Consider the following 57671-nt stretch of genomic DNA (forward strand, 5'->3'; position numbering starts at 1 on the left):
GACCGCCCGAGTGACGTCAGCTGCCGACCGGGCCGCCGTCGAGCCGCCAGGTGACCACCACGCCCGGCTTGGCGAAGTCCCCGTCCGGCCAGGTCGAGGCCGGCTTCTCCAGGGACGCCCCGGTGATCTCGCCCGGGTGCTGTACGGCCACGAAGACCGACCGGTTGTCGCCGGTGATGAACGGGCCGCACGCCTCGGCGCCGAGCGGCACGGTCAGGAACTGCTTGAGGTGACCCCGTTCCGGGCCCTCGACGGCGGTGGCGAAGAGGCCGTCGTTGCTGCCCAGCGCGTTGCCGTCGGTGGAGATCCAGAGGTTGCCGGTGGCGTCGAAGGCGACGTTGTCCGGGCAGGAGATCGGCGAGACCCTGGTCTTGTCGTACCCGGCGAAGTAGGTCGACGGGTCGGTCGGGTCGCCGGCCACGATCGGCACCGACCAGACGAACGTCTCGGCCGAGTTGTCGCCCCGGTCCTCGACCAGCTCCAGCAGGTGGCCGTGCTTGTTGGCGGTACGCGGGTTCGCCTCGTCCGCCTTCGGGTTGCTGCCGACGCCCCGGTTGGTGTTGTTGGTCAGCGCCACGTACACCTTGCCGGTGAGCTGGCTCGGCTCGACGTCCTCCGGCCGGTCCATCTTGGTCGCGCCGACCTTGTCGCCGGCCAGCCGGGTGAAGGTGAGCACGTCCGCGGCGGTCATCCCGTCCACGTACGAGCGGTTGCCGCTGACCAGCTTGATCCACCGGCCCCGGCCGTTGAACGCCCCGTCCGAGGGGAGCTTGCCGGAGCCGTCGATCTCGCCGGCGCTGGTCTGGTAGAGCTCGGCGACGTAGAGGGTGCCGGACTCCAGCAGGGTCAGGTTGTGCTTGCGGGCGACCCAGGAGTTGCCCGGCATGAACTTCTTGTCGGAGACGAACTTGTACAGGTAGTCGAACCGCTCGTCGTCACCCATGTACGCGACCGCGTGCCCGCTCTTCGCGATGATCACGTTCGCGCCCTCGTGCTTGAACCGGCCCAGCGCGGTGTGCTTGCGCGGGCGGCTCTCCGGGTCGAACGGGTCGATCTCCACGATCCAGCCGAACCGGTGCGCCTCGTTCGGGTGCTTCGCCAGGTCGAACCGCTCGTCGGCCCGTTCCCACTTGCGGCTGCCGCTGGGGTAGCGGGCGTCGGTGGTGATGCCGTACCGCGCCAGCTTCGGCTTCAGCTCCGCGGGCGCGCCGTCGCCGCCGACGAAGTACTGGTTGAAGTTCTCCTCGCCGGAGAGCACCGTGCCCCACGGGGTGACCCCGCCGGCGCAGTTGTTCAGCGTGCCGATCACCGTCCGGCCCTTCGGGTCGGCGGCGGTACGCAGCCACGCGGAGCCGGCGGCCGGCCCGGTCAGCTCGAACTTGGTGCTGAGCGCGGTGACCCGCCGGTTGTACGGCAGGCGCCCCTTGCCGACCGGCCGCCACTGCCCGGTGCCACCCACCCGCTCCAGTTCCACCACGGACATGCCGTGCGCCGCCATCGCCACCCGCAGCTGCTCCACGGTCAGCGCGTCCTGGCTGGTGAAGCCGGGGAACATCAGGTCCTCGTTGGTGTACTCGTGGTTGACCACGAGCAGCGCGCGCCGGCCCTGCTTGTCCAGCGGCAGCACGCCGACGAAGTCGTTGTTGTAGCCGAACTGCCGGGCCTGCCTGGCCGCGGTCTGCTCGTGCGGGTCGAACTCGGGCGCGCCGGGCAGCACCGGGTCGCCCCAGCGGATCACCACCGAGTGGTCGTACCCGTTTGGCACCACCAGGGTGTCGAGCTTGTTCGGCGGGATCGGCGTGAAGGTCAGCGCGCCGCTGCCCACGCCCCGGCCGGGGCGGCCGAACCCGGCGGCCTCGGGCACCACCGGGGTGCCCGGGGCGGCCGCCGCGGGTGCGGCACCGGCCAGCGCGCCGGCCGCGGCGCCACCGAAGCCGAGGACCAGGGCGCCGACCGCGCCGGCCCGGACCACGCCACGGCGGGTCACCTCGGCGCTGACCACGTCGCCGAAGTACGTGTTGTCGGAGGTGTTCGGCACCGGGTGGTCGCAGGCGTTGCCGCACCGGTACAGACAGGTCATGGCGTCACGGCCGCCGTGGCGGGTGGCGCCGAGCAGCGGGAGCAGCCGGGGACGGTCGCTCATGGGGAGGAGCCTCCTGAAAGGGGTCGATGCACGCCGGAAGGTGCTGGTGCGTACCCGGCGGACGCTAGGAGGGCGCGGTGAGCGGTCGCCGGCCACGGTGTGAACCGGGCATGAACACCTCGCCGGGAAGCCCGCGATGACCTGCGGCTGAACCGATCGGCGTGACCGCACGTAATACCGAGCGAACGCACCGCCGGACGCGCGCCGGAAGCGAGGAGACAGCCATCAGCGACCACGACGCCCAACTGCTCCGCGCGCTGCACGACGAGCACGCGGAGGCGCTGTACGCGCACGCTCTGCGGCTGGTCAACGGCGACCGGCAGCGGGCTGAGGACCTGGTGCAGGAGACCCTGCTGCGGGCCTGGCGGCATCCGGAGTCCCTCGACCCCCGGCGCGGTTCGGTCCGCGCCTGGCTCTTCACCACCGCCCGCAACCTCGCCATCGACGCCTGGCGACGCCGGGCCACCCGGGTCGGCGAGGTCTACACCGACGAGCTGCCCGAGCCACCGGAGACCGTCGACGAAGCGGAGCGTGCGGTGGAGGCCTGGACCGTGGCCGAGGCGTTGAACCGGCTCAGCCCGACCCACCGCGAGGTGCTGGTCGAGTGCTTCTACCAGGGGCGCTCGGTGGCCGAGGCGGCCTCCCGGCTGGGCGTGCCGCCCGGCACGGTGAAGTCCCGGACGCACTACGCCCTGCGCTCACTACGGTTGGTCCTGGCCGAGATGGGGGTGACGGGATGACCCGGTGCGAGTTCGCGCACGACGACGGCGCGTACGTGCTGGGTGCGCTGGCTCCCGCCGAGCGGGCGGCCTACGAGCGGCACCTCGCCGGCTGCGCCGCCTGCCAGCAGGCGGTCGCCGAGATCGCCGTCCTGCCCGGCCTGCTGGGCCGGCTCGACCCAGCCGGCCTGGAGCAGTTCCTGCCGCCACCGGCGGAGAGCACCCGGATGCCCGAGCTGCTCGCGGCCGCCCGGGAGCGGCGGCGCCGCGAGCGGTGGGCCAGCCGCCGGCGGTACGCGCTGACCGCGCTCGCCGCGGCCGCGTTCGCCCTGGTGGTGGGCGTCGGTACGGCCACCCTGCTGCCCCGCACCGGGCCGGGGCCGGCGGGCGACCCGCAGATGGTCGCCATGCAGCCGGTGGCCGGCGCGGTGCCGGTGCACGCGGAGGTCGCGCTGACCGGCACCGAGTGGGGTACCGAGGTGACCATGCGCTGCGGGTACGAGGCGCGGCCCGGCTACGGCAAGGCGTACACCTTCCGGCTGGTGGCGCACGGTCCGGACGGCGCCACCGAGCAGATCGGCTCCTGGCTCGCCGCGCCCGGCGACGACCTGCGGATCAGCGGCGCGACCCGGTTCACCGACGCGGAGCTGGTGCGGCTGGAGCTGCTCCGCGCCGACGGCACCCCCGTGCTCGCCTACGACGTCCGCTGAGCTGGGCCGCCCACTACGCGGGGGCGGGCGCCGCGGCCATGGTCGCGGCCCGGGCGCGGCGGGACGCGCGCAGGGCATCGACGGTGAAGACGATCAGCGCGGCCCAGACCAGGGCGAAGCCGGCCAGCCGGGCGGGCGGCATCGGCTCGTGGAAGACCAGTACGCCGCAGCCGAGCTGGAGGATCGGCGCCAGGTACTGGATCATGCCCAGGCTGGTCAGCGGGAGCCGGTTGGCCGCCCCGGCGAAGAGCAGCAGCGGGATGGCGGTGGCCGCGCCGGCTAGCATCAGCAGCACGGTGTGCCCGGCGGAGACGTGCCCGAAGGCGGCGTCGCCGGCCGCGGTGAGCCACCCCAGGTAGGCCAGCGCGGGCAGCGCCAGCACCGCCGACTCGACGAAGAGCCCCTCGGCGGCGGGCAGCCCGAGCCGCTTCTTGACCAGGCCGTACCCGCCGAAGCTCAGGGCCAGGGTCAGCGCCAAATACGGCAGCCGGCCGTAGTCCACGGTCAGTACGACCACGGCCAGCCCGCCGACGCCCAGCGCCGCCCACTGCGCGGGGCGCAGCCGCTCCCGCAGCACGGTGACCCCGAGCAGCACCACGACCAGCGGGTTGATGAAGTAGCCGAGCGCGGTCTCCACCACCCGGTCGGAGTTCACCCCGTAGATGTAGGTGCCCCAGTTGACAGCGATCAGCGCGGCGGCGACGCCGATCCCCGCCAGTGCCCGGGGCCGGCGCAGCAGCGCCCGCAGGAACCCGATGTTGCGCAGCGCGGCCAGCAGCAGCGCGACGAAGACCACCGACCAGACGACCCGGTGCGCGAGGATCTCCGGCGGCCCGGCCGGGCGCAGCAGCTTGAAGCAGAGCGGGAAGAACCCCCACAGCAGGTACGCGCCGATGCCGTAGAGGTATCCGAGCCGGAGTGGCGTCACGCCTCCACCGTAAGGGGCGAACCGCCGCTTTGCTCCTTGCCAGTGAGCTGGCTCACCGGCTCGTCGCGCCGGTCGAGCTGCATCCACCGGCGCGGATCCGGCAGCGGGGTGAAGCCGACCTTCGCGTACACCCCGTGCGCGTCGTTGGTGGCCAGCAGGATCCGCCGAACGCCGAGGGTGTCCAGGTGGTCGCGGACCGCCTGGGCGAGCCAACTGCCCAGGCCCCGGCCGCGCTCGCCCGGGTCGACGTAGACGTCGCAGAGCCAGGCGAAGGTCGCCTGGTCGGTGACCGCCCGGGCCACCGCCACCTGCCGCCCGTCACCGGGACGGTAGACGCCGAACGGCAGCGAGCCGGCGAACGCCCGGGCCACCGTCTCCCGGCTCCGCCCGATCGCCCAGTACGCGTCGGTGGAGAGCCAGTGGTGCACCCGGTCCAGGTCGATCCGGTCCGGGTCGGTGCTGAGCAGGTAGCCGTCGTCACGGGTCAGGGTGAGCACCCTGCGAGGCTAGACCGCCGACCCGCCCGGCACGCGGGCCAATTCCCGCCCACTGGTCACCCTCGCCGTCGGGTGGGGTCGGCGGTCAGTCGCGGTCGAGCAGGGCGCCGAGGATCCAGGTGACGATGCCGACGAAGAGCGCGCCGAGCACCGCGGCCGGCCAGAAACCGTCCACGTGGAACGGCAGCCCGGCCTGGTCGGCGATCCAGCTGGTGAGCAGGAAGAGCAGCCCGTTCACCACCAGCGCGATCAGCCCGAGGGTCAGCAGGTAGAAGCCGCAACCAACGGTCTTGATGATCGGCTGGAGCACCGCGTTGACCACGCCGAAGATGATCGCCACCAGCACCAGCGTGGTGACCGTTTCGGTCGCCGAGTCGGAATCCAGCGTGATGCCCGGGATGACCAGGGTGGCCAGCCAGAAGGCCAGCGCCGTGACGGCCAGGCGGATCAGCAGACCCTTCAGAAAACCCATGGCGGGGATCGTGCCACGGACGGCGCACCGGCGGAACCCGGGAGATCGACGAATCGGGCCGCAACGGCCGGGTTGCCCGGTCGGGCCGCGAGCGGAAGGGGGCGGCCCGGCTCAGCGGCGGGACGGGCGGCCGATCAGTTGCGACTCGATCGGGGTGGGCGACAGCAGTGCCCACCGCAGCGCCCGCCGGTTCACCACCGCGACCATGTCGTCGCGGATCCGGGTCAGCCACTCGGCGGACGCGCCGAGGCCCAGCGCGCTCCCGGCCAGCGCTGCCTCCGGCAAGCTGAGCGGTTGCAGCACCGCCAGGTCGGCCCGGCCCAGCGCGTCGGCGTCCGCCGGGGTCAGCTCGTCCCGGACCAGCAGGGTGGCCCGCCAGGGCGGCCCGGGCTCGGACTCGACGGGCAGCGGCGCGTCGACCACCAGCAGCTGCGGACGCAACGGCGTCCCGGGTGCGCCGCCGACCGGCCGGCCCGGCGGGAGCAGGGGAATCGCGCCGCCCGGCGTGCCGGCGCCCCGGACGAACGGCTCCCAGCTGAGCGGCCGGGCGGTCTGCACCGCGACCCGGGCGCCGAGCGCCAGCGCGCGCAGCACCACGAGCTGGGCGGCGCGTACCCCGCCGACGAGCATCACCCGGGTGCTCTCCGGCCGGAACAGCCGGACGGTCACCGCACCGCCGTGCCGGTTGCTGCCGATCATCAACCCGGCCTCACCGAACGGCAGCTCCGGCGGCTCCCGGACCGGACCGCCGGGCAACCCGGTGCCGGCCGCGGCGAGCGGCAGGGTGGCGGCCAACCCGTCGAGCTGCGCGCCGTCGAGCCGCTGGAGTTCGCCGCCGGCGCCGGCCACCAGCCGGTCGAGCGCCTGGGCGGCCACCGCGAGCTCCGCCGGGGTCGCCGCGGCCAGGCGTACGGTCAGCTCGGTGGGCCCGCCGGCGGGATCGGCCGACGGCCCGGCACAGAGCGACACGGTGGTGGCGGTGGCCGGTAGCGCGAGCAGCCGGGGCACCAGCCGGCGGCCGGCCTCGACCCGCGGATCGGGCCAGCGGCGCAGCCGGAAGCTGGCCTGGAGCAGGCCGCCGGAGCGCAACACCTGCCAGGACTCCTGCGCCGGACGTCCGTCGTGGTGGGCCAGTTCGGCGAGGACGCGCAGCGCGGCGTGCTCACCCAGCGGACGCACGGCGACCGGGCCGAACCGGCGCACCAGGCGGCGCACGGTGCCGGCCAGGGCGCGCCGCAGTTCCTCGTCGGACCAGCCGTCGACCCGCAGCACCCGGACGGCGAGCACGGCGCGCTCCCGGGCGGCCAGCCGCCCGTCGGTGAGCTGTCGGTAGGAGGTCGCGATGGTGCCGCCACCCGCGTCGACGGTCGGTGCGGGTGCCCCGGTGAGCAGCAGTTGCACCCGCACCGGCGGCCCGTCCGGCGGAGCCGCGGTCAGCAGCGAGGCCGGCCCGGGCAGCTGCCGCGGGCCGTCGCCCAGCAGGTCGGCCGGATCGCCGAGTTCCAGTACGGCCACCAGGCCGGTCGCGTCGTCGACCAGCGCGCCCGGCCCACCGCCCGGTGCCGACGGGCGCAGCACGGCGGCCGGGTCGACCAGGTCGAGCAGCGCCGCCGGGTCGGCCGAGGCGGGCAGCCCGCGTCGCCGGGTCAGGTAGCCCAGCGCGGTGGCCAGCCACTCGAAGAGCCAGCGACCGCGGATCCGCAGCCAGGCGGCCGGCAGCAGCACCGCGGCCACCGCGATTGCGGCCAGGGCCGGGACGGGCCCCTGCCCGACGGCGGCGGCGAGCACCGCCACGGCGACCTGCGCGGCGACGACCTGGCCGGCGCGCACGCCGGTGGGTGGCCGGCGCCCGGCGGGGATCCACTGTGCCGGCAGAGCGGCCTGCCGGGTCGACCCGGTCGTGGTCGCCGGGTCGGCCGGCGGACCGGGGACCGACGCGGCCACGGTGGGGGCCGGCGACGAGCCGTGGATCGGAGTGACCCGGCTCGGGCTGGTGGTCGCCGGCACTCCGCCTCCTCGCCGATCACTCGCCGCGACGTTGCTGCCGCCCATCGTAACGGCGGGAGCTGACGGCGCGGGGGCCCCGGTTGTCCACAGGGGAGGCGGGCGGGGTAGCACAACAGCGATCGGGCCGCTACCGTCAGCGACGAGTTCCGCTGACCCGCGCCCGCCAAGCTCGTGTCCCGGGCGGCGCGAGCGGCGCGTCCTGAGGCGGGCGTGCCGACGGCCAGCCACGACCGATGAGACGAGGTGACGTCCGGGTGTCCCAGACCCAGGCAGAAGCGGCGGTGATGCAGCAGACCGCCGCGAAGTTCGAGCAGGTGGACCAGTCGTTGCAGACCATGCTGAGCAGCCTGATGGCCGAGCTGGAGGTGTTGCAGCAGGCCTGGCGGGGCGCCGGGGGGCGCTCCTTCGAGCAGGTCAAGCAGCAGTGGGCGCAGGACCAGGCCACCCTGCAGCGGGCGCTGCGGGAGACCGCCTCCGCGATCCGCACCGCCGGCCAGCAGTACGACGTCGCGGACACCGAGGCCGCCGGCCGGGTGTCCACCACCAACCGCGGCGGCATCCAGCTACCGCTGTAGACCTTGACCGGGAGAGGGAGCCATCCGATGGACCACGGTGTGCTGGTCGTCAACTTCGCCGCGCTGCAACAGGCCAGCGCGGACATCCAGAAGGCGCTGAACACGCTCGACTCGCAGCTCGGGCAGCTGGAACGGGACGCCGCCCCGCTGGTGGCCGGCTGGACCGGCGAGGCCCGGCAGGCGTACGAGCAGCGGCAGGCCCGGTGGCGTTCCGCCTCGCAGGACCTGCAGGCCATGCTGCGTGACATCAGGCTCGCGGTGGACGACTCCGCGGCGGACTACCTCGACACCGAGAAGAAGAACGTCGGCCTGTTCCAGTGATCCCGGCCCGTCGGGTGGCGACCAGCCCGGCCGGCGCCACCCGACACACGGCTGCCCCCCGGCCGACCTGCTCCTTCGGGTGTCCCCGGAGCACGGTGGTCACCACCCGGCCGAGGTCCTGGGTCGGCGCCCAGGCTGGCGCCGGGTGTCGGCTCAGGCCGGGTCGGCCGGGCGCCACCGGCGGCGGGTGCCCCGGGGCACCACCAGGGCGGCCAGCGCCGCCACGGCCACCACCGTCGCGGCGAGCGAGGCAACCAGCAGCGCCCGGTCCTGTGCCGTGGCCCGACGGGCCCGCGCGGCCAGCGCCGCCGGATCCGGCCGGTCGTCCGCGAGCGCGGTGGCCGGGCGCGGCCGCGTGGCGACCCCGCCGCCGGTCTCGGTGACCGCCCGGAACGGGTTGAGCACCCCCGCGCCGTACCCGCCGCCCCGGCCGTCACCGGGGGCCGGGTCGGTGGTGGCGAGGATCCGCTGCGCCACCTCGGCCGCGGTCAACCCGGGTCGGTACTGCCGCAGCAGCGCGGCGGTGGCCGCCACGAAGGGCGCGGCGTAGCTGGTCCCCTCGGCCCGGTGGTGGCCCCGGCCGGGTGCGGCCATCAGCACGTCGCTGCCGGGCGCGACCAGGTCGACGTACGGGCCGGTCTGGGAGAAGGCGGAACGCGACCCGTCCACCCCGATCGCGCCCACCCCGAGCACCCCCTCGTACGCCGCCGGGTACGGTCGCGGATCGCCGCTGTCGTGCAGGTTGCCGGCGGCGGCCACCACGACCACGTCCCGGTCGACCGCGTAACCGATCGCGGCGCGTACGGCGGGGTTGTCCGCGTACAGCACGACGGAGAGGTTGAGGACGTCGGCGTCGTGGTCGACGGCCCAGCGGATGGCCCGGGCGAACTCCTCGGCGCTGACCGTACGCCCGGACTCCCGCCCCGCGACGACCTGCTGCTCGCTCACCCGCACGGGCAGGATCCGGGCGCCCGGGGCCAGCCCCCGGAACGCGATCCCGGGCCGCGGCGCGGCGGCGATGATGCTGGCGACCCCGGTGCCGTGGCCGGCGCAGTCGCTGCTGCCGTCACCGCCCGGGTCGAGCAGGTCGGTGCCGTCGAGCACCCGACCGGCGAGTTGCGGATGCCGCCGGTCCACCCCGGAGTCCACCACCGCCACCGTCACCCCCGCCCCGGTGGCCAGCGGCGACAGCCGCTCAGGGGCGTACCGCTGCTGGGGCCAGGGTGGCGCGGACACCGGCCGGACCGGGGCCGGCGGCGTCGCGCAGTCCGGCGCGGCCGCCCGGGCGAGGTGGAGTCCGCCCGTGACCTGGGGGGCCGGCTCGGGAGCGCGCGCGAGCCCCGGCGTGGCACCGGCCGGGACGGCCGACTTCCGGTTTGGGGGATGCCGCAGCGGGACGGTGGCCGGGATGACCGACGCCGGATTGTGAGGGTGCCTTTGCGTGACGGCGGCTGGGATGGCCGACTCCGGGTTGTGGGGTTGCCGTGGCGCGGCTGCGGCGTGAGCGGCCGGCTGGGGGGTGTCGGGGAGTGCGGTGGCGGGGGTGGCCGGCGCGGTCGCCAGGACGGCCGCGAGGGTCGCCAGGAGCGGGCGCGCGGGGGACCGGGACATCGACCGCCTCCGTATCGTGTCGACTCCGGAACGGGATGTTAGCGCCTTCTTCCAGAACCGGCGCACCGCCGCCAGCCTGCCATTGTGATCTTGTTACTACCTTGTAGGTTGTACGCGATGCCTATGGCCTGTTCGCGGGAGGAGGGGTGGCCGTGACCGGATGGGAGCCGGCCACCGAGGCCGAGGCCGCGTTGCGGGACGCGTTACGCGCCAACGACCAGCAGCGATACTTCCGGATCCTGGCCCGTACCGACCTGCTGCTGCCGGTGCCCGAGCCGGCGTTGGGGCAGGCGTCGGGCTGGGGCACCTGGACCACCTCCGGCCGCACCCACGTGCTGGCCTTCACCTCGGCCGCCGCCATGCGCGCCTGCCTGGGCGAACACGCCGGCGCGAGCCGGCTGACCAGCTATCCCGACCTGGCCAGCGGCTGGCCCAACCACGAGTGGTGGCTGGCCGTCAATCCCGGCCTGCCGATCGAGGGTTACCTGCCGGCCTGGTACGTCGCGCAGCTCTCCCGGGGCGACGTCCGGCTGCCCGGCCGCACCATGGGGGCGCGGGCCCGGCTGGAGCGGGCGGAGACGGTCGCCCGGGCGCGGGCCGCCGGCGCGGGAAACCCGCCCAGCGGCCCCCCGACGCCAGCCGCCCGCCCACCGGCCGCCGAGCAGGTCGCCCCGTCCCGCCCCGAACCGCCCACCGTGCCGCTGCCACCTCGGGTCGCGACCCCCGCCGGCCCGGTCGGGCCGGCGCGGGACCGCCGCTCGGTCGAGGCGCTCCGCCCGTCCGTCCCGCCGCCCTACCCCGCGGACCCGGCCCGGTCGGAGCGTCCCGACCTCGGGTGGATCACCCGTCCCGTCCCGCCCGCGTTCCCGCACTCCGGCACCGGTGATCCGGCGGCTCCCGCCCGGCCCGGCGTCCCGCCAGCCGAACCGGTGGCCGAGCCCGGACGGCCACCGGCGAACGGTCGGTCCACCGGGGACGCCCCCGCCCGCACCGCGCCACGCTCCTTCTTCGAGCCGGCGTCCGGTCGCGGCTCGGCCTACCGCGATGACCCGGTCCGACCCGCTGACCGGGCGGTGCCACCGTCCCGCTTCGCGCGGGGCAGCCAGCCGTTCCCGCGCCGCCGCCCGGCCGGGGATCCGGTGCCGGACGGGCCGACCGAGGCGTTCCCGACCACCCAGCCGTACGCCCCGCCCAGCCGGCCCGATCCGGCCCGGGGCTCGGCGCAGTGGCCGCCACCGCCGGAGGAGGTGACCCGGGCCATCCCGGTCCCGACCGAGCGCGGGTACCCGGGTCCGCCGCCGGACGAGGAGACGACCCAGGCGCTGCCGCGTCGCCGACCCGCCCCGGCCCCCGCCGACCCGGCGGACGACCTGCCGCCGTCGGCCGCGGAGCCCGTTTCCGGGCCGCCCGCACCGCGACGTGGGTTCACCCCGATCGTCATCGAGGGGACCATCGTCGAGTCCCGCGACCTCACCGAGCCGCTCGACGCCGGGCCGCCGGTCTCCGCCGGTCCCGGTCCGTTCGGGCCCGACGACTCCGGTCCACCTGTCCCCAACTCGTCCAGCGCCGCGCCGGCGGGCGGACCGGCCAGCGCCGGTTTCGGGTCGGGCGGATCGGCCGGCGCCGGACCCGCGTCGTCGGGCGAATCGGCCGGCGCCGGTTTCGGGTCGCCCGCCGCCGGACCGGCGGCACCGCCGAGCGCCGGGGCGGCGGCTCCGCCGGTCTGGTCGGCGCGACCGGCGGGCACCGGCGTTCCGGGGCCGGAACGAGTGGCCGAGCGGCCCGGGTCGACCGGTGAGGCCGGGCTCGGACCGGCCGGCGCCGAGCCGCTGCCGGGCGTCCCGTCCGTGAGGTCGCCGGGCGGGCAGGCTGGCGGCGATGAGCCGGAAGCAGCGTCCCCGGCCCCCGCTGACCGCCGGAGCACCGGTTGGCTGCCGAGCCAGCCGGTGTCGGCCGATCCGCAGCCGGCCGGAAACATCCCGACCCGGTCGCCGTCGGACGCGGCGACGGCTGACCGGCGGACCGCCGGTTGGCTGCCGAATCAGGGTGACCCGCAGGCGGCGGGAACGATGCCAGCCGGGCCGGCTGCCGGGTCGGTGGCGACGGCGGGCCAGCAGAGCGCCGGTTGGGCCGCGAACGAGGCGTTCGATGCGGAGGCGGTAGGGACGCTTCCGGCGTCGGAACCACTGTCCGGTTCCGGGGTGAGCCCGGATCAGCCTGGCGCGTCCGATCGGCCTGGTGCCGGGTGGATTCCGGATCAGCCGGCTCCGGCCGAGCACTCCGCCTGGACCCCGGCCCGGACCGGGGACGGTACACCCCAGGCCGGTGCCGCGCCCGAGGTGGCGCCGGCAGCCGGGTCGGCGGCGGAGAACGCCTCCGACCTCGCGGACACCGGCCCGCTGTGGACGGTGCCCGACCCCGTCGTCACCCCGCCGGCCGCCGGGACGCCGGCCACCGAGCAGGGAAGCGATCCGGCCCGCGCCAACCACACCGGCGCCCCGACCGCTGGACCGACCACCGACGCCCCGACCGCTGGACCGGGCACTGACGCCTGGACCACTGGACCGGAAGCCGACGCCCCGACCGCAGGATCGGGCACCGATCCCCGGGACGCCGGCACCGGCGGGACCGGTCCAGCCGCCGAGCCGCCTCCCACGCGCGCCGCCGAGCCGCCTTCCGCGCCGGCCGCCGAGTTCCAGCCGGCGAACCCGGTCGAGGAGGATCTGCTCGACGCGGCCGGGGCCGGCAGCACCGACACCTTCCTCTCCACGTTGCTGCTGGCCCGGGTCCTGCTGCCGGTGTCGGCGGAGTCCGCGCCGGGCAGCCGGCCCGGCGAGCCCGGCTTCGTGTGGCGTACCGAGGAGCTGGACGGGGAGACCTTCGTCGTGGTCTACACCTCTCCGGAACGGCTCGCCGACCACACCGACGCACCGGTCGAGACGGTCCGGGTCCGGTTCGTCCAGCTGATCCGGCGCTGGCCGGACGAGGCGTGGTCGTTCGCGGTCAACCCGGGCACCCCGGTCGGCGCCAAGCTGCCCGGTGAGCAGATCGTCGGGCTGGCCAACTGGGCCGCCGAGGTGGGCCTCGGCGACGACGCCGACAACGAGCCCGAGGCGCCGACGGCGCCGGAGGTGGCCGAGCGCCCCCGGTACACCCCGCCGGCCGTCGACCCGGCCCGCCCGGTCGTCATGCAGAAGGCGGTCGCCCCCAGCCAGCTCGGCTACTACCTGGAGCGCGGCTACGACCGGGTCTCCGGGTTCGTGCACCGGGCCAGCGAGCTGGCCCACCTGACCACACCGGCCCAGCTGTACGAGGCCCTCGGCCTGGACTATCCCGACTCGCCGTTCGCCCGCAACGCCGAGGAGATCTACGTGCTGCGCTGGCCGGCGTATCGGCCCAGCCTCTACCGGATCCCCTACGGCGGGCAGAACGAGGCCGCCATGCGGGCCATGGAGGGCTGGGTCATCGAACGCGGGCCCTTCCGGGGCAACGGCTTCGCCCCGGGCGAGAGCAGCGACGTGGTGGCGGAGTTCAAGGTGGACAGCGCCCGGCTGCCGCACGGCGCACAGCTGTGGCGGATCGGCGCGGACGGCACCGAACGGATGGTCGCCGTGCTCGACACCGACGCGCTGCTCTGGCGCCAGGTGGACGCGCCGTGATCCGGGACGGCTACGTGGCCCGGTGGCGCGGGCGCGAGTACCAGGCCAGCCCGGACGGCGACGACATCCGGCTCTACCAGCCCGAACCGGGTGAGGGTTTCCAGGAGGTACGCCCCGGCCGGTACGTGCGGGTGCTGCCGGCCACCGAGGTGGAGGACCTGGCGTACGTGCGGACCACCTGCACCTGGCAGGGGCAGCCGTTCATCGTGCTCGGCGAGCACGACGGCTGGCTGCGGGTCGAGTACACCGGTGGGCGCTGGCCGGTCGCCCGGGCGATGGGGCTGGAGGTGTTCGACTTCGGCGTCTACCAGGGCTGGGCGCCCGCCGCCGAGGTCGCCGACCTGCGCGAACAGCGGGTCTGAGTCAGGACTTCGCCCAGCGCAGGATCTCGCCGAGCACCACCTCCGGCGCCTCCACGTGTGGGAAGTGGCCCACGTCGTCGAGCAGCCGCCACTCGTACGGCGCCACCACGTACCGGCCGGAGCCCTGGGCGGTACGCGGCAGCGAGGCCCGGTCGAGCGCGCCGTGCAGTTGCAGGGTCGGGGTGATCAGCGGCTTCTGCATCAGCCGGACGAACCGGTAGCCGTGCAGGCGCAGCACCGAGCGGAACGCCCAGCGGTAGCCCTCCAGCGCGCAGAACGCTGCCTGCGGGATCCGCATCGCCTCCCGGCAGCGCCGCGCGTACGCGCCGAAGTCCGGCCCGGACACCCAGCGCGGCCCGCCCCAGCGGCGCAGCATCTCCTCGACCGCCGTGGCACCGTCCCGGGTGAGCACGTGCTCGTAGCGGGGCAGCTGGAACTTCAGGGTCGGGGTGGACGCGGCGAACTGCCCGCGCGGGTCGGCGAAGATGGCGGCCCGCAGCCGCAGCGGGTGCGGCGCGCCGAGCACCACCAGCCGCCGGACCAGGGCGGGGTGGAAGGACGCCACGGTCCAGCCGATCAGGCCGCCGGCGCCGGTGCCGACCACGGTGGCGGAGCGTTCGCCGAGCGCACGGATCAGCCCGGCGACGTCGGCGGCCAGCGTGTAGCCGTCGTACCCCCGGGGTGGCTTGTCGCTGGCGCCGTAGCCGCGCAGGTCGACGGCGACGGCGCGGAAGCCGGCGTCGGCGACCGCCGGCAGCATCTCGTGCCAGGCCCACCAGTGCTCGGGGAAGCCGTGCAGGAAGAGCACCATCGGCCCGGCGCCGGCTTCGACCACGTGGAACCGGCTGCCGTTCGCCCCGACGAACCGGTGCGTCCACGGCCCTTCGGTGAGGACGCAGGACTCGTCGACGGGCCCGTCGTGCTGCTCGGTCATGGCAGACAGCCTAGGACCCCGGTGCCGGCTGGCTCGTCCGCCGGCCCGGCCGGTGGTCGGGATCGCCCGTTCCCGGTCAGCCGACCGGGCTGATCGTGACGATGCTGGCCGGGGTGCCCGGGCCGCAGTCGGCCGCCGGATCGGCGGGGCCGATGGTCACCCGGACCCAACTGCCGGTGGCGAAGTTGCCCTTGCCGACGCCGTGCAGCGCGTACTCGCGGCCGTCGTCGGTGACCAGGCCGTAGCAGGGCCCGGCACCGCCCCGGGTGATCCGGCCGGCGACGATGTTCGCCTTGCGCAGGTCGGTGGGCTGGCTCGGCGGCGCGGTCGGCGGACCCATGGTGGGCAGGTCCGTCGTGGCGCGGGAGGGTCGGCCCGAGGGTGCCGCCGGGGTGGGGCCGGTGGACGGGGTGTCGGCCGTGGAGGCCAGGCCAGGGTCTGCCGGGGAGGTCGGCGGCGTGGGTTGCGTGGGCACGGCACTCTCCTCCTGCGGGCCGGCGCAGCCGGCCAGGCCGAGGACGGCGGCCAGGCCGGCGACGGTGGTACGGGTTGCACGACGCACGCCGGTCGGACGTGCCGGCACGACGGGGGGTTCCCGCCAGGGCGCCCCCGGAAACCGCCGCCGACGTGCGCCCGCCGCCGCAGCGCTGCGGCTCCGGTGCGCCACCTGCGCCGGAGCGCTGACGGACCGCGGGCCGGCTGCGCGGATCCGTCCCGAGAAAAGGGCGATGCCCGGGCAGGTGGCCTGCCCGGGCATCGCGGGGTGGTGCCGATCAGCGGATCAGGAGAAGCGGACCTTCACCGAGGTGCCGTCCTGCTCCAGAACGCGGATCTTCGTGCCGGTGGCCGGGAGCTTGACGCCGTGGTTCGGCAGCTCCGCGTACCAGTACTTCTGGGTGTCGTCGAACAGCGGCTGCGCGGCCTGGCCACGGATGTACTGCGGCTGGCTGTTGAGGTGCAGCGTGAACGAGTCGGCCTTCTTCAGGCTGAACGGCGCGTCGTAGACCTGGACGCGGGCCCGCCAGGGCTGCCCGGTCAGGTTGTAGATCGGCCGCGGGTGCGCGTCAATGTAGAGGTTGCGACCCTCACCCGGGTGCGCGAACGTGTCGTTGTCGGCCCACCGGAGGTTCCAGTAGGAGATCAGCAGACCCTCCTGGTACGCGTAGTGGTCCACGTAGTCCGGGCGGGTGTTCGCGTAGCCGAAGAAGTACGGACCGGTCTTGAGGTACTTGTCGTACGAGACGTAGGTCCGGTTGCCGGCGATGTAGTAGTTGTCGAAGAGCCGGGTGTAGGTCTCCTCGACGATGCTCCAGCCGTTGAGGGCCCAGTCGCCCGCGCCGGCCTCGGCCCCGTCGGAGAGGACCGTCTGCCCGTCGGCGGTCACGGTGATGGCGTCACCGTAGAAGCCGCCCTCGGCGACACCACCGTCGGTCTGGTAGCGCAGCCGGAACTGCGCGACCTTGCCCGCCGCCAGGTCGAGCGGGATGTTGATGTCCACCCACTCGCCGTTGCTGCTGCCGTCCAGGGCCGGACGTCCGGGCGAGATCTCCGGAAGCGGCTGCCCGTTAACCGTGCCGTTCTGCGGGGTCCAGGTCTGACCGTTGTCGGTCGAGACCTCGAAGAACATGTAGTCGTACCCGGCCTCGATGTCGTAGCGGCCCTTCATCGACAGCGACGCCGACGACTTCCCGGTGAGGTCCACCGTGCGGGTCATCGTGTTGTTCAGGTCGTCGTCGTTGCCGGAGAAGAACTGCTTGGTGCCCTCGAACGGCGCGCCGTTGTTGAACGTGTACTCCCGCTGCGGGAGCACCACCACGGCGGCCTGCGGCTTGTCGGAGTTGTACTCCTGCGGGCCGAGGGTCATCGTGCGCTTCTGGCCCGCGACGATGACCTCGTAGTCGAGCCAGCCGAGCTGGAGCTTGTTCCAGGCGCCCAGGTCGCCACCGCGCTCACCGATGCCGCCGTCGTTCTTGGCACCGAGCCGGCTCTGGGCCATCAGGGTCCAGTGCTCGTTGTTGTTGTCCCCACCGCTGAGCACGTTGTAGTCGTCCGGCAGACCGAGGTCGTGCCCGTACTCGTGGTAGAAGACGCTCCGGCCGCCGTTCTCCGGCTGGATGGTGTAGTCACCGATCCAGATGCCCGTGTTGCCGATCTGGGTGCCGCCGGCCGGGAAGTTGACCGGACCGGTCGAGCCCTGGTCGGACGCGAAGGCGTACCAGCGGTGGCTCCAGATGGCGTCCTCACCCTGGTACGGGTCGCCGTCGGCCTCGTCGCCGCCGGAGTGGACGATCTGGAAGTGGTCGATGTAGCCGTCCGACTCGTTGAAGTTGCCGTCCGAGTCGTGGTCGTACCGGTCCCACTGGTCCATCGCCTTGACTTCTTCGGCGATCTCGGCGTCGCTGCGGCCGGCGGCCTTCTGGTCGGCGACCCACTGGTTGGCGGCGTCGCGGACCAGCGCCCAGGTGTTGGTGCAGACGTTGTCGGCGCACGGGTAGCCACCGGAGCGGCCGTACCGGGCCTCGTTGTAGCGGACCTTGACCCAGTCGGTGACCGTGCCCTCGACGCTGTAGCGGCCCGAGGACTGCGCCTCGTAGTACTGCTTCAGCGACTCGTCACCCGGCGCGGTGCCGAAGTAGAGCTTGCGGTAGTGGTCGGCGTTGTAGTCCGCCTGCCAGACGGTGGAGTTGTCCACCGCCCGGTTGGGGGCCGGGATCTCGTTGTGCAGCGGCCCGTCGAACCGGGTCGGACCCGGCGTGCCCGGGTCGGTGTCCTGGTCCGGGTAGTTCGGGTGCCGCTCGTTGCCGAACTCGGCCAGGATCACGAAGATCCGGTCGGTCTTCTCCCGGGAGAGCTCGACGTACTGGTCCTCGGTCTGGGCGGCGCCGGCCCGGGCGGAGCGGGCGGTGGCCCTCTCGGCCTGGGTCTTGCCGACCTTGACCACCGTGCTGCCGTTGATCCGCTCCGCCTTCGCCCTGCCGGAGAGGACCTCGCTGAGGCCCTCTTGGCGTAGCGCGCGGCGCTTGTCCTCGAGCGGGTTCGGCAGGTCGTGGTCGACATGGGCGGGCTCGGCAACCGACGGAGCGGCCGTCGGCAGCTTCGGCTGCGGCGCGGCGCTGGCCGACGTGGTGAACGCCAGCCCCGACGCTGTCAGCCCAAGCCCGAGCAGACCCACTGCGACTTTGCGCACGTGGTACCTCCGGTGTGAGGGAACCGGCCCTACGGGGGTACGGGCCGGTGGAAATCGATCCCACTAGTGGGACCAATGGTGAACATAGACACTGGTGGGACCGGTGGGAAGACGCGTGCGTCGATTTGTTGCAAGATTTTGTTGGGAACGCTTCCCACTGTCACATCCCGGACTTTCGCCACGGTCGTGACCGGGGTGGACGGACCCGCGCAGGGTGCCGAGCGACGCCTTTCGATCAATTTGTTGGCGTACGCAAAAAGTGGGGCCGGTGGCGTCGCCGCCACCGGCCCCACGGGTGTCGCTGTCGTCAGTTGCTGACCTTGACCACCATGTCGTCGGTCGGGTTGGTGCCCTGCTGGACGATCTCGATGCGGGTGCCACTGCCGGCCACCTTCACCGAGTTCCACGGGTTGCTGCCGCTCCAGTACTTGTTCGGCCCGTTGTCGCTGAACACCGGGTTCGGGTCCATCGCCGGAACGGTGACCGGCACGCCGTTGACGTGGAACGTCTGGGCCGGCTTGCCGAACTTGCTGAAGGTGGCGTCGTAACCGTTGCGCCTGTTGCTGATCGTGCCCTGGCCGACCTTGATCTGGCCCGGCCGCACGTCCACCGGGAGGTTCAGGCCGTAGCCCGGGTGCTCCGAGGTGTTGTTGTCGCCGTACGCGTAGTTGACGTACCAGACCAGCATGCCCGGGTGGTTGGCGAACCGCTCGACGAAGTTCGGCCGGGTGTTGCCGAAGCCGAAGTTGTAGCCGCCGGTGCGCAGGGTGTCGTCGTACCCGTAGTAGCTGCGGTTCTCCGCGATGTAGAACCGCGGGTACGAGTCGGTGACCGAGCCGGTCATCCGGGTGAAGCCCTTCGCGGTCCACTCCGCGGCCAGCGTCTCGGCGTCGTCGGTCCAGACGGTGGCGCCGTTGGCGACCAGCGAGACGTTGTCCAGGAACGCGCCGGCGAGGTGCACGCCGCCGTCGGTCTGGTAGCGGTAGCGGAACAGCACGCTCTGCCCGGCGTACGCGGACAGGTCGTAGCCGAGGTCCACCCAGGTGCCGCCGGTCGAGCCGTCGACCCCGGTCTCACCGGCGTCGATCGACGAGTTGCTCAGCGGGGTCCAGCTGGACCCGCCGTTGGTGGACACCTCGGCGTAGAGGTAGTCGTAGTCCTCTTCGATGTCGTACCAGGCCTTCGCGGTGATCGACGCGGAGGTCGCACCGGTCAGGTCCAGCTGACGGGTCAGCGTGGTGTTCAGGTCGTCGGCGCTGCCGCCCCACCACTCGTACGACCCGCCGAACGGCGTGTTGTAGCTCGTGGTCTGGGTCTGCGCGGGCAGGTTGACCACGACCGCCTGGGCCTTCGGCCCGTCGCTGTCACCGGCCGGCCCGAGCGTGACCTGGGTGGTGCCGCTGTTCTCCTCGACCACCGAGTAGTTCAGCCAGCCGAGGTAGAGCTTCGACCACGGGTCCATGTAGCCCGGGGTCGACCCGATGTCGTCGGTGCCGTGGCTCAGCCACGAACCCGAGGCCATCAGGCTCCAGAAGCCCACGCCGTTGTCGCCACCGGCGGTGTCGTAGAGGTCCGGCAGACCGAGGTCGTGGCCGTACTCGTGGGCGAAGACGCCCAGCCCGCCGTTCTCCGGCTCCGTGGTGTAGTCCCGGATCCAGATGCCGGTGTCGCCGATCTGCACGCCGCCGGCCTTGTTCTCGCCCGGACCGGCGCTGCCGGCGAGGTTCGGGAACGCGGCCCAGCGGTGCGACCAGATGGCGTCCTCGCCCTGGGCGCCGCCGCCGGCCTCCTCGCCCTCACCGGCGTGCACCGCCTGGAAGTGGTCGATGTAGCCGTCGGGCTCGTTGAAGTCGCCGTCGCCGTCGAAGTCGTACCGGTCCCAGATGTCGAACTGGGTCAGGTACTGCTTGATCTCCGCGCTGGTCTTGCCGGCGGCGACCTGGGACTCGTACCAGGCGGTGGCGCTGTCCTTGACGAAGTTCCAGTAGCCGTCCGCCTCGGAGATGGCGTTGCTGCCGTACCGGGCCTCGTTGTAGGGGACCTGCACCCAGTCGGTGACGTCACCGCTGACCGTGTAGCGGCCACCGGACTGCTTCAGGTAGAAGTCCCGCATCGACTCACCCGGACCGTAGAACATGTCCAGGTAGTGGGCCCGGTCGAAGTTCGGCCGCCACAGCGTGCTGTTGTCGTCCGTGGCATTGCCGTCCCAGTTCCGGTCCGGCTCGGCGATCTGGTTGGCCACCGGGCCGGCAGCTCCACCGGTCCGGGGGTCGATCTGGTCGCCGAAGTTGACCAGCATCGTGAAGATCGGGTCGGTCTTCGGCGCCTGCTGGTACTCGACGAACAGGTCGTCCTTGACCTGGATGACCTTGGAACCGTTGCGCGTCTGCAGCTTGGCCTTGCCGGAGAGCAGGTCGGCGATGGCCTGCTTCCGGACCTCCCGGTGCTGATCCGCCATCGGATCGGGGAGGTTGTCCTTGCCGTGCTTCGCCTTGTCGGAACCGGGGGTCGGGCCCGCGGCCGGAGCGCCGGAGGCCGGCGTCGACACGACTCCCGCCGCCAGCAGCGCGGCCGTGGCGGTGGCCAGGCCGGCTGTGACTCGTCTCCTCAAAGGTCCTCCTCCTTTGTGGATCTGTTACATGACGGACGCGGCCAAGGCCGTGACTGTCATGTGATGCGTCACTCACCCTTACAGAGGAGTAGCCCGTTGTCACGGGTCAATTGGCGCCTGAGGCGACGATCGCGGGGTGACATGTCAGGAAAAATACGGGCCAAAGCGCGCGCCACGACAACCGACGTTCACGTTACGGTTTGGCCACGATCACCCAGCGTGAAGGTGGTTATGAGGTCCCATGAGGAGAGCGCCGCCAACTGGGAAAGTGTCACAGCCGGCGGTGCCGGAACGGCCGGACCGGGGGAGAACGGCCAGGCCATCGGCCCGAACGAGCGGAGGCCCGCCCGGAGCATGCGCTCCGGACGGGCCTCCTGGTGCCCCGTCGGCCGGGACCGTTCGGGTCAGCTCCCCGCCGGCGTGACGTACACGATGGCGTACGAGTTGTCCTTCGCGGCCTTCTTGATGACGATCGAGACGCCGTAGTTCACGCCCAGGTCACCGGGGTTGCCGGTGCCCAGGACGATGGCACCGCCGCCCAGGGTCTGGCCGTAGTACTCCGGCGCCGGCGTGCCGTCCGGGTGGGTCACCCGGGTGGTGTACTGCGTGCTGTCCCGCGACGGCAGCACCACCGAGGCGTCGCTGTCCCGGGCGTACGCCGCACCGTCGCGGATCTCGATGCCCGGGTACCAGCCCTTGGCGTCGGTGAAGCCCTTCACCGGCGGCTGCGACCCGAACGTCGTGCAGTACTCGCTGTACGGCTCGTCCGCCGCCTCCAGGCACTCCTTGAAGGGGTACGTCGGCTTCAGCGAGAACGCCGCGTTCGCCGACTGCGGACGGCTGGGCAGGTTGTCCAGCACCGACGGGTCCTTGACCGCCGCCTCGCCCGTCCGCCGGAACGGGTCGAAGTGCGAGTCGACGATCAGCAGGCCGCCCTTGGCGCCGTAGCTGGGCAGCGCGGTCAACTGCGCGGTGACGTGGTTGACGTCGCCCAGCGCGGTGTCCCGGTACCAGACCAGCATGCCCGGCGCGTTGTACGAGACCCGGTCGACCTTCCACGCGTCGCGCGAGTAGACCGTGTCGTAGGTGTACTTCAGGCCCTTGTCGAAGCCGTCGAAGTTGCGCCACTCGGCCAGGTAGTAGTGCGCCTGCACCGAGGTGCCGCTGTCGATCCGCCAACCCGGGCCGCTGGTGTCCACGAAGGTGCCGCCGGTCGCGGTCCAGCCGTTGGTGCCGCTCTCGACGTCGTCGCTCCAGGTGGTGGCGCCACCGCCGGTGACCGAGAAGTCGTCGGCGAACCAGCCCCGCTCCACGAACGCCTCGTCGGTGGCGTAGCGCAGCCGCAGCTGGATGTTCTGCCCGGCGTACGCCGACAGGTCGACGTAGTCGTGCCGCCAGCCGTGGGTGTCACCGGTCAGGCCGTACTTCTTGTTGCCGAAGTCGACCATCCGGCCGTTCGGGTCGGCGTAGCCGTCGTCGGTGGTGACCAGCTTGCCGGTCGAGTCGTAGACCTTCTGCTCGGCCCAGGTGGTGCCGCCGTCGGTCGAGATCTCGACGAAGCCGTAGTCCCAGTCGGCCTCGATGACGAAGTTGTTCCACATCCAGAACTTCGCGTCGGCCGCCGCCGGCACCGCCACCTGACGGGCGATCTTGACGTCCGCCCAGTCCTGGTCAGCGCCGGTGTACCACATGTTCGCGCCGCTGTGCGGCGTGGCCAGGGTGATCACCTTGTCCGGCAGGTCGATCTTGATGCCGTCCTGGGTGCCGACCGGGGTGCGCGAGGTCTGCCCGAGCTTGACGGCGCGCGGGTCCGCCCCGGGGGCCAGGGTGAGCGGATCCGCCCAGCCGAGCACCCACTTGTCCCACAGACCCATGTGCGTCGGCAGCGCCTGGAAGACCTCGCCGGAGTGCGAACCCGAGGCCATCAGGTCCCAGAAGTCCACGTCCGAGTCGGCGTTGCCGGAGGTGTCGTAGAGGTCCGGCAGGCCCAGGTCGTGGCCGTACTCGTGGGCGAAGACGCCGACCCCGGCGTCCTCCGGCTGCACGATGTAGTTCGACACCTGCAGGCTGGTGCCGGGGATGGTGTAGCCGCCCGCGATCGAGGAGGAGTGCGCCCAGACCGCGTAGATGCCCTCGGCGCCGCCGCCGCGCGACTTGCCCTGGCCGGCGTGCACCAGCACCAGGTGGTCGATCACGCCGTCCGGCTCGAAGACGTTGCCGTCGCCGTCCCGGTCACCCTGGTCCTCGATGTCGTAGTCGGCCCACGGGAAGTCCGGGTCCATCGCGGCCAGCGCGTCGATCGCGTCGGTGGCCAGCCGGCCCGCGCCCTGCGGGTTGTCCGGGTGGCCGTTCATCGCCTGCTGGCGCCCGGCGACCCAGTTGCCGTTCTCGTCCTGGAAGCAGCGCGACGCCGCGTACCAGCCCTCCGAGTGCGGCACGGTGATCCACGGGCTGGCCTGCCCGTCCACCGTGTACGCACCCTTGGACATCTCCAGGTACATGTTGTGCATGGTGCGGCCACGCAGGTCGATGCCGGGCTTGCCGTCCGGACCCTTCAGGTCCTTGCGGACCCGCTCGGTGATGCCGGTCTTGGTGTAGAGCATCTTGTCGAAGTGCGCGGGCGAGAAGTCCGGCACCCAGAACGAGTTGTTGTCCTTGTGCGGCAGGGTCGCCGGGTTCGGGATGTTGTTGTGCTTCGGGCCGTTCTGCACGGTGCCCGGAACGCAGGTCCGGTCCTCGAACACGGTCCGCGGGACCATGACGTCGGTGAAGTCGTCGTTGGCCTGGTCGTTGAACTCCACCAGCAGGGTCAGCAGCTTCGCCGTCTGGGTGCTCGGCGCCTGCTTGATCTTGCGGGGGCTCTTCCCGGACTTGATCGACTTGGCCTCCAGCCGGGCCAGCTCTTTGGCCGCGACCGGGTTGCCCCGGGCGTACTTGCGGTCGAACGCCCGTGCCTCGTCGGCTGCCGAGGTGTAGATGCCTTCCTTGCCCTTGACCTCGCGGCCGGCGGTGTCCGGCTGCACCTCCGGCTCGGCATAGTTGATGTAGAACTCGTCGGCTCCGATCACCGCCTTCGGCGCGGTGGACGTCTCGGCTGCCGCGCTACCCGTCACGGTCAGTGACGTGGCCGCGAGGGCGATGGCGGGCAGCGCGACGAGTAGGCGCCGACGCGGCCCGGCTTGCGATCTTCTGTTCATGCCGCTCCATTTCTCGGGCATGGGAGGAGGAAGTCGGCCGGCCTCACTGACAGTGATGCCTATCGAAACCGTCCGACGTGCGTGAACCTAAATCAGAACGGTTCCGAACGACAGGGGGCGACCGTCGCCTGTGTCCGTTCAGCTTCTCCGCACTCCACCGACCGACCGATGTGACGCTGGTGGGACGGTCCGGTTCGTACCCGTAAGAAATGACCGAGGGTGGCGGTCCGTCCGGACCGCCACCCTCGATGGGCGTACGCCTGTCGTCAGTCCTCGTCGGACTTGCCGCCGCTCATGCCGGAGGCGATCAGCTCCATCACCGAGGAGTCCTGGAGCGTGGTGACGTCGCCCAGCGACCGGTGCTCGGCGACGTCCCGGAGCAGCCGCCGCATGATCTTGCCGGAGCGGGTCTTCGGCAGTTCGGGCACCAGCATGATCTGTCGCGGCTTGGCGATCGGGCCGAGCGTCTTCGCCACGTGGTTGCGCAGGTCGGCGATGAGCTGCTCGCCGGCGTCGCCGGCGGTGTCGGTGCTGCCGCGCGGGATGGCGAACGCGACGATCGCCTGCCCGGTGGTCGGGTCGGTCGCGCCGACCACCGCCGCCTCGGCCACCGACGGGTGCGAGACCAGCGCCGACTCCACCTCGGTGGTGGAGATGTTGTGGCCGGACACCAGCATCACGTCGTCGACCCGGCCGAGCAGCCAGATGTGCCCGTCGTCGTCCTTCTTCGCCCCGTCCCCGGCGAAGTACACCCACCCGCGGGAGCCTTCGGCCCCCGCCTCCCGCCCAGACTCGACGCCTCCGGCGCCTGCGCCGAAGCGCGACCAGTAGGTCTCGATGAACCGGTCGTCGTCGCCCCAGATGGTGCGCAGCATGGACGGCCACGGTTCGCGCAGCACCAGGTACCCGCCGCCACCGTTGGGCACCGACTGGCCCTGGTCGTCCACCACGTCGGCGACGATGCCCGGCAGCGGGGTCATCGCGCTGCCCGGCTTCGCGGCGGTCACCCCGGGCAGCGGGGAGATCATGATGGCGCCGGTCTCGGTCTGCCACCAGGTGTCCACGACGGGCAGCTCGCCCCGGCCGACGTGCTGCCGGTACCAGATCCACGCCTCCGGGTTGATCGGCTCGCCGACGCTGCCGAGCAGCCGCAGCGACGACAGGTCGTAGCCGGCGGGGATGTCCTCGCCCCACTTCATCATCGTGCGGATCAGCGTCGGCGCGGTGTAGAGGATGGTGACCTTGTACTTGTCGACGATCTCCCAGAACCGGCCCTTGTGCGGGGTGTCCGGGGTGCCCTCGTACATCACCTGGGTGGCGCCGTTGGAGAGCGGGCCGTAGACGATGTAGGAGTGGCCGGTCACCCAGCCGATGTCGGCGGTGCACCAGTAGACGTCGGTTTCCGGCTTCAGGTCGAACACCGCGTGCGTGGTGTACGACGTCTGGGTCAGGTAGCCACCGGTGGTGTGCAGGATGCCCTTCGGGCGGGCCGTGGTGCCGCTGGTGTAGAGGATGAACAGCGGGTGCTCGGCGTCGAACGGCTGGGCGGTGTGCTCCGGCGAGGCCGTCTCCACCGTCTCGTGCCACCAGTGGTCCTTCTCGGACCAGGCCACGTCCTCACCGGTGCGGCGGACCACCAGCACGTGCTCCACCGACGGGCACTTGGCCACCGCCTCGTCCACGGTGGGCTTCAGCGCCGACGGCTTGCCCCGCCGGAAGCCGCCGTCGGCGGTGATGACCACCTTGGCGGTGGCGTCCTGGATCCGGTTGGTCAGCGCGTCGGCCGAGAAGCCGCCGAAGACCACGCTGTGCGTGGCGCCGATCCGGGCGCAGGCCAGCATCGCGACCGCGGCCTCCGGGACCATCGGCAGGTAGATCGCCACCCGGTCGCCGGCCGTGACGCCGAGGTCGGTCAGCGCGTTCGCCGCCTGGCAGGTGAGCCGGTGCAGCTCGGCGTACGTGATGGTCCGGGTGTCGCCCGGCTCGCCCTCCCAGTGGATGGCGACCTTGTCGCCCAGGCCCGCCTCGACGTGCCGGTCCAGACAGTTGTACGCCACGTTGAGCTGGCCGCCGACGAACCACTTCGCGAACGGCGGGTTCGACCAGTCCAGCACCTGGTCCCACTGCTTCGCCCAGGTCAGCCGCCCGGCCTGGCGCTCCCAGAACGCCAGCCGGTCGGCCTCCGCCTCGGCGTACGCGTCCGCCTTGACGTTGGCGTCGGCGGCGAGTTCGGCCGGCGGCGGGAACTGGCGCGTCTCGTTCAACAGATTGGCCAATGCCTCGCTCATGCCGTGCTCCCTCGTCGCTCGGGTGACCTGCGTCTCGTTGGAGGAGAGGTTAGTCGGCGCCGTGGGGCGGCGGCGACCGGTCATCGGCCGGATCGCGCCGAGCGGCCCGCGACGCGCGCCGGACGGCGCGGTGCCGGCCCCGCCGCTGCGGGTGCCGGTTCGATCGAGGCCGGGTCGGCGGTGGCCGGGATCGCGTTCGGGTCGGGTGCGGCCCGCGACGCGCGGCCGGGTCGCTAGCGTGACGGGGTGACCACCGACCCGCTCGCCCCGCTGCTGGAGCTCGCCGACATCGCCCCCGCCGTCGAGCGGGCCCGCGAGCGCTTCGACCAGGCGCTGCGGCACCGCGCGCTGCGCCGGCACGGCGGCCAGGTCGCGGCCGAGGTCAGCCTCCGCTCCGCGGTGGCCAGCGCGGCCCTCGAGGGGTACGCCCACGACCGGGAGGCCGTCCGGGCCGGCACGGTCACCGAGCCGGTGCTGCAGGGGGCGCTGCGGGTGGCCGGGGCGCTGCCCGGGCTGAGCGAGCTGTGGCCGAAGGCGCCCCGACAGGCGCTGGCCAAGCTGCACGTCCTCGCCGCCCGGGACGTGGTCGCCGAGGCCGAGCTGGGCCGCCCGGTGGCCGACCCGGTGGTGGCCACCCGGCTGGACGGGCTGGCCGGGCTGGCCGCCGGTGGCACCAAGGTCTCCCCGCTGGTGCTGGCCGCCGTCGTACACGGTGAGCTGCTGAACCTGCGCCCGTTCGCCGGACCGTCCGGGCTGGTCGCCCGGGGAGCCGCCCGGCTGGTGCTGCTCTCCAGCGGCCTCGACCCGCGTGGCCTCCTCGCCGTCGACGTGGGCCACCACGAGCGGGAACCCGAGTACGTCGGCTCGGCCGGCGCCTTCGCCACCGGCACCCCGGACGGCCTGCGCTCCTGGCTGCGGCACTACATGACGGCGGTCGAGGTCGGCGCGGACCAGCTCACCGCCATCGGCGACGAGATCCTCGCCGCCGCCTGAGCGAGCTGTCGCCGCTGGCTGACGGGGCCTGTCGCCGCCTGGGCGGCCTCCGCCGCCCTGTGCCGCCGTGCCGCGGGCGCCTCGATCAGGCGGCCGGTGCGGCGCGGGTGCGGCGGTGGCGGCCGTACCAGGCGATGCCGATGGCCACCCCGACGCCGACGCCGAGGGCCGCCGCGGCGACCGGCACGGCGGGGCGCTCGCGCAGCCGCCGGCCCAGCGGGATCGGGTGCCGGAACTCCAGCACCGGCCAGGAGTTCTCCGTCGCCAGCTTGCGCAGCTGCCGGTCCGGGTTGACCGCCGTCGGGTGGCCCACGCACTCCAGCAGCGGACGGTCGCTGTACGAGTCGGAGTAGGCGTACGAGTCGGCGAGGTCGTAGCCGCGCGCGGTGGCCAGCTCGCTGACCGCGTCGACCTTGCTCGGCCCAGCGGCGTAGAACTCCACCTCGCCGCTGTAGCGGCCGTCCACCACGCCCATCCGGGTGGCGATCACGTCGGTGACCCCGAGCAGCGCCCCGATCGGGCGGACCATCTCCTCACCGGAGGCGGAGACCAGCACGACGTCCCGGCCGGCCGCCTGGTGCTCCTCGATGAGGGCGGCGGCCTCGGCGTACACGTACGGGTTGATCAGCTCGTGCAGTGTCTCCGCGACGATCTGGCGGACCTGCTCCACCGGCCAGCCCTTGCAGAGCGTGGCGAGGTAGTCCCTGGTCCGAGCCATGGTCTGCTCGTCGGTGCCGCCCAGCCGGAACATCAGCTGCGCGTACGCCGACTTGACCACGTCACGCCGGGTGATCAGGCCGTCCCGGTAGAACGGCCGTCCGAACGCCAGGGCGCTCGACTTGGCGATGACGGTCTTGTCCAGATCGAAAAAAGCGGCACTTCGGCCCACGGCGCGAAAGTCTAGCCCGATGGTCTATGGTCGGCGGGTGCCCGGGGTTCCGAAGCCCCCTCAGACCCACGGGCCGGCCCCACCACCTCCGCGCATCGTGACGGCGGTCACACTCTGCGAACAGGATTTCGCAGGGAGTGGAGGCGACACCACTCGACGTGAGCAGGTCCGCTCAGGCAGACTTGTCGGCACGACGAGAACTCATATCTCGGACAACACCCAGACCCTCGGCGGTTGCACCCCCCGTGACCGCTGAGTGGGTTCGGCTCGACCCCCCGGAGCCGAACCTCACGACGACCCCCGTCTCCCCCCGACGGGGGTCGTCCCTTTCCGGGTGTTGCTGCGCTGCAGGTCACAGGCCGTCTCCACCGCCGATCAGGGGTAACGTCCGAGGGTATTTCCGTCGTCAAAGGCAGCAGGGGGCGGCAGAGCTGTCGACGGCGGCCAGGATGCGGGCGGCGTAGTCGTCCGGGCTGATTGTGTAACGATTGAGCGTCGTTGACGCCTGCGCGTGCCCCATGACCCGCTGCGCCAGGTAGATCGGAACGCCGTCGGTGACCAGCCAGGTGGTGCAGGCGTGTCTCAGATCGTGGAACCGCATCCCGCCGACGGCCTTGGTCGCCACGTAGGCGATCGCCCTCCCGCTCGGTGGTGAATTCGGCCGACCACTCGACACCGTCCCGGTCGGGCCAGACGGCGCGCTACCGGTGCGGGCCGGTCGTTGCAGCCAGAGCGCCAGTACTACAGCGGGCAGGGCGAGGAACATACCGATTACCTGGGCCGCCCAACCCCAGGGAGCGAGGACGGCGCCGTCGACCATCCCCGCACGCTCGATGAGCAGCGCCCCGCCACACGGGACGACCAGCAACCCCATCGCAACGGCACCCACCCACAGCAGAGCCATCGAACGACGGACAGCGGCCTATGGATTGCGCCAAAAGGCCCGATTCCGCCTCCTTGACCTACAGCACACTGCGGCTGGGCACCCAGCGCGCCGCCGCGTCACGGTTCGAGATGCTGCCAGTTGGTGCGGCGTAGTTCCTCGGCCAGAGCGGGGACCGCGGACTCGGGAAAACGGCGCGCCCACAGGCCGAGCCAGTCTTCGTCGTTTAGGTAGAGCTTCCAGTCGGTGATGTCGGCGTGCCGCAGCAGCACGAACGGCACGGGCGACCTGAACGGTCGGAGTGCCGAGCTGTGAACCGACGTCAGCTCGTTTCGTTCGTGGAATTCCCCTATCACCACACCGTCTTTGGCGTAAGAGGGTTTCAGCAACTGTGCCATCTGAGCGTCGCTCAGAATGTCGTTGGCACGGTCCGCCGACACGTCCGTGAAAACGACGACGATCGCTTTGAAGGCTATGTCATCACCTTGCACGGGTTCAGCGCGCAGGAGCCTTCCGCTGTGGTCGTTCACGAGCTGGACGACCTCCGCCACGCCGCGGTCGGCGATCCGCTCTGGAGCCAGCCAAAGCGTGTTGCGCTCCATCGCCCTGCCCACGAAGGGGCATACCGGACCGGGACGGCCGAGATCATTGTTGGGCATGGCAACGAAGGTCTTGATCCAGTCTGCGACGGCGCGCAACGCATTGAGATCGCTGTCCGCGAGACCCCTCGTCTTGCTGGGGTCCTCGAGATCTTGGACGACGAAAAGGCTCTTGGTCGGCGCTGCCATGGGATCAAATTACCGGCCGGCCTGGCGGTTTGCGGCTGGATCCAGGAATCAACGATGACGGGGGCGGGGGCAGCCACCGCGCGGCGGAAACCGTCGAAATCGCCTGGTCATCAGGACAGCCGTCTGATGATCGGTGGATGTGGGAGAACGTCGACATGCCGTGCGTTGGAGGTCCGGTCGACGGCCGGTCCTTACTCGTGACTTGTGCCCGTCGACGGGGACGGCGTCCCGCCCAACGTGATCGACCATAGCTGGCTGTGGGGGGAGTTGGGTGGCGAGTTACTCGATGCCGACGTGGCCGGCGCCTACGAGCCAGAGGCCGACGTCGGCACGGCGCGGCCGAGGCAGCAAGGACGCAGCGCGAGCCTCGATGCGGGTCGGTCCGGAACGTCAACCGACGAGGCCTGGCACCTGCTCGTCGACGCGGGCTGCCACCAGCTGAGCGGCAGGGCCAGGCGGACTGTGCGTATAAACGATTCGACGACGCCTGCTCGTGCCCCAGCGCCCGCCGCACCAGGGTGATGGGGACGTTGTCGATGGCCAGCCAGGCGGCGTAGGCGTGTCTCAATCGTGGAAGCGCCTCCCGCCACGCGCGGGTTCGGTCACTCGCCCGTCCCCAGTCGCGTCGGGTGAGCGGCAGGCCCACCCAGAGCAGCAGGAAGACCAGCGTGGTGATGGCGGACAGGAGCAGCGCGACGCCCCGCGAGAGCACGTAGTCGGTGATCAGCAGAACTGCGCTGGCCATGGCGATCAGCATGAAGCCCAGCGCGCCGCTGGACACCCGGTGCGCGTACCGGACCAGCTCGGACTTGCGGCCCCGGCGGAACAGTGCCGAGTGCAACGCGACCGGCGCGATGATCGGTCGCGGTCGCGGCGGCGGCGGACAACAGCGCAACAAGGTACGCGTCGCGCTGGAACGGGGTCGCGCGCGGGAACCCGGCGGTGAACGGCAGAGCGAGCAGGAAGGCCGCTGATCCTGCGCTGGCCGGCCGCCGTGGCCGGCGGCCAGGTCACCGACGAGCCGGTCCACACCCTGGATCTGACCGCGACGCTCATCGACGCGGGCGGGACGGCCCCGGACCAGCGGTACCCGCTGGACGGGGTGAACCTGTTGCCGTGGCTTGTCGACGGTGCCGGCTTCCCCGAGCACGATCTGTTCTGGCGCACCTCCAACCAGGGGGCGTTGCCCTGCGGCCGGTACAAGTACCTGTTCGACCGCCGGGACCGGTCCGTGCTGCTGGGCAACCGGCCGCGCCGCCCCGGTCCCTTCCACCTGCTGTACGACGTGACGGTCGACGGCCGGGAGCAGGCGGACATCGCCGACCACCACCCGCAACTACTGGACGACCTGCGGGCGACCTGGACGCGAATCGACGCCGAGTTGCTTCCGTTCCCGCCGGAACAGCGGCACCGACGGCAGTGCCTAGTCGGCGACGTGGATGACGATCTTGCCGCGGCGTTTGGCCGTCTCGAGTGCCTCGTAACCGGAGCGCGTCTCAGTGAGGGGCAGCACGCGGTCCAACACCGGCCTCAACCGGCCGCTGTCGACGAACTCGGCGATGGAACGCAACGCATTCTGGTCGGGCTCGACGATGAAGTACACCCCACGAACGCCATGCCGGTCTGCTTCCTGCTGGTCGGGAGGCGTGGCGAGGGTGACCAGCACACCGCCCGGTTTCAGGACCGACCAGGACCGCGACTGCGTCGCTCCTCCGACAAGATCAACGACCACGTCCACGTCGCTGACGTGATCCTCGAAGCGTTCCTGCGCGTAGTCGATGACCTGCTCGGCACCCAGACCCTTGACGAACTCCAGGTCGGCCGCCGCCGCCGTTGCGCTCACGCGCGCACCGAGACCGGCCGCGAGCTGCACCACGTAGATCCCTACGCCGCCAGCGCCGCCCTGCACCAGCACGTGCTGGCCGGCCTGCAGATCGGCGTGGTCCACCAGTGCCTGCCAGGCACTCAAGGCCGCGAGTGGGAGCGCCGCGGCGTGGTCGTGGTCAACGGTGGCGGGTTTGGCCGCCAGGACGGCAGCGGGCAGGGCGACGTACTCGGCGGCCGCGCCATCGCGGGTGAACGGGATCAAGCCGTAGACGGCCTCCCCCTCGGCGGGGCTCTCCACCCCCGCGCCGGACGCCGCGACGACTCCGGAGAACTCGTGCGACGGGATGATCGGGGTGCGCTCGGGTCCGGTCCCGTCCGAGCTGTGCGTCCACGTTTCCGGCCAGGTGAGCTCATGGGGTGTCATGGAAGCGGCCTTCACGGCCACCAACACCTCACCCGGCCCCGGCTCGGGCAGCGGCGCCTCCTCGTACACGAGTTGCTCCGGCCCGCCCCTGGTGTGGGCTCTTACGGCGTGCATCGTGCTCATCCGAAGGCTTCTCCTTCCCGACCACGTGTCGATCAGCCCGCCCGCCGCCCCTGGGGAGAACCGCGGTCTGACTCCCGCATTGTCTGGCGGTTCGGCAGCCGCCTGCCGGACTTCCGCGATCCTTGCCCCTTCGGCGCAGAAGGCTGGATCAGGGTCGCTCCCAGGCAGTAGCACGCGGCGGTGATCTGGCGGCGACCGCCGAAGCCAGGCATGGGCGGGTTCCATCCCCGATCGGGCAGCCGTCCGAGACCGTTCCGGTCGACGGCAGCAGAGCGGCGGCCGGGTTCCCGTAGCCGGCCGGGTCGACGGCATCCGGGATGGCGAGGGCAGCGATTCAACGACCGGGCTGGTCGGCGTCTTCGCCCCAGCTTTCCTGGTCGGCGAGTCCCCACCGCCACAGTTCCAGCAGCACGGGCCGCAGGGACTGTCCGCGCCGCGTCAGCGCGTAGCTGACGTGTTCGCCGGCGGTGGTCCTGTCGAGGATGTCGTAGTCCCGCAGGGTTCGCAGCCGTTCGGTGAGCGTCTTCGCGCTGATCGGACCGACTCCCGCACGGATCTGCGAGAACCGCCGTGGCCCGCCGAGCAGCTCTCGAATGATCATGGCGTTCCACTTGCCGCCGATGATGTCGAGTGTCCTCGACAACGGACACGCACCGGCGACGAGGTCCGGCGACATCCAGTGCATCCCGGCTCCTCCGGTTACTTGAAAGAAACCAACACCGCTGCGCGAGTATGCCGCCGGCCGACAGCGACCAAGGAGACAGGAGCCGGTGACATGGACAGCAGGGTGGTGTTGATCGGGGGACCGACGGTGCTGATCGAGGTGGGCGGGGTACGCCTGCTCACCGATCCGACGTTCGACCCGGCCGGATCCAGCTACCCGTTGGGACCGGTGAGGTTGGAGAAGGTGGCGGGCCCGGCACTCGCCGCGGAGGCGTTGGGTCACGTCGACGCGGTGCTGCTCAGCCATGATCAGCATCCGGACAACCTGGACGGCGCCGGCCGCGAATTCCTGCGAACGGTACCGATGGTGCTCACCACGCCGGCGGCGGCCGCCCGGCTGGGTGGTACGGCGGTCGGGCTGTCGTCGGGCGATCGGTGTGTGGTGCGGGGAGCCGGGGGGAGCGTCACGGTGACCGGCGTCTCCGCCCAGCACGGGCCGCCCCGGCTGTCGTCCGTGCTGGGCCCGGTGACGGGCTTCCTGGTCCAGCCGGCCGGCGCCCGTGAGTCGATCTACGTCTCGGGCGACACCGTGGCGGTGGACGACGTTCCAGCGGTCCCGGTCGGCCTGGCCGTCCTGCACGGCGGCGCGGCCCGACTGCCGGCGTTCGGCGAGGCGGGGCTGTCGTTCACCGCGGCGGACCTGGTTGCGGTGGCGGGGCGGCTCGGTGACTGCCCGGTGATGGTGGTTCATCAGGAAGGGTGGGACCACTTCGGCGAGGAGCCGGCCGCTGTCGCGGCGGCGTTCACGCGGGCAGGCATCGCCGATCGCCTCGTGCCGCTCACGCCTGGGGGGACGGCCGCCGTCCGGCTGAGCTGAGCCGGAAAGCGTTGGTCGTCCGGGCCGGGCGTGACCCGGTGACGCCGGCGGCGTCCGCGTCCGGCAACGGCTTCATAGCAGATCGACTGGTGCGGTGGGCGTTGTCCACAGGGCGTCCCGTCGTCCACAGGCGGCGGTGCGGGGGCGGTGAGCGGGGGTGGAACGGGAGCAGGGTCTGCGGACAGCAACCCCGCCGACCGTTGGAGGCCGCGATGCCACCCCGTACCTCCGTCTCAACGCAGCGGCGCCTGCCGCTGGTCGTCACCTCGGACGGTGAACTCCTCGACGACCTGCTCCGGCTCGCCGCCGCGGGCGACGTCGAGGTGGAACTCGCCGCCGACCCGGTCGCCGCCCGGACCCGCTGGCTCCCCGCGCCGCTGGTGCTGGTCGGCTGCGACCAGGCACAACCCTGCCTGCGGGCGCGGCTGCCGCAGCGGCCCCGGCTGGTCCTGGTGGGCCGGTCCGGCGAGCTCGACCCTGGTTGGCAGGTCGCCGAACTGATCGGCGCCGAGCACGTCGCCACCCTGCCCGCCGCCGAGCCGTGGCTGGTCGACCGGTTCGCCGAGTGCGGTCCCGATCGGGCCGGCAACGGCGAGGCGCGGGTCATCGCGGTGCTGGGCGGGCGCGGCGGGGCCGGCGCGAGCATCCTCGCCGGCGGGCTGGCGATCACCGCCGCCCGGGCCCGGCTGCGCACCCTGCTGGTGGACGCCGACCCGCTCGGCGGCGGGCTCGACCTGGTCCTCGGTTGGGAGCAGCTGGAGGGACTGCGCTGGCCGGCGCTCACCGACGCGGACGGCCGGGTCGACGCTCCGGTGCTGGTGCGGTCGTTGCCCAGCCGGGGCGACCTGGTGGTGCTCTCCTGGGACCGGGGGGATCTGCTGACCATTCCCGTGCCGGCGATGGCGGCCACCGTGGACGCCGCCCGGCGTGGCCGCGACTTCGTGGTCGTCGACCTTCCCCGCCACCTGGACGACGCGGCGGTGACCGCGCTCCAGTCGGCCGACCAGGTGTTCGTCGTGGTGCCCGCCGAACTGCGGGCCACCGCGGCCGCGGCCCGCGTGGTGTCCGCCGCCGCCGCGCACTGCACCGACCTGTCGGTGATCGTCCGGGGGCCGGCGCCGGGTCGACTCCGGGCGGCCGAGGTGGCCCGGGCACTCGGTCTGCCGCTGGCCGGCACGCTGCGCCCGGAGCCGGGACTCTGCCGAGGGCTCGAACGGGGCGAGGCGCCGGCGGCCAGCGGCCGTGGCCCGCTGGCCGCGCTCTGCCAGCGGATCGTCGCCGACGTGACCGGCGTGCCCGTGCCGGGTGCGGCATGACCGGGCCGGCCGACGGCGACAGCCTCGCCACCCGGGTCCGGCAGCGGATCGCGGCCACGGCCGCCCCGGTCACCCCGGCGGCGATCGTCTCCGCGGTCCGGGCCGAGCCGGGCGCCGCCGTCCTCGGCGACAACGCGGTGCTGCGGATGGCCGACCGGGTGCGCGACGACCTGGTCGGCGCAGGTCCGCTCGCACCGCTGCTGGCCGACCCGGAGGTGACCGACGTGCTGGTCAACGGCACCCGGGTCTGGGTCGACCGGGGGCAGGGCCTGCACCAGGTAGCGGTGCCGGTGGGCTCGGTCGACGACGTACGCCGGCTCGCCCAGCGGCTCACCGCCGGTGCCAGCCGCCGGCTGGACGACGGTTCCCCGTACGCGGACGCCCGGCTCGCCGACGGCACCCGGCTGCACGCCGTGCTGCCACCGGTGGCGACCGACGGGCCGTACCTGTCGTTGCGGACCTTCCGGCAGCGGCCGTTCACCCTCGACGAACTGGTGCGCCAGGGCACCGTGCCGCGGCCGGTGGCGCCGGTGCTCGCCGCCGTCGTCGAGGCCCGGCTGGCCTACCTGGTCACCGGGGGCACCGGGTCGGGGAAGACCACCCTGTTGAACACGCTGCTCGGGCTGGTGCCCGCGACTGAACGGATCGTGCTGGTGGAGGACGCCGCCGAGCTGCACCCGGTGCACCCGCACGTGGTGGGGCTCCAGGCTCGGACGGCCAACGTGGAGGGCTCCGGAGCGGTGGGGCTGACCGACCTGGTCCGGCAGGCGCTGCGGATGCGACCGGACCGGCTGGTGGTCGGTGAGTGCCGGGGCGCGGAGGTGGTGGACCTCCTCGCCGCCCTGAACACCGGCCATGACGGCGGCGCCGGAACGCTGCACGCCAACGCGCCGTCGGACGTACCGGCCCGGCTGGAAGCGCTCGGCCTGCTCGGCGGTCTGCCCCGCGCCGCGCTGCACGCTCAGGTGGCCGCCGCGCTCCAGGTGGTGCTCCAGGTCCGGCGCAGGTCCGGTCAGCGGGTGCTGGAGTCGATCTGCCTGCTGCTCCCCGAGGGCCCGGAACGGCTGGTCACCGTCGTTCCCGCCTGGGTACGCGGACGCGGGCTCGGCCTGGCCGCCCGACCGCTCGGGGCGCTGCTGCGAGAGCGCGGCGTCGCGCTGCCGCCGATCCTCTGCGAGCCCTGGCCCGGATCGGCGGGACCGGCATGAGCGCCGGCTACTGGCCGCTGGTGGCGCTGCTGGCCACGGGCTCCGTGCTGCTGGCCGGGCTGCTCCGACGTTCCCGGCTCGGCCGCCGTGTTCCGATCAGCCCGGATCGCCCGACAACGGCGAGGCCGGACGATCCGTTGCTGGACTGGGTGGCGGAGCTGCGTGGCCCGGCCGGCGGGGTCGATGACGATACTCCGGTGCGCCGTCAGCTGCCGGCGTTGCCTGCCCGGCATGTGGCGCGGCGAACGGCGCTGGCCCGCCCGGCCGGCGCGCTCGCGGCGCAGTCCAGGCCGGCCGCCGGGCCTCCGCCGGCGGCCGCGCGTCCGATCGGCTCACCACGTCCGCCCGGTCGCCGGGATCCCCGCCGGCCGGCCGGACCGGTCGAACCGCCGACCGCCACAGCGGTGGAACGGCGGCCGGAGGCATCCACCAATCCGTCCCGGCACCTCGGTGCCGGATGGCATCGCGTCGAAGCGGTGGTCGTCGCCGCGCCGAGGCGCGCGCTGCTCCTGGCCGCGCTGATCGGTGCCGGGTTGGGCGTGCTGCTCGGCGGTCCGGTGGCCGGGGTGGCCCTCGCCGGGTACGGGTGGTTGGGCGCCCGCGCCCTGGTCCGGCGGCAGGCGGCGCGCCAGGCGGACCGGCTCCGCCGCAAGCGCCTGGACCAGCTCTGCGGCCTCGCCGCCGACCTGCGCGCGGGGCTGCCGGTCCTGGTGGCCGCCGAGCGCCTGGGGCTGACCGCCACCGGTCAGACCTCTGACGCTCCGGTCTGGGCGAGCGCCGGCCCGGACCAGACGGGGACCGGCGCGGCAAGCCACCCGAGGAGCACCCGCGTGGCGGGCCGAGCGGCCGTGCGCGTCGGGAGGGCGGCGGGACGAGACCGTGCGGCCCCGCCCGCACCATGTCAGCCGGTGACGAACACCGGCCCGGGACGGGCACCGTTGCGCACCGGCGCGGGTGGCAGCTCTGCCTCGGCACTGGCGGGGGAGGTACTGCCCGTCGCGGATGCCGGCCCGCCTGCCAACGGTCCGGCCGGTTGGCCGGTGATCGACGGCGCCGAGCGGGTTTCGTTCCCACCGGTCCCGCACGCACCGGGCTGGTCGGCCGTGGGCTCGGAGCCGACGTCGACCGTCGACGCGGCGAGCGGCCCGGGCTCCTGCGAGCCCGTGGTCGAGCCAGCAGGGGCCGAGTCGCGGCGTGACGGGCCGGGCCGGCGGCGTCCCCGCGCCGGCGAGGAGCCGAGCGAGCCGGACCGTCTCCTGCGGCTGGCGCTCGCCGCCGTACGCCTCGCGGACCGGACCGGCGCGCCGTTGGCCGAGCTGGTGGAGCGGATCGAGGCCGACGCCCGCTCGACCGACCGTGGCCTGGCCGCGGCGGCGGCGCAGGCAGCCGGGGCGCGGGCGACCGCGTGGCTGCTGGCCGCGCTGCCCCTCGGCGGCGTCGGCCTCGGCTACGGCATCGGCGTGGATCCGGTCGCCGTACTGCTGCACACCCCGATCGGCGGCACCTGTGCCGTTGCCGCGATCGTGCTCCAGGTCGCCGGGCTGCTCTGGACCGAGCGGCTCGGCGGGACGCCGGGGCGGGCCGGCTGATGTCCCGGACGGTCCTGGCGGCCGGCTGCCTGGTCGCGGCGGCCCTGCTCGCCGCGACGGCCGGGGTGGGGCGTCGCCCACGGCACCGGCTGCGCGAACTGAACTCCCCGCCGCCCGGTCCGCGGCAGCCGGCCGCCGGCCTGCCCGCCGACACAACCGACGGAGAAGGTCAGCGCCGGGCGGGCCGGCGGCCGGATGCGGTCCGGCTCGCGGCGGGACTGGGCGGCGTGGCGGTCGCCGTGGTCGTCGGCGGCTGGCCGGGGCTGCTCGCGGCAGCGCCCACGGCGATCCTGCTCGACCGGGCGTTGCGCCGGATCGAGCCGCCCGCCGTCCGGAAGCGCCGGCTGCGGGAGGCCGCCGACCTGCCCCTCGCCGCCGATCTGCTGGCCGCCGCGATGCGGGCGGGCGCGCCGGTCGACCGTTCGGTGCTGGCGGTTGCCGAGGCGCTCGACGGTCCCCTCGCGCAGCGGCTGGGGCGGGTTGGTCGCACGCTGCTGCTCGGTGGTGGTCCCGAGGAGGCATGGTCGCAACTCGGGCCGGTGTCGGGCGCGGAGCGGCTGACCGCGGCGGCGTTGCGCTCCTCGCACAGCGGAGCCGCGCTGGCCGGGGCGCTGACCCGGCTCGCCGACGACCTGCGGGCCGACCGGGCCACCGCGGCGGAGGCGTCCGCCCGCCGGGCCGGGGTGCTCGTCGTACTGCCCCTGGGGCTCTGCTTCCTGCCGGCCTTCATTCTCGCCGGCCTGGTGCCGGTGATCGTCGCCGTCCTCGGCGACGTGCTCTGAGATCCCTAGAGAAAGGACCAGCACGTGCGCAAACTCTTCGCCCGCCTGCGCGGGGACGCCGGAATGAACACCGCCGAGTACGCCGTCGGCACGCTCGCCGCGGTCGCCTTCGCCGGCATCCTGTTGAAGGTGCTGACCTCGGGCAACGTGCAGTCGGCGCTGACCGCCGTCATCGACCGGGCGCTGAAGTGACCCGGCGCCGGCCGGCCGGCCACGACCGGGGGTCCTTCACCGCCGAACTGGCGGCCGGCCTGCCGGCGCTGGTCCTGCTCCTGCTCGCCGGGCTGACCGCTGTCAACGCGGTCAGCACGAAGGCGAGTTGCCTGGACGCGGCCCGGGAGGCGGCGCTGGCCGCCTCCCGGGGCGAGGACGGAACGGCCGCCGGGCGCCACTCCGCTCCGCCGGGTGCCGAGGTGTCGGTGGCGATCGACGGCGATCGGGTCCGCGCCACGGTCCGGGCCCCTGTCCGGGCCCTCGGCGCCCGGCTGCCCAGGATCACCGTGGTCGGCACGGCGGTCGCCGCCGTCGAACCGGGCGCGCCGGGTCCGCAGCCGTGATCGCCGCCGACAACCCTCGCCCACCGGCAAGTTCCGGCGCTCTGGCTGGGCGGCCTGATCGTGCGGGCGACGCAGCTGGCACCCGCCAGCCGGGATCAGCTCTGCTGGCGACCGGCGGGTGTGCACCCGGCAGTCGCCGGGTTCGGCTCCGGCGTCGACCCGCCGAACGGGTTCGACTCCGGCGTCGGCCTGCCGAGTGGGTTCGGCTGCGACGTCGGCCTGCCGGTCGGCCCGCCGGTCGGGCCGGGGAGCGGGGCGGGGCAACGATCTGTCTGCTCGCCGTCGGGCTGGTGTTCATGATGGTCGGTCTGTTCGGCGCGGCGGTGGCCAGCGCCCGGGCGGCGCGGCAGCAGGCGCGGGTGGCGGCCGACTTCGCCGCGCTCGGCGGAGCCGGCCGGGCACTCGACGGTGCTGAGGTTGCCTGCGGACGGGCGGCCGAGATCGCCGCCGCCAACGGCGGACGGCTGGTCGGTTGCCGGCTCGACGGACTGGACGTCCTAGTGACAGCGCAGGTGACTGTCGCGCCGCTACCGGGCCTGACCCGCGTCGCCAGGGTCAGCGCACGAGCCGGCCCGGTACGGGGCTGACCTGCGGGTCGGACCGGTCGGGCGTGCCGGGTGGCTCGCCAGGGCCCGTGGGCAACCCACGCCAGGCGGAGCCCGGGGCGGGGCCAGCGGTTACCCGCGCCCCGCGTGTCGGGCGTCAGCGGCTATCTGCGGCCCGGGCGCCGGGCCGTCAGCGGTCACCCGCTCCCCGGGCGCCGGGCGTTGGCGGTTACCGGGCCCGGGGCGGGGCGCCGGCGGTTACCCGCGCCCTGGAGGCGCGTCGCCGGCGGCTCTCCGCGCCCCGGGCGCCGGGGCGTCAGCGGGCCTGGAGAGCGTCGAGCGCGACGGCCATCGCGATGACCAGCCGCCGGTCGATCTGCGGGTGCTGGATCTCGACCACGTACCGGTCGCGCAGGCCCCACTTCTTGACCACCGTGAAGACGGGCTGGCCGTTCGCGGTGAAGTCGAAGTGGTACGGCAGCCAGGACAGCGAGTCGACGAAGCGCCGCAGCAGCGCCACCGGCAGGCTGCGCTCCTGGCCGGTGACCTGCGGCAGTCCGTGCTGTTCCACGTGCCAGGTGGAGCGGAGCAGTGACTGGGCGAAGTCCTTGCGGAACGTGCCGATCGGGTTGCCGGCGGCGTCCGTCACGTCGTACGTGGCACCGAGGTCGAGGCGCTGGCGGGCCTTGAACCCGAGCAGCGGCTGCTGCTTCGAGTCGTCCGTGTAGATGGTCACCTGCTCCTTGAAGGCGAGCCGCTTCTGCTGGGCGAACGCCAGCAGCCCGCCCTCGGAGCCGTCCGGCGCGACGGCGTGCACCTCGTACTGGTTGACCATCATCCGCACCCGTTGGCGGATGTGGAACTGCTGCTGAGCCTGCAGGTTGTCGGGCTGCATCATGTCTCCTCACCGATAATCGGCCGGAGTCTCGCACAACCGCGTCGCCCCCGCCGCCCGGAACCGCCGCGACCGCCACGGGAGTCGGGGTCAGGTGTCAACGCCCGCCGTCCACCGTGGCGCGCAACGCCCAACCGTTGAGCACCTGGTGGATGCCGCGCAGCCGCTCGTTGATCTGCTCCAGCCGCTCCGCCTGGGCCAGCGCGGCGAGCGCGGCGCCGAGCGCTATCTGCTGGTCGGGGGTGAGGTTCTCCTGGTCGACGGTGTAGAGCAGGTCGACGGTCTCGGCGATGGTGTCGGCCACGACTCCTCCTCCAACGGACGGGCGACGGCGGGACGGCAAACGACGGAACGAGCAGAACCGTCAATGGAAGCGCTCCCACGTCATTGCCCCACAAGGGCCGGGTTCATGCACACGACTCAGGACGGCAGGTTGGCCAGCACCACGTCGAGCACCCGGATCGCGTCCGGCTTGGACAGCGGATTGTTGCCGTTGCCGCACTTCGGCGACTGCACGCAGGACGGGCAGCCCGCCTCGCAGCCGCACTCCGCGATCGCGTCCCGGGTGGCCCGCAGCCAGGCCGCCGCCGTGCCGTACGCGCGCTCGGCGAAACCCGCCCCGCCCGGGTGGCCGTCGTAGACGAAGACGGTCGGCGCCTCGGTGTCCGGGTGCACCGCCGTGGAGAGCCCGCCGATGTCCCACCGGTCGCAGGTCGCCATCAGCGGCAGCAGCCCGATCGCGGCGTGCTCGGCGGCGTGCAGCGCCCCCGGCACGTCGGCCGGCTCCACCCCCGCCCCGGCCAGCGACTCCGGCGACAGGGTGAACCAGACCGCCACGGTGCGCAGTTCCCGGGCCGGCAGGTCCAGCGGCCGGGTGTCGATCACCTCGCCGGTGGCGATCCGGCGCCGCTGGTAGGAGACCACCTGGCTGGTCACGTCCACCTCGCCGAGGAAGAGCCCCACCGGCCCGGCGTCGACATAGGAGCGGACGCCCACCACCGACAGCGAGGTGACGTCGCGGGCGTGGGTGGACCAGTCCGGCTCCTCCGGGTGCACCAGCGCGCACCCGTCGGCCAGGTCCAGCTCGTCCACCACGTACGAGACGCCCTGGTGCAGGTAGACCGCGCCGGGGTGAAGCAGGAAGTGCGATGAGCCGCCGTCGACGGTGCCGAGCAGCCGCCCGGTCGCCGACTCCACCACGCAGACCGGGGCGCCGCCCTCGCCGCGCAGGTCCACCTCGGGCCGCTCCCGGTGCCGCCAGTACCAGCCGGTCGGGCGCTGCCGCAGCGCGCCCGCCTCGACCAGCGCGTCCACCGCCTCCTTCGCCCCGTCGCCGAAGAGCGCCAGGTCGGCCGGGGTCAGCGGCGCCTCGACGGCCGCGCAGGCCAGTTGCGGCCCGAGCACGTACGGGTTGGCCGGGTCGAGCACGGTGGCCTCCACCGGCGCCCCGAACAGCGCCTCCGGATGGTGCACCAGGTAGGTGTCCAGCGGGTCGTCCCGGGCCACCAGCACGGCGAGCGCCTCCTGCCCGGAGCGCCCCGCCCGCCCGGCCTGCTGCCACAGCGAGGCCCGGGTGCCCGGGTAACCACAGATCAGCACCGCGTCCAGGCCGATCAGGTCGACGCCCAACTCCAGCGCGTTGGTCGAGGCCAACCCGAGCAGCTCGCCGTGCAGCAACGCCCGCTCCAGTTCCCGCCGCTCCTCGCGCAGGTAGCCGGCCCGGTAGGCGGCCACCCGGTCGCCGAGCCCCGGCACCGCCTCGTCCAGCGCGCGACGCGCGTTGGCCGCCACCACCTCGGCGCCCCGGCGGGACCGGACGAAGGCGAGCGTGCGTACCCCCTCGGCGACCGTGTCGGCGAGCAGGTCCGCGGTCTCCCGCAGCGCCGACCGGCGCACCGGCGCGAGGTCCACCGCATCGGACGAGGTGTCGGCCGAGGGCAGCAGCGGCGGCTCCCAGAGCGCGAAGGTCACCCCGCCGCGCGGCGAGGTGTCCTCGGTGACGGCGGCCACCGGCAGGCCGGTGAGCCGCCCGGCCGCCGTCGCCGGGTCGCCCGACGTCGCCGAGGCCAGCACGAAGACCGGCGTGTTGCGGGAGCCCGCGAGCGCAGGGGAGGAGGCGCGGCCCGTAGCTCCGCTCAATCTGCGCAGCCGACGCAGCACGTGCGCGACGTGCGAGCCGAACACGCCCCGGTAGGTGTGGCACTCGTCGACCACCACGTACGCCAGCCGGCGCAGGAACCCGGACCACTGGGCGTGCCCCGGCAGGATGCCGTGGTGCAGCATGTCCGGGTTGGTCAGCACGAACCGGGAGTGCCGCCTGATCCACTCCCGCTCGGCGCGCGGGGTGTCCCCGTCGTAGCAGGCCGGGCGTACCCCCTCCAGCTCCAACTCGGCGACGGCGCGCAGCTGGTCGGCGGCGAGCGCCTTGGTCGGCGCCAGGTAGAGCACGGTGGCCCGAGGGTCGGCGAGCAGCGCCGAGAGCGCGGGCAGCTGGTACGCCATCGACTTGCCGGACGCGGTGCCGGTGGCCACCACCACGTGCTGCCCGTCGTACGCCAGGGTGGCCGCCTCGGCCTGGTGCCGCCACGGCGCGACCACGCCGCGGCGGGCGAACGCCGCGCGCAGCTCCGCCGGGACCCACTCCGGCCAGGGCGCGGGCACGCCGGCCCGGGCCGGCACCCGCTCGACGTGGGTGACCGGGTCGGTTGGGTGCCGGCCGCGTAGCCGCCCCAGCAGCTCAACCGGCGCTCGCCCAACCCCAGCGGACACGGTGGCGGCAGACGACAGCCCCAGGCCACCACTCGACACCAGACCTGACGGCTTCAGGTCGTCGCGCGGCGTCAGCCGAGCCGAGCCGGAGCTGTCGGTCGACGGCTTCAGGTCGTCGCGCGGCGTCAGACGAGCCGAGCTGAAGCTGTCGGTGGTCACGACCTGCACTCTCGCACTGGTGTTCGGAAATGAAAAGCCGGCGGGCTGGGTATGGGGGAGGCTTCGCCGGTGAGCCGTCGGGCCGCACCGGCGGTAGTGGTTAGATGCCCAGGAGAGTTTACGGCTCTTGCGAGGAGGACCGATGGAGCTGTCGCTGGCGACCCGCACCGTGGGGGAGCACACGGTGCTCGAGGTCGGCGGTGAGGTGGACGTCTACACCGCCCCCCGGCTGCGCGAGCGGCTCCTCGAACTGATCGGCGGCGGGGCCCGCCACGTGGTGGTGGACCTCGGTCGGGTGGACTTCCTCGACTCCACCGGGCTGGGCGTGCTGGTCGGCGCGCTCAAGCGGCTGCGCTCGGCCGGCGGTTCGTTCGCGCTGGTCTGCGACAAGGAGCCGCTGCTCAAGATCTTCCGGATCACCGCGCTCGACCAGGTCTTTCCGCTGCACCCCACGGTCGACGCCGCGGTGGCCGCGGGACCGACCGGCGCCGGCGCGTGATGGCCACGGTCCGGCTCTCGTTCTCGCCGGCTCCGGTGCACGTCCGCACCGCCCGCCTGGTCGGCGTCGCGGTCGCCCGGCGGGCCGGGGTGCGCGAGGACCTGCTCGACGAGGTGCGCCTGGCGATCGGCGAGGCGTGCACCCGGGCGGTCGCCCTGCACCGCCAGTACGGGCTGGCCGACCCGGTGCTGGTGGAGATGTCCGACGCCGGGCAGTACGCCGTCCGGGTGATCGACCGCGCTCCGATCGAGGCCGGCATCGGGCTGGCCGCGCTGCCGCCGGACGAACTGGCCGACGAGTCGCTCACCGACGAGGCGCTCACCACCGGTGTCGGCTTCGCGCTGCTCGCCGGTTTCGTCGAGGATCTCCAGGTACGCCCGGTCGACGAGGGCATCGGCACCGAGGTCCGGATGGTCTGGCCCGTCGGCCGCTGACCTGCTCGTTCGCCACTTCAGGCCGCGTCCCCAGCTCGGGGCGCGGCCTGTCTGGCATGGATCCGCTCCTATATCAGATTTCGGTTCATAACACAGCGACGAAGATCATCGAGGGAGGGTGCCCCCTCGGTGTGACCTCCGACACGGCAGAGGGCTACAGTACGCGGGTTGTCAGCAAGTGATCCATCCCGCAGCCAGCGGGAACGGGTGTTCATCGCTGGTCCGCCGGGGTGGGTTGGCGCGCGCTTGCGAATCCGCATCCAGGCGCCGGTCGGTGCGTCTCCACCGGCCGGCGCGAGTGTCGGTACAGGAGGACACAGATGTCCGATACCTTGGCCGCCGCCGAAAGCGGCGGGATCTCCCTCACCGGAGCCAATGTCACATACGTCGTCATCGCCGCGGTGATCGCGCTGGTGGCGCTCGCCTTCGCCGCCGCGCTGACGAAGGCGGTGCTGGCGGCCGGTAAGGGCACCACCAACATGCAGGAGATCTCCGGGGCCGTCCAGGAGGGCGCCTCGGCCTACCTGCTCCGGCAGTTCCGCACCCTGGCCATCTTCGTGGTCATCGCCGTGGTGCTGCTCTTCCTGCTGCCGGTGCACGACACCGACGGCAGCGAGACCGCGGTGAAGATCGGCCGCTCGCTCTTCTTCGTGGTGGGCGCCCTGTTCAGCGCGTTCATCGGCGGCGCCGGCATGTGGCTGGCCACCCGGGCCAACCTGCGGGTGGCCGCCGCCGCGCGGGAGCGACAGGGCGGCCGGGAGGCGGCCATGAAGATCGCCTTCCGGACCGGTGGCGTGGTCGGCTTCCTCACCGTCGGCCTCGGCCTCTTCGGCGCCGCGCTGGTCGTGCTGATCTTCCGGGGCGACGCGCCGACCGTGCTGGAGGGCTTCGGCTTCGGCGCCGCGCTGCTGGCCATGTTCATGCGGGTCGGCGGCGGCATCTTCACCAAGGCCGCCGACGTCGGCGCCGACCTGGTCGGCAAGGTCGAGCAGGGCATCCCCGAGGACGACCCGCGCAACGCCGCCACCATCGCCGACAACGTCGGCGACAACGTCGGTGACTGCGCCGGCATGGCCGCCGACCTGTTCGAGTCGTACGCGGTCACGCTGGTCGCCGCGCTGATCCTCGGCCGGGCCGCGTTCGGGAACGAGGGCCTGGTCTTCCCGCTGATCATCTCCACCATCGGTGTGCTGGTGGCGATCATCGGGGTCTTCATCACCCGGCTGCGCACCTCCGACCGGAACGGCCTGACCGCGATCAACCGGGCGTTCTACCTCTCCGCGGTGATCTCGGCGGTGCTGGTGGCGATCGCCGCGTTCGCGTACCTGCCGGCGACCTTCGACGGTCTCGAGCGCGGCCTCACCAACTCCGACGGCAGCCCGATCGACGGCAACCCGCGGCTGGTGGCCATCGGCGCCGTGGTGATCGGCATCGTGCTCGCCGCCGCGATCCAGGCGCTGACCGGCTACTTCACCGAGACCAACCGGCGCCCGGTGCAGGACATCGGCAAGAGCTCGCAGACCGGCGCGGCCACCGTCATCCTGGCCGGCATCAGCGTCGGCCTGGAGTCGGCGGTCTACTCGGCGCTGCTGATCGGCGCCGGCGTCTTCGGGGCCTTCCTGCTCGGCGGCAGCTCGATCACGCTCTCGCTGTTCGCGGTGGCGCTGGCCGGCACCGGCCTGCTCACCACGGTCGGCGTGATCGTCGCGATGGACACCTTCGGGCCGATCTCCGACAACGCCCAGGGCGTGGCCGAGATGTCCGGCGACATCGACGAGCACGGCGCGCAAACCCTCACCGAGCTGGACGCCGTCGGCAACACCACCAAGGCGATCACCAAGGGCATCGCGATCGCCACCGCAGTGCTCGCCGCGACCGCGCTGTTCGGCTCGTACACCGACACCCTGCGCACCGCGTACGCGGACGCCGGGGTGGGCGACGTGGGCGGCGAGATCCTCAACTCGCTGAACGTGGCCAACCCGCGCAACCTGGTCGGCCTGATCATCGGTGCGGCCGTGGTCTTCCTCTTCTCCGGCCTGGCCATCAACGCGGTGTCCCGCTCGGCCGGCGCCGTGGTGATGGAGGTCCGCCGGCAGTTCCGTGAGCTGCCCGGCATCATGGACCGCACCCAGCGCCCGGAGTACGGCAAGGTCGTCGACATCTGCACCCGGGACGCGCAGCGCGAGCTGATGACCCCGGGCCTGCTCGCCATCCTGGCGCCGATCGCTGTCGGCTTCGGCCTCGGGCCGGGCGCCCTGGCGTCCTACCTGGCCGGCGCGATCGGGGCCGGCACGCTGATGGCGGTGTTCCTGGCCAACTCCGGTGGCGCCTGGGACAACGCCAAGAAGCTGGTCGAGGACGGCGCGTACGGGGGCAAGGGCTCCGAGTCGCACGCCGCGACCGTCATCGGCGACACCGTCGGTGACCCGTTCAAGGACACCGCCGGCCCGGCCATCAACCCGCTGATCAAGGTGATGAACCTGGTCTCGCTGCTGATCGCCCCGGCCGTGGTGGCCTGGAGCGTCGGCGACGACCGGAACACCGGCCTGCGGGTGGCCATCGCCGTGGTGGCCGCGCTGATCATCGTGGCGGCCGTGGTGTTCAGCAAGCGCAAGGGCGTGGCGATGTCCGACTCGGACACCGACGCCGGCGCGGGCAGCCCGGATCAGCGACCGGAGCCGGTCAACGCCTGATCCGTACCTCCCACCCGGTCCCCGGTCGGCAACCCGCCGGCCGGGGACCGGTCTGTCCGGGCCCGCCGGAGCAGCATCGGGGCGCCGCGCCTGACCGGTGCCACCACTCGACAGAGGTCGTACGCTGCAACGCATGCGTACGTGCCGGGCGACAGCCGCCGGAAAGCTCACGGTGGTCGTGGCCACGCTCGTACTCACCGTCGCCGGCTGCGGCGGCGGACCCAGCCCGCGGGCCTGGGCGGCGTCGGTCTGCTCGGCGCTGACCCCCTGGCGGGCCGAGATCAGCAAGCTGACCAGCAGCACCGACCAGCAGATGACCGCGCAGACCACGCCGGCGCAGGCCAAGGAGAACCTGGTGCGGCTCTTCGGCGGCGCCGAGCAGGCCAGCGAGACGGCCCGGCGCAAGGTCGAGCAGGCCGGCATCCCGGAGGCCGAGCACGGCGCCGAGGTGTCCGCGGGGTTCCGCACCTCGCTGGCGAAGATGCGCGACGCGTACGGCAAGGCCCGGGACACCATCGACGGGCTGAGCACCGGCCAGGCCGGCCCCTTCTACGACGGCGTCCGCGCCGCGGTGGACACCCTGAACAAGGAGTACGACGCGAGCGCGCTGGACACCAGCCGGCTCAACTCCGAGGAGTTGAAACGCGCCTTCGCCGAGGTGCCGGAGTGTCGCTGACCGGAACCGGTGAGCCGCCGGACGGGCAGCCGCCCCCGGCGCTGTTCCCGGTGCCCGAGCCGGCTCCGCCCGCGCAGGGTCGGCCCGGCCGGCCGGCTACCGGTGGTGGCCGGCGGCGGGGCGGCCGGTCCGGCAGCGCCGGGTCGACCGCGACGGCCGACCGGAGCGAGCCGACCGCCGAGGCCGGCCCGCTTGATCCGACCGACCTGTCCGATCCATCCGATCCGTCCGGTCCGGCCGCTGCTGAGGGTGGCCGGGACGAAGCCCGCCGGCAACTGGTCTTCTTCGGCGCGGAGGCGGCGGACCCGTCGGTCGCCGATCTCGCCGGTCTGCTCGCCGGGCCTGGGGAGGTGGCGGTGATGGGTGGCACCGCCCGGCTGTCGGTGGTGGTGGACGCCGCTTGGCGGGTGCACGTCCTGGTCGCCGAACTGGCGCTGCGCGGCCTCCCCGCCAGCTGGGAGGCGACCGAGGACGAGCGGCACGCGGTACGCACCTCGTACACCCGGACCTTGAAGCCGCTGGCGGCGGCGTGGCTGCGCGGGCCGGTGAAGCGGCCGCCCGCCGGTTTCCATCTCAACGGGCGGCGGCTGCGGCTCTGGCTGGCCGCGGCGGGGGTGGCCGAGCCGGCCGGGTTCCTGCTCCGGCTCGGCGCGGCCGACGCCGAGTGCCGGGCGGCGGTCGGCGCGGCGCTGGCCGCTGCCGGGCTGGCCGGGGAACCGCTGGAACCGGACGCGGACGGCCCGGCGTACCGGATCACCGGCCGTCGCCGGCTGGCCCGGTTGGCCGAACTGGTCGGCGACCGCCCGCCGGCCGCGCCGCCCACCGCCTGGCCCGCCCGGCCCTGACCCGCCGGACCCGCCCGGCCCGGCGCCGCCGGGCTCGCGCCGCCCGGCTGTCCGGCCGGTCAGCGCCGGGCCCGCCCGGCCCTGCGCTCCGCGCGGGTCGCCGCCGGGCCGGCACCCGGGCGGGACCGCCCCGGGTGGCGGTGGGCTGTCCGGTCGGCGACAGTGGGGGTGGGGCGGGGTGGTTTGGGCCGGAAAACGGCCGGGTGGCGCCTCGGCCGAGGGTCCGCCATCGTCACAGTGTCCCGCTCCCGGGCCTACCCACGGTGTACGGTGGCGCCGTCTGGCAACCCCGGCCGCGTCACGGCGGCGGCGACCGCCCCGCCGGGGTGGTTTGCCGCCCGCGAAACCCGAAACGCGGACGGCGCGTTACGTTGGACATCCGGACCGCCGGGCATCGGCGGGTCGAAGCCGGCCCGAACGGGACGCGGGCGGCAGTGAGCAGGAGTGAGGTCGGAGAGAAACGTGCCGAGCAACGCTGGAACCACCCGTCTGGTCATCGTCGAGTCACCGGCGAAGGCCAAGACGATCTCGGGCTACCTCGGCCCGGGGTACGTCGTGGAGGCCAGCTTCGGCCACGTCCGGGACCTCCCGCGCAACGCCGCCGACGTGCCGGCCAAGTACAAGGGCGAGCCGTGGGCCCGGCTCGGGGTGGACGTCGACAACGGCTTCCACGCCCTCTACGTGGTCTCCGCCGACCGCAAGCAGCAGATCAGCAAGCTGGTGAAGCTGGCCAAGGAGGTCGACGAGATCTTCCTGGCGACGGACGAGGACCGCGAGGGCGAGGCGATCGCCTGGCACCTGGTGGAGACGCTCAAACCCAAGGTGCCGGTCAAGCGGATGGTCTTCCACGAGATCACCAAGCCGGCCATCCAGGCCGCGGTGGCCAACCCCCGTGAGATCGACCGTGACCTGGTCGACGCCCAGGAGGCGCGGCGCATCCTCGACCGCCTCTACGGCTACGAGGTCTCCCCGGTGCTGTGGAAGAAGGTCATGCCGAAGCTCTCGGCGGGCCGGGTGCAGTCGGTGGCGACCCGGATCGTGGTCGAGCGGGAGCGGCAGCGGATGGCCTTCCGCACCGCCGAGTACTGGGACATCCTGGCCACGCTGGCGGTCGGCAACGCCGGCGAGGGCCCGCGCAGCTTCAACGCCACCCTGGTCGCGCTGAACGGCGACCGGATCGCCACCGGCAAGGACTTCGAGCCCACGACCGGCCGGGTGAAGCCCGGTGCCGGGGTGGTCCACCTCGACGAAGGAGGTGCCCGGGGTCTCGCGGCCCGGCTGGAAGGCCGGCCGTTCACCGTCACCCGGGTCGAGGAGAAGCCCTACCGCCGCCGCCCGTACGCGCCGTTCATCACCTCGACCCTCCAGCAGGAGGCGGCCCGCAAGCTGCGGTTCTCGTCCCAGCAGACGATGCGCACCGCGCAGCGGCTCTACGAGAACGGCTACATCACCTACATGCGTACCGACTCGGTGAACCTGTCGGAGACCGCCATCGCGGCGGCCCGCCGGCAGATCGTCGAGCTGTACGGCGAGCGGAGCGTGCCGCCGGAGCCGCGCCGCTACACCGGCAAGGTGAAGAACGCGCAGGAGGCGCACGAGGCGATCCGCCCGGCGGGGGACAACTTCCGCACCCCGGGCGAGGTGGCCAAGGAGCTGTCCGCCGAGGAGTTCAAGCTCTACGAGCTGATCTGGCGGCGCACCATCGCCTCGCAGATGACCGACGCGGTGGGTTCCAGCGTCTCGGTGCGGATCCGCGCCGTCTCCTCGGCCAGCGAGGAGGCCGACTTCGGCGCCACCGGCAAGACCATCACCGACCCCGGCTTCCTGCGGGCGTACGTCGAGTCCAGCGACGACGAGAACGCCGAGGCCGAGGATGCCGAGCGGCGGCTGCCCACCCTGGTCAAGGACCAGCCGCTGACCGCCGAGGAGCTGGCCGCGCAGGGTCACCACACCCAGCCGCCGTCGCGCTACACCGAGGCGTCGCTGGTCAAGGCCCTCGAAGAGCTGGGCATCGGCCGCCCCTCCACGTACGCGTCGATCATGCAGACCATCCAGGACCGCGGCTACGTCTTCAAGCGCGGCCAGGCGATGATCCCGTCCTTCCTGGCGTTCGCCGTGATCGGGCTGCTCGAGCGGCACTACCCGCGGCTGGTCGACTACGACTTCACCGCCAGCATGGAGAACGAGCTGGACGAGATCGCCGGCGGTGACCACGCGGCGGTCGACTTCCTCACCGCTTTCTACTTCGGCAGCGCCAACGGCGCCGGCGACCAGGACATCGCCCGCTCCGGTGGGCTGAAGAAGCTGGTCACCGAGAACCTCAGCGAGATCGACGCGCGCAGCGTCAACTCGATCCCGCTGTTCACCGACGACGAGGGTCGCGAGGTCGTGGTCCGGGTCGGGCGCTACGGGCCGTACCTGCAGCGGGCGGTGCCGGGCGAGGCGCCCGCGCCGGTCGCCGAGGGCGAAGAGGGCGGCACCCAGGGCGACCGGGCCCCGATCCCCGAGGGCCTGGCGCCGGACGAGCTGACCCCGGAGAAGGTGCACGAGCTGTTCCTCGGCGGCGGAGGTGAGCGCAAGCTCGGCGACGACCCGGCCACCGGGGAGCCGATCCTGCTCAAGTCCGGCCGGTTCGGCCCGTACGTGGCCAGCGGCGAGCGGAAGTCCTCCCTGCTGCGCTCGCAGTCGCCGGATTCGCTCACCTTCGACGAGGCGCTCAAGCTGCTCAGCCTGCCCCGGCTCGTCGGGGTGGACCCGGAGGGCAACGAGGTCTTCGCCAACAACGGCCGCTACGGCCCGTACGTCAAGCGCGGCGAGGAGTTCCGTTCGCTGGACTCCGAGGACAAGATGTTCACCGTCACGCTGGACGAGGCGCTGGCCCTGCTGGCCGCCCCGAAGACCCGCCAGCGCCGGGCCGCCGCGCCGCCGCTGCGGGAGATGGGCGCCGACCCGCTGACCGAGAAGCCGCTGGTGATCAAGGATGGCCGGTTCGGCCCGTACGTCACCGACGGCGAGACGAACGCGTCGCTGCGTCGCGGCCAGACTCCGGAGGCGCTGAGCCTGGAGGAGGCCTCCGAGATGCTCGCCGAGAAGCGCGCCAAGGGCCCCGCCCCGCGCAAGAAGGCGGCCGCGAAGAAGGCCCCCGCCAAGAAGGCCACGGCGACCAAGAAGACCGCCGCCGCCGCCAAGACCACGGCGAAGAAGACCACCACCGCCAAGACCACCACGGCGAAGAAGGCCGCCCCCAAGAAGGCCACCACCCCCACCGACTAGCCGACCGCCGGGATCTTGGTACGGGAACGCCCCTTCAGGACGCGTCCGTACCGAGATCGCGGCGGGCTGCTCAGCCGAGGATGTGGGTGAGGTGGGGGTTGGTGAAGAGGCGGTTCGGGTCCAGGCGGGCCCGGATGGCCTGGAAGTCGGCCCAGCGGGGGTAGGCGGGCGCCAGCGAGGCGGCGTCGCGGTAGTGCAGCTTGCCCCAGTGCGGGCGTCCGCCCAGGCCGGCGGCGACCTGCTCGAACGCCCGGAAGTACGGCTCGTAGGGCATGCCCACGTACTGGTGCACGGCCAGGTACGCCGAGTCGCGGCCGTAGCCGTGCGACAGCCAGATGTCGTCGGCGGCGGTGAACCGGATCTCGACCGGGAAGAGCACCTTGAAGGGCAGCCCGCCCACGATCCGGCGCAGCGCGTCCAGCGCCTCGGGCAGCGCGGCGCGCGGCACCGCGTACTCCATCTCGACGAAGCGGACCCGGCGCGGGGTGCAGAAGACCCGGTCGGAGCGGCCGGTGTAGCGGCGCTCGGTGAGCGCCCGGGCGGAGACCGCGCTGATCCTCGGGGCGAGCGCCGGCACGGCGCGGCCGAGCCGGCAGGCGCCGGCGAAGACGGTGTTGGACAGGAACTCGTCGTCCAGCCAGCCGCGCCAGCGGGGCAGCGGCCGGTCGTCGACGGGCACCCGGTCGTTGGTCTTGACCTGCACCCGGTCGGTGTACGGGAACCAGTAGAACTCCACGTGGTCGTGCGCCTCGATCAGCTCGGGCAGCTCGCCGAGGACCGCGGCCAGCGGGGCCGGCCGCTCGTGCGCGTGCAGCACGAAGGCGTCCACGCAGCGCAGGGTGACCTCGACCAGTACGCCGAGCGCGCCGAGCGAGACCCGGGCGGCGGCGAACACGTCCGGGTGCTCGTCGGCGGAGCAGCGCAGCACCTCGCCGGTGCCGGTGACCAGGGTGAGCGCCTCGACGAAGGTGGAGAGGCAGCCGTAGCCGGCCCCGGTGCCGTGGGTGCCGGTGGAGATCGCGCCGGCGACCGTCTGCGCGTCGATGTCGCCGAGGTTGGGCAGGGCCAGCCCGTGCGCGGCGAGCAGGCCGTTGAGGGTGCGCAGCGTCATCCCGGCCGGTACGGTGACCAGCCGGCGCTCGGCGTCCACCCGGACACCGGTGTCCAGCGCGTCCAACTCCATCCGGTGACCGTCGGTGACCGCGACGGCGGTGAACGAGTGCCCGCTGCCGACCGCTCGGATCCGCTGGCGGTTCGCCGCGGCGGTCCGGACGGCCTCGGCCACGTCGGTCACCGAGGTGGGGCGCAGGATGGTGGTGGCGGTGCTGCGCTGGTTGCCGGCCCAGTTGGTCCAGGCGGCGGCGAGCGGTGCGGTGGCGGCCATTCGCGCTCCTCGACATGAATATGAACTGACTTCATATCAGGAACGTTGTACCTGGTAAATACCGCAATCGAGGTCCGCTCGTTGTACCGGTAGTCACTGACATGTGACGTGCAGATATGTTCATCCGTCGAAGGGGGGTGGCGCCGAGTGTCCACACCAGCCGCCACGACCGGGCCGCTGCGCCGCGTACCGGTGCAGGGTCGAAGTGTCGCGCGGGTCCAGCGGATGCTGGACGCCTGCGCCGAGCTCGTCGACGAGGTGGGGTACGAGGGGCTGACCACGACTCTGCTCGCCGAGCGTGCCGAGGTGGCGATCGGGTCGGTCTACCAGTTCTTTCCGGACAAGCGGGCGATCGTGCAGGCGCTGACCCTGCGCACGATGGAGTCCTACCTCCAGCGGCTCGACGAGCGGTTCGCCTCCGACGACCTGACCCACTGGTGGGACGGCGTCGACGCGGGGATCGACGAGTACATCACGATGCACCGTACCGTTCCCGGTTTCCGTACCCTGCACTTCGGCGACGTGGTCGACCTGCACCTGCTCGATGAGCAGCGGGACAACAACGGGGTGATCGCGGACCAGCTGGCCCGCGTGCTCACCGAACGGTTCGGGCTCACCGACGTGCCCGAGCTGCGCTTCCATCTGGAGATCGCGGTGGAGGTGGCCGACGCGCTGATCAAGCTGGCGTTCCGTCGGCGGCCCGAGGGCGACGAGCGGGTGCTGGCCGAGGCGAAGGCGCTCATCCGGGAGTACCTGCACCAGCAGGTCGAGAGCCCGGTGGACGCCGCGCGGTCCAGCTGACCCGGCGCCGCCGGCCCGGGTGCGTGGGCGGCGGCGGACGGCCCGGGGTGCGACCGGGCGCGGTGCGACAGAACTGATCGGCCCGGGGTGCGACCGGGCGCGGTGCGACAGAACGATCGGCCCGGGGTGCGCCGGGCGAGGTGCGACAGGCGGAACGCCCGGGGTGCGACCGGGTGACGGTGCGGAACGACCCCGGATGCGGGGAGTGGGTGCGAACCGGCCCCGCGGTGTGCGGGGCCGGTGACTCAGAGGAACGCGTGGCCCTCGCCCCGGTAGGTGGGCACGGTCGCCACGACCTCGTCCCCCTCCACCAGGTGCAGCTCGTTGACGTGCTCGCAGAGCTCGCCCGCCTTGGCGTGCCGGAACCACACCCGGTCGCCCACCCGCAGGGTGGCGGCCGCGGTGCCGGCCAGCGGGGTCTGCACCTCGCCGGTGCCCTCGGTGCCGATCAGCTTCAGCCCGGCCGGCAGCCACGGCCGGGGAAGGCGGCTGGGCGCGGCCGGACCGGAGGCGATCCAACCGCCGCCGAGCACGGTGGCCAGCCCCGGCGCCGGCCGGCGGACCACCGCGCAGGCGAAGAACGCCGCCGGGGTGGGCCGCCACGCCCGGTAGGCGTCGAACAGCGTCGGCCCGTACAGGCCCGATCCCGCGGTGACCTCGGTGACCGCGGGATCGGCGCTGGTCGCCGCCACGCTGCCGGTGCCGCCGCCGTTGACGAACTCCAGCTCGGCGTGTTCGCGTACCGCGGCCACCGCCGCGCCCCGGCGGGCCAGCAACTCGCGGTACGAGCCGCGCTGGGCCAGCCGGATCGCGGCGCCGAGCACCGCCTGCCCGGGCGGCGCGTCGCCCAGGCCGGCGATCTGTGCCTCGTAGGCCATCAGCCCGACCAGCCGGAAGCCGGCGCGGCCGGCGACGGTGGCGGCGAGCGCGCCGGCGGCCCGGGCGCTGTGCACCGGCGACCGGCGCACCCCGACGTGCACCCCGCGCACCGGCCGCCACGAGGCGTCCAGGTCGAGGCAGAGCCGCAGCTCGGCTCGGCGGGCCGGAGCCCGCACGTCGTCGACCAGGTCGAGCTGTTCGGTGCCGTCCACCATCAGGGTGATCGCGGCGGCGAGCGCCGGGTCGCCGGCCAGCTCGGCGAGCGGGCCCCGGTCGGCGGTCGGGTAGGCGACCAGCACGTCGTCGCTCACCCCCTGGCGGACCAGCCAGATCGCCTCGGGCAGGGTGAACGCCATCACGCCGCGCCAGCCGGGCCGGGCGAGCGTCCGGCTGAGCAGGTCACGGCTGCGGACCGACTTGCTGGCGACCCGGAGCGGCTTGCCGGCCGCGCGGTCGACCAGGGCGGTCGCGTTCGCGTCGTACGCGGTCAGGTCGACCACGGCGTACGGGGGATCGAGGTGGGCGGTCGCCCGATCGAGGCGCTCGCGCAGTTTGTCGCTTTCGGTGGCCACGTGTGCACGCTAACTGTCCGACGGTCAATGCGAAACACCCTCGCGTACGCCCGGCTGTGCGCCGTGGTGCCAGCGGCCTAGGCTCGGCGAGCAGGAGAATGTCATCGGTGGGACGGTGTCCCACCGGGTCTAGAGTGTTCCACCGGGGATGCCCAGCGATGGGCCGGCACGTGGAGGTACGGCCATCGAAAGCGAGTTCAACGGCGAGTCGCCCGGCGTGTCGCCGTCCTCGAACAAGTCCGGCGGCGCCGCCGAGAAGCCCGGTGCCGACCTGTCCGGCTACGCGGGCATCCGCTCGGTGCTGCGGATCCGGCCGTTCCGCCGGCTCTGGATCGTGCTCGGCGCGGCGTCCTTCGGTGACTGGTTCGGCCTGCTCGCCACGTCGGTCTTCGCCGCCGCCCAGGTCCAGGGAAGCACCGCCAAGGGTGCCGCCTTCGGTGGCGTCATCGCCATCCGGCTGCTGCCGGCGCTGGTGCTCGGCCCGATCGCCGGCGTGCTCGCCGACCGCTTCGACCGGCGCTGGACGATGGTCATCTGCGACGTGCTGCGCTTCCTGCTCTTCGCCTCGATCCCGTTGGTCGCGCTGCTCGGCGCCCCCGGCGGGGTGGTGGTCGGCTGGGCGGCGATCGCCACCTTCCTGATCGAGTCGCTCACCCTGCTGTGGATCCCGGCCAAGGAGGCCGCGGTCCCCAACCTGATCCCGCGCGCCCGGCTGGAGGCCGCCAACCAGCTCACGCTGATCACCACGTACGGCCTGACGCCGGTCCTCGCCGCGCTGATCCTCGCCGCGCTCGACGGTGCCGTGCGGGCGGCCACCGGGGGTGCGACGCCGGACTGGGCCGAGCCGGCCCAACTGGCGCTCTGGTTCAACGCGCTCTCCCGGCTGGCCACCGCACTGGTGGTCGCGTACGGCATCAGGGAGATCAGCCACGGGCAGGCCGACGAGCAGGGCCGCACCGAGCAGAGCATGCTGCGCCAGTTCAAGGAGGGCTGGCGCTACATCGGGCAGACCCCGCTCGTGCGCGGCCTGGTGCTCGGCATCTTCGGCGCCTTCGCCGGCGGCGGCATCGTGATCGGCACCGCCAAGTTCTTCGCCACCTCGCTGGGCGCCGGCGACGCCGCCTTCTACCTGCTCTTCGGCGCCATCTTCATCGGCCTGGCGCTCGGCATCGGCCTGGGCCCGATGATCGTCAAGGAGATGTCCCGCCGCCGCTGGTTCGGCATGAGCATCGTGCTGGCCAGCGCGGCGGTGATGACGCTGGCCTTCGCCATCCACCTGTCGATGGCGATGGTCGGCGCGGTCCTGGTCGGCGCGGGCGCCGGGATGGCCTTCCTCTCCGGCACCACCCTGCTCGGCGGCGAGATCGCCGACGAGGTGCGCGGCCGAGTCTTCGCCGTGGTGCAGATCGGCACCCGGCTGGTGCTGATCCTGGCCATCGGCCTGAGCAGCCTGCTCGCCGGTGTCGGCGGCTCCCGCAAGCTGGAGATCGCCGACCTGGGCGTCTCCATCTCGTCCACCCGGTTGCTGCTGCTCGCCGCGGGTGCGGCCGGCATCTTCGCCGGGATCAGCGCGTTCGGTCAGATGGACGACAAGAAGGGCGTACCGGTCCTGGCCGACCTGTGGGGCTCGATCCGGGGCCGCCCGCTGATGCCGGCCGAGCCGTTCGTCTCCGCCGGGCTCTTCGTGGTCTTCGAGGGCGGCGAGGGCGCCGGCAAGTCCACCCAGCTCGGCACGCTCGCCGAGCGGCTGCGCGGGCAGGGGCGTGACGTGATTGTCACCCGGGAGCCCGGGGCCACCGCGGTCGGCGAGCGGATCCGTTCGCTGCTACTCGGCGCGCCCGGCTCGGACGTGCCGTCGCCGCGCGCCGAGGCGCTGCTCTACGCCGCCGACCGGGCGCACCACGTCGCCACCGTGGTCCGGCCGGCGCTGACCCGGGGCGCGGTGGTGATCAGCGACCGGTACGTCGACTCGTCCCTGGCGTACCAGGGGGCGGGGCGGACGCTGCCGGTCGACGAGGTCTCCTGGCTCTCCTCCTGGGCCACCGGCGGGCTCAAGCCCGACCTGGTGGTGCTGCTCGACGTCGACCCGCGTACCGGCCTGTCCCGG

General features: G+C 73.2%; 46 protein-coding genes and 1 pseudogene (1 of these 47 running past the window's edge). 23 read left to right on the forward strand and 24 right to left on the reverse strand.

Annotated features, from left to right (window positions below):
* Positions 1-16: 16 nt before the first annotated feature.
* On the reverse strand, positions 17-2143 hold the full coding sequence (locus GA0070609_RS30800; RefSeq protein WP_088997037.1) for a PhoX family protein: 2127 nt from the start codon (positions 2141-2143) through the stop codon (positions 17-19).
* A 224-nt stretch (positions 2144-2367) separates the two neighbouring features.
* Between GA0070609_RS30800 and GA0070609_RS30805 the strand changes: the two genes are divergently transcribed.
* Positions 2368-2883 carry a sigma-70 family RNA polymerase sigma factor gene (locus tag GA0070609_RS30805; protein ID WP_088998064.1) on the forward strand — a complete coding sequence of 172 codons (516 nt, stop codon included), beginning with the start codon at positions 2368-2370 and terminating at the stop codon, positions 2881-2883.
* Positions 2880-3572, forward strand: a complete 693-nt coding sequence (locus tag GA0070609_RS30810) for an anti-sigma factor family protein (protein ID WP_088997038.1) — start codon at positions 2880-2882, stop codon at positions 3570-3572. Before GA0070609_RS30805 ends, GA0070609_RS30810 begins: the two co-directional genes overlap by 4 nt.
* A 13-nt stretch (positions 3573-3585) precedes the next feature.
* Here the strand turns inward: GA0070609_RS30810 and rarD are convergent, their stop codons facing one another.
* From rarD to eccE, 4 genes are all read right to left on the reverse strand, one after another.
* Positions 3586-4500, reverse strand: a complete 915-nt coding sequence (gene rarD / locus GA0070609_RS30815; protein WP_088997039.1) for an EamA family transporter RarD — start codon at positions 4498-4500, stop codon at positions 3586-3588.
* On the reverse strand, positions 4497-4997 hold the full coding sequence (locus GA0070609_RS30820; RefSeq protein WP_088997040.1) for a GNAT family N-acetyltransferase: 501 nt from the start codon (positions 4995-4997) through the stop codon (positions 4497-4499). Before GA0070609_RS30820 ends, rarD begins: the two co-directional genes overlap by 4 nt.
* An 85-nt stretch (positions 4998-5082) precedes the next feature.
* Positions 5083-5469: a phage holin family protein gene (locus GA0070609_RS30825; protein WP_088997041.1), complete on the reverse strand. Its 387-nt coding sequence runs from the start codon at positions 5467-5469 to the stop codon at positions 5083-5085.
* Positions 5470-5580: 111 nt separating this feature from the next.
* The gene (eccE, locus tag GA0070609_RS30830) at positions 5581-7476 is read right to left on the reverse strand and encodes a type VII secretion protein EccE (protein WP_408630616.1); all 1896 of its coding nucleotides are present in this window, start codon (positions 7474-7476) and stop codon (positions 5581-5583) included.
* Between the two features lie 254 nt (positions 7477-7730).
* On the opposite strand from eccE, the gene GA0070609_RS30835 reads away from it, so the two are divergent.
* On the forward strand, positions 7731-8051 hold the full coding sequence (locus tag GA0070609_RS30835) for a WXG100 family type VII secretion target (protein WP_088997043.1): 321 nt from the start codon (positions 7731-7733) through the stop codon (positions 8049-8051).
* 27 nt (positions 8052-8078) lie between these two features.
* Positions 8079-8372, forward strand: coding sequence for a WXG100 family type VII secretion target (locus tag GA0070609_RS30840; protein WP_088997044.1), 294 nt, complete (start codon positions 8079-8081; stop codon positions 8370-8372).
* Positions 8373-8525: 153 nt separating this feature from the next.
* Here GA0070609_RS30840 and mycP read toward each other — a convergent pair whose 3' ends face one another.
* Positions 8526-9764, reverse strand: coding sequence for a type VII secretion-associated serine protease mycosin (mycP, locus tag GA0070609_RS30845; protein ID WP_157748377.1), 1239 nt, complete (start codon positions 9762-9764; stop codon positions 8526-8528).
* A 371-nt stretch (positions 9765-10135) separates the two neighbouring features.
* Here mycP and GA0070609_RS30850 point away from each other — a divergent pair, with 371 nt between their 5' ends.
* A complete protein-coding gene (locus GA0070609_RS30850) occupies positions 10136-13642 on the forward strand; it encodes an SseB family protein (RefSeq protein WP_088998065.1) in 3507 nt (1168 codons plus the stop codon).
* Positions 13639-14004: a hypothetical protein gene (locus GA0070609_RS30855; RefSeq protein ID WP_088997046.1), complete on the forward strand. Its 366-nt coding sequence runs from the start codon at positions 13639-13641 to the stop codon at positions 14002-14004. Before GA0070609_RS30850 ends, GA0070609_RS30855 begins: the two co-directional genes overlap by 4 nt.
* Before the next feature lies 1 nt (position 14005).
* Here GA0070609_RS30855 and GA0070609_RS30860 read toward each other — a convergent pair whose 3' ends face one another.
* The 6 genes from GA0070609_RS30860 to acs form a co-directional block, all read right to left on the reverse strand.
* On the reverse strand, positions 14006-14938 hold the full coding sequence (locus tag GA0070609_RS30860) for an alpha/beta fold hydrolase (RefSeq protein ID WP_088997047.1): 933 nt from the start codon (positions 14936-14938) through the stop codon (positions 14006-14008).
* A 76-nt stretch (positions 14939-15014) separates the two neighbouring features.
* On the reverse strand, positions 15015-15500 hold the full coding sequence (locus tag GA0070609_RS30865; RefSeq protein ID WP_157748336.1) for a hypothetical protein: 486 nt from the start codon (positions 15498-15500) through the stop codon (positions 15015-15017).
* Between the two features lie 219 nt (positions 15501-15719).
* A complete protein-coding gene (locus tag GA0070609_RS30870; protein WP_088997049.1) occupies positions 15720-18110 on the reverse strand; it encodes an immune inhibitor A domain-containing protein in 2391 nt (796 codons plus the stop codon).
* A 322-nt stretch (positions 18111-18432) separates the two neighbouring features.
* Positions 18433-20736 (reverse strand): immune inhibitor A domain-containing protein, encoded by a 2304-nt coding sequence (locus tag GA0070609_RS30875; RefSeq protein WP_172899436.1) that lies wholly within the window; start codon positions 20734-20736, stop codon positions 18433-18435.
* Positions 20737-21140: 404 nt separating this feature from the next.
* Complete coding sequence (locus GA0070609_RS30880; protein ID WP_088997050.1) at positions 21141-23933, reverse strand: immune inhibitor A domain-containing protein; 2793 nt, start codon at positions 23931-23933, stop codon at positions 21141-21143.
* 266 nt (positions 23934-24199) lie between these two features.
* Positions 24200-26221 (reverse strand): acetate--CoA ligase, encoded by a 2022-nt coding sequence (acs, locus tag GA0070609_RS30885; protein ID WP_088998067.1) that lies wholly within the window; start codon positions 26219-26221, stop codon positions 24200-24202.
* Between the two features lie 246 nt (positions 26222-26467).
* On the opposite strand from acs, the gene GA0070609_RS30890 reads away from it, so the two are divergent.
* Positions 26468-27214 carry a Fic family protein gene (locus GA0070609_RS30890; protein WP_088997051.1) on the forward strand — a complete coding sequence of 249 codons (747 nt, stop codon included), beginning with the start codon at positions 26468-26470 and terminating at the stop codon, positions 27212-27214.
* A gap of 85 nt (positions 27215-27299) precedes the next feature.
* Here the strand turns inward: GA0070609_RS30890 and GA0070609_RS30895 are convergent, their stop codons facing one another.
* The 7 genes and pseudogenes from GA0070609_RS30895 to GA0070609_RS30930 form a co-directional block, all read right to left on the reverse strand.
* Positions 27300-28103, reverse strand: coding sequence for an HAD family hydrolase (locus tag GA0070609_RS30895; protein WP_088997052.1), 804 nt, complete (start codon positions 28101-28103; stop codon positions 27300-27302).
* 406 nt (positions 28104-28509) lie between these two features.
* The gene (locus GA0070609_RS34680) at positions 28510-29007 is read right to left on the reverse strand and encodes a tyrosine-type recombinase/integrase (protein ID WP_231928466.1); all 498 of its coding nucleotides are present in this window, start codon (positions 29005-29007) and stop codon (positions 28510-28512) included.
* A gap of 98 nt (positions 29008-29105) precedes the next feature.
* Positions 29106-29774, reverse strand: a complete 669-nt coding sequence (locus tag GA0070609_RS30905) for a DUF6875 domain-containing protein (RefSeq protein WP_088997053.1) — start codon at positions 29772-29774, stop codon at positions 29106-29108.
* A 4-nt stretch (positions 29775-29778) separates the two neighbouring features.
* Complete coding sequence (locus GA0070609_RS35100; protein ID WP_331716945.1) at positions 29779-30672, reverse strand: DUF6328 family protein; 894 nt, start codon at positions 30670-30672, stop codon at positions 29779-29781.
* A 16-nt stretch (positions 30673-30688) separates the two neighbouring features.
* A pseudogene (locus GA0070609_RS35105) lies at positions 30689-30736 on the reverse strand (hypothetical protein); the annotation flags it as partial.
* Between the two features lie 461 nt (positions 30737-31197).
* A complete protein-coding gene (locus tag GA0070609_RS30925; RefSeq protein WP_197700200.1) occupies positions 31198-32148 on the reverse strand; it encodes an NADP-dependent oxidoreductase in 951 nt (316 codons plus the stop codon).
* A 334-nt stretch (positions 32149-32482) separates the two neighbouring features.
* Entirely contained in the window at positions 32483-32833 is a 351-nt protein-coding gene (locus tag GA0070609_RS30930; protein WP_088997056.1) for a winged helix-turn-helix transcriptional regulator, read from the reverse strand.
* A gap of 90 nt (positions 32834-32923) precedes the next feature.
* Here GA0070609_RS30930 and GA0070609_RS30935 point away from each other — a divergent pair, with 90 nt between their 5' ends.
* From GA0070609_RS30935 to GA0070609_RS30970, 8 genes are all read left to right on the forward strand, one after another.
* Positions 32924-33688 (forward strand): MBL fold metallo-hydrolase, encoded by a 765-nt coding sequence (locus GA0070609_RS30935; protein ID WP_088997057.1) that lies wholly within the window; start codon positions 32924-32926, stop codon positions 33686-33688.
* Between the two features lie 212 nt (positions 33689-33900).
* Positions 33901-35004 (forward strand): septum site-determining protein Ssd, encoded by a 1104-nt coding sequence (gene ssd / locus GA0070609_RS30940; protein WP_088998069.1) that lies wholly within the window; start codon positions 33901-33903, stop codon positions 35002-35004.
* Entirely contained in the window at positions 35001-36212 is a 1212-nt protein-coding gene (locus tag GA0070609_RS30945; RefSeq protein WP_088997058.1) for a TadA family conjugal transfer-associated ATPase, read from the forward strand. Before ssd ends, GA0070609_RS30945 begins: the two co-directional genes overlap by 4 nt.
* Before the next feature lie 476 nt (positions 36213-36688).
* Positions 36689-37801 (forward strand): type II secretion system F family protein, encoded by a 1113-nt coding sequence (locus GA0070609_RS35110; protein WP_331716893.1) that lies wholly within the window; start codon positions 36689-36691, stop codon positions 37799-37801.
* Complete coding sequence (locus GA0070609_RS30955) at positions 37801-38583, forward strand: type II secretion system F family protein (RefSeq protein ID WP_088997059.1); 783 nt, start codon at positions 37801-37803, stop codon at positions 38581-38583. The genes GA0070609_RS35110 and GA0070609_RS30955 overlap by 1 nt, the downstream gene beginning before the upstream one ends.
* A 24-nt stretch (positions 38584-38607) precedes the next feature.
* On the forward strand, positions 38608-38775 hold the full coding sequence (locus GA0070609_RS30960) for a DUF4244 domain-containing protein (RefSeq protein WP_088997060.1): 168 nt from the start codon (positions 38608-38610) through the stop codon (positions 38773-38775).
* A complete protein-coding gene (locus GA0070609_RS30965) occupies positions 38772-39140 on the forward strand; it encodes a TadE family type IV pilus minor pilin (protein ID WP_088997061.1) in 369 nt (122 codons plus the stop codon). The genes GA0070609_RS30960 and GA0070609_RS30965 overlap by 4 nt, the downstream gene beginning before the upstream one ends.
* A 206-nt stretch (positions 39141-39346) precedes the next feature.
* Complete coding sequence (locus GA0070609_RS30970; RefSeq protein ID WP_088998070.1) at positions 39347-39727, forward strand: Rv3654c family TadE-like protein; 381 nt, start codon at positions 39347-39349, stop codon at positions 39725-39727.
* A gap of 274 nt (positions 39728-40001) precedes the next feature.
* Here the strand turns inward: GA0070609_RS30970 and GA0070609_RS30975 are convergent, their stop codons facing one another.
* The 3 genes from GA0070609_RS30975 to GA0070609_RS30985 all read right to left on the reverse strand — a co-directional run bounded on the left by GA0070609_RS30975 (position 40002) and on the right by GA0070609_RS30985 (position 43349).
* The gene (locus tag GA0070609_RS30975) at positions 40002-40580 is read right to left on the reverse strand and encodes an LURP-one-related/scramblase family protein (RefSeq protein WP_088998071.1); all 579 of its coding nucleotides are present in this window, start codon (positions 40578-40580) and stop codon (positions 40002-40004) included.
* A gap of 97 nt (positions 40581-40677) precedes the next feature.
* Positions 40678-40884, reverse strand: a complete 207-nt coding sequence (locus GA0070609_RS30980) for a hypothetical protein (protein ID WP_088997062.1) — start codon at positions 40882-40884, stop codon at positions 40678-40680.
* A gap of 116 nt (positions 40885-41000) precedes the next feature.
* Positions 41001-43349, reverse strand: a complete 2349-nt coding sequence (locus GA0070609_RS30985; protein WP_231928468.1) for a DEAD/DEAH box helicase — start codon at positions 43347-43349, stop codon at positions 41001-41003.
* Positions 43350-43650: 301 nt separating this feature from the next.
* Here GA0070609_RS30985 and GA0070609_RS30990 point away from each other — a divergent pair, with 301 nt between their 5' ends.
* The 6 genes from GA0070609_RS30990 to topA all read left to right on the forward strand — a co-directional run bounded on the left by GA0070609_RS30990 (position 43651) and on the right by topA (position 51928).
* The gene (locus tag GA0070609_RS30990) at positions 43651-44007 is read left to right on the forward strand and encodes an STAS domain-containing protein (protein ID WP_088997063.1); all 357 of its coding nucleotides are present in this window, start codon (positions 43651-43653) and stop codon (positions 44005-44007) included.
* Complete coding sequence (locus GA0070609_RS30995) at positions 44004-44441, forward strand: ATP-binding protein (protein ID WP_088997064.1); 438 nt, start codon at positions 44004-44006, stop codon at positions 44439-44441. The genes GA0070609_RS30990 and GA0070609_RS30995 overlap by 4 nt, the downstream gene beginning before the upstream one ends.
* Before the next feature lie 320 nt (positions 44442-44761).
* Complete coding sequence (locus tag GA0070609_RS31000; RefSeq protein ID WP_088997065.1) at positions 44762-47134, forward strand: sodium-translocating pyrophosphatase; 2373 nt, start codon at positions 44762-44764, stop codon at positions 47132-47134.
* A gap of 133 nt (positions 47135-47267) precedes the next feature.
* Positions 47268-47810: a hypothetical protein gene (locus GA0070609_RS31005; RefSeq protein WP_088997066.1), complete on the forward strand. Its 543-nt coding sequence runs from the start codon at positions 47268-47270 to the stop codon at positions 47808-47810.
* Positions 47801-48655, forward strand: a complete 855-nt coding sequence (locus GA0070609_RS31010) for a hypothetical protein (RefSeq protein ID WP_172899437.1) — start codon at positions 47801-47803, stop codon at positions 48653-48655. The genes GA0070609_RS31005 and GA0070609_RS31010 overlap by 10 nt, the downstream gene beginning before the upstream one ends.
* A 462-nt stretch (positions 48656-49117) precedes the next feature.
* Entirely contained in the window at positions 49118-51928 is a 2811-nt protein-coding gene (gene topA / locus GA0070609_RS31015) for a type I DNA topoisomerase (protein WP_088997067.1), read from the forward strand.
* A gap of 70 nt (positions 51929-51998) precedes the next feature.
* Here topA and GA0070609_RS31020 read toward each other — a convergent pair whose 3' ends face one another.
* Complete coding sequence (locus GA0070609_RS31020) at positions 51999-53312, reverse strand: D-arabinono-1,4-lactone oxidase (protein ID WP_088997068.1); 1314 nt, start codon at positions 53310-53312, stop codon at positions 51999-52001.
* Between the two features lie 225 nt (positions 53313-53537).
* Between GA0070609_RS31020 and GA0070609_RS31025 the strand changes: the two genes are divergently transcribed.
* Complete coding sequence (locus GA0070609_RS31025) at positions 53538-54113, forward strand: TetR family transcriptional regulator (RefSeq protein ID WP_088997069.1); 576 nt, start codon at positions 53538-53540, stop codon at positions 54111-54113.
* 245 nt (positions 54114-54358) lie between these two features.
* On the opposite strand, the gene GA0070609_RS31030 is transcribed toward GA0070609_RS31025, so the two are convergent.
* Entirely contained in the window at positions 54359-55564 is a 1206-nt protein-coding gene (locus tag GA0070609_RS31030; protein WP_088997070.1) for an amino acid deaminase/aldolase, read from the reverse strand.
* A 148-nt stretch (positions 55565-55712) separates the two neighbouring features.
* On the opposite strand from GA0070609_RS31030, the gene tmk reads away from it, so the two are divergent.
* Positions 55713-57671: the 5' portion of a dTMP kinase gene (gene tmk, locus GA0070609_RS31035; protein WP_269459264.1), read on the forward strand. It continues 291 nt past the right edge of the window; the window shows 1959 of its 2250 coding nt (coding positions 1-1959); its start codon is at positions 55713-55715; the stop codon falls past the right edge of the window.

It is taken from the genome of Micromonospora echinaurantiaca (genome assembly GCF_900090235.1).
Classification (GTDB): Bacteria; Actinomycetota; Actinomycetes; order Mycobacteriales; family Micromonosporaceae; genus Micromonospora; species Micromonospora echinaurantiaca.

What these genes read in the sequence shown, in the direction of transcription:
- GA0070609_RS30800 (WP_088997037.1), bottom strand. Translation starts at nt 2,143, where the DNA reads ATGAGCGACCGTCCCCGGCTGCTCCCGCTGCTCGGCGCCACCCGCCAC.
- GA0070609_RS30810 (WP_088997038.1), top strand. Translation starts at nt 2,880, where the DNA reads ATGACCCGGTGCGAGTTCGCGCACGACGACGGCGCGTACGTGCTGGGT.
- GA0070609_RS30825 (WP_088997041.1), bottom strand. Translation starts at nt 5,469, where the DNA reads ATGGGTTTTCTGAAGGGTCTGCTGATCCGCCTGGCCGTCACGGCGCTG.
- GA0070609_RS30840 (WP_088997044.1), top strand. Translation starts at nt 8,079, where the DNA reads ATGGACCACGGTGTGCTGGTCGTCAACTTCGCCGCGCTGCAACAGGCC.
- GA0070609_RS30860 (WP_088997047.1), bottom strand. Translation starts at nt 14,938, where the DNA reads ATGACCGAGCAGCACGACGGGCCCGTCGACGAGTCCTGCGTCCTCACC.
- GA0070609_RS30880 (WP_088997050.1), bottom strand. Translation starts at nt 23,933, where the DNA reads ATGAACAGAAGATCGCAAGCCGGGCCGCGTCGGCGCCTACTCGTCGCG.
- acs (WP_088998067.1), bottom strand. Translation starts at nt 26,221, where the DNA reads ATGAGCGAGGCATTGGCCAATCTGTTGAACGAGACGCGCCAGTTCCCG.
- GA0070609_RS34680 (WP_231928466.1), bottom strand. Translation starts at nt 29,007, where the DNA reads ATGGCTCTGCTGTGGGTGGGTGCCGTTGCGATGGGGTTGCTGGTCGTC.
- GA0070609_RS30905 (WP_088997053.1), bottom strand. Translation starts at nt 29,774, where the DNA reads ATGGCAGCGCCGACCAAGAGCCTTTTCGTCGTCCAAGATCTCGAGGAC.
- GA0070609_RS30925 (WP_197700200.1), bottom strand. Translation starts at nt 32,148, where the DNA reads ATGAGCACGATGCACGCCGTAAGAGCCCACACCAGGGGCGGGCCGGAG.
- GA0070609_RS30930 (WP_088997056.1), bottom strand. Translation starts at nt 32,833, where the DNA reads ATGCACTGGATGTCGCCGGACCTCGTCGCCGGTGCGTGTCCGTTGTCG.
- GA0070609_RS30935 (WP_088997057.1), top strand. Translation starts at nt 32,924, where the DNA reads ATGGACAGCAGGGTGGTGTTGATCGGGGGACCGACGGTGCTGATCGAG.
- ssd (WP_088998069.1), top strand. Translation starts at nt 33,901, where the DNA reads ATGCCACCCCGTACCTCCGTCTCAACGCAGCGGCGCCTGCCGCTGGTC.
- GA0070609_RS30945 (WP_088997058.1), top strand. Translation starts at nt 35,001, where the DNA reads ATGACCGGGCCGGCCGACGGCGACAGCCTCGCCACCCGGGTCCGGCAG.
- GA0070609_RS30955 (WP_088997059.1), top strand. Translation starts at nt 37,801, where the DNA reads ATGTCCCGGACGGTCCTGGCGGCCGGCTGCCTGGTCGCGGCGGCCCTG.
- GA0070609_RS30975 (WP_088998071.1), bottom strand. Translation starts at nt 40,580, where the DNA reads ATGCAGCCCGACAACCTGCAGGCTCAGCAGCAGTTCCACATCCGCCAA.
- GA0070609_RS30990 (WP_088997063.1), top strand. Translation starts at nt 43,651, where the DNA reads ATGGAGCTGTCGCTGGCGACCCGCACCGTGGGGGAGCACACGGTGCTC.
- GA0070609_RS31000 (WP_088997065.1), top strand. Translation starts at nt 44,762, where the DNA reads ATGTCCGATACCTTGGCCGCCGCCGAAAGCGGCGGGATCTCCCTCACC.
- GA0070609_RS31005 (WP_088997066.1), top strand. Translation starts at nt 47,268, where the DNA reads ATGCGTACGTGCCGGGCGACAGCCGCCGGAAAGCTCACGGTGGTCGTG.
- GA0070609_RS31020 (WP_088997068.1), bottom strand. Translation starts at nt 53,312, where the DNA reads ATGGCCGCCACCGCACCGCTCGCCGCCGCCTGGACCAACTGGGCCGGC.
- GA0070609_RS31025 (WP_088997069.1), top strand. Translation starts at nt 53,538, where the DNA reads ATGCTGGACGCCTGCGCCGAGCTCGTCGACGAGGTGGGGTACGAGGGG.